The sequence below is a fragment of the Pseudomonas delhiensis genome (genome assembly GCF_900187975.1).
Classification (GTDB): domain Bacteria; phylum Pseudomonadota; class Gammaproteobacteria; order Pseudomonadales; family Pseudomonadaceae; genus Pseudomonas; species Pseudomonas delhiensis.
On sequence record NZ_FZPC01000028.1, the window covers coordinates 1 to 56,871 of the forward strand.

A 56,871-nucleotide genomic window follows, 5' to 3' on the forward strand; every position below is an offset into this window, starting at 1 on the left:
GATCAGGCGCACATGAGCGGATTTTCATCAGGGCTCGGGAGCGGATGTATCGCTCCATGAAGCCGGATATACGGCAGCAGTCGTACCCAAGTTCGAAAAAGCACGTCGGTCGCTGGCAAAACGGGAGGAGTCCATATACGTATAACGCTCCGCGTTATACGCCGGTTGGCCGTGGCCGCCAGCCTGCTCGCGGCCATGCGGGAAACCAATATTCCTGGCGCCGGTGATGAATGGGATGTTGCGGCGATGGGTATCGCTTCGCTCAATGCCATCCTACGGCGCCAAGGATCAGGCGCCGCGCCCGCGCGCCAGCAGCCCGCCCAGCGCGCCGGTCAGGCAGCCGATCACCAGCCCGCCGACATGGGCGCCGTTGGCGATGGAGCCGAAGCCCAGCAGGTCGATGACGCCGGACAGGCACACCAGCAGCCAGATCAGCATCATCGCCACCACGCCCCTGGGCAGGCGGTAGGCCGGGGTCGGCGCCAGCAGCTGGAAGATCCAGCAGTGCCCGAGCAGGCCGTAGAGCACCCCGGACAGGCCGCCGAACAGGCTCGGCCCGGAAGCCAGGTACTGCACGACGTTGGACACCAGGCCGAAGCCCAGGCTCAGGCCCAGCAGCAGGATGCCGCCCTGGCGGTACTCGATGCGCCGGCCCAGTTCCCAATACCACATGGCGTTCATCGCCAGGTGCAGCCAGCCGAAGTGGATCAGCATGGGCGTGAACAGGCGCCACCACTGCCCCGCCGCCAGGCCGTCGGCCAGCGGCTGGAACAGCACCCGGTCGGTGCCGACCAGCTGGAAGTCCTGGAAGGTGAACCAGCGCAGGGTGTCCGGGTTGCCGCCGAGCAGCGTCAGGGCGGCGACCACGAAGGTCACCAGCAGCACCGCGGCGGTCACCCGGCTGGCCCGGACCTGGGCCAGGAAGCCCGGCCCGCGGCGCCGTGGCTGGGCCGTGGCGGCCAGCTCGGAGTCGCCCTGGGGGTAGCGCCGGTAGAGGTCGCGCACCTGCTCGGCGAGGCTTTCGTCCGGCACCCAGAGCACCTGTTCGCCGGCCTCCTCGCTGACCCGGAAGGGCACGTTCAGGCGTTGCAGCAGGCCGACGAAACCGGCGAGGTCCGCCGCCAGGGGCAGGCGCATGGCCACTACCGCACTCACTCATCCTCTCCCGGACGCTTCACGTCCACCCAGACGAACTTGTCGCGCTGCAGGCGCGTCTCCTGGTCCAGCCGGTAGGCCACCAGCTTGCCGTACATGACCGCGCTGTAGTCCAGGCAGGCCAGGTTCGGGCGGATCGGCGCCGGCGTGCCGCTGCGCCAGTAGTGGCCGACGAACAGCAGCGGCTGGTCGGCGCCGTAGCTCAGCAGGCTGGACTTCTGCTCGGCGCTCAGGCGCTCGGCGGCCACCTCGTCGGGCAGCGCGTCGGGCTGGAAGACGATATCGCCGTAGGTCTCCGGCTCGCGGTCCTCCTCCCAGAACTTGGTGCGGAAGAAGGCCCGGGTGAAGCCGTCGCTGCCGGTCAGCGTCATGCCGTGGGGCAGGCGCATGTCGGTGCCGCGCAGCAGCCGGTTGCACACCTGGTAGGCGAAGCTGCCGTGCGCGGCGGAAGCCTGGACGAAGGCCTCGTCGATGCGCCCGTCGGGGAACTGCCGGCGCAGCGAGTCGATCAGCCCGTTGTCCCAGCAGGCATGGACCATGCGGAAGCGCCCGGCATCGAGGAACAGCGGCAGTTGCTGGAACCAGCCGAGGAAGTCGCGCCAGTCGCCGGGGTGGCCCTCGAACTGGTCGAGGGTCTCCTGGATCAGCCGCGCGTGCCGCGGGGTGTGCTCGCGCACGTACTGGCGGCCGCTGCCCGGCGCCGCCGGGGTGGACCAGCCGAGCAGGTTGAATTCGTGGTTGCCCATGATGCACAGGGCCTCGCCGGCGGCGACCATGTCGTGCACCCGGTGCAGGGCCTCGCGGATGCGCGGGCCGCGGTCGACGATGTCGCCGAGGAACAGCGCCTGGCGCCGCGGGTGGCGCCACACGCCGCCGTGCAACTGGTAGCCCAGCCGCTCCAGCAGGCGGTCGAGGGTGTGCGCGCAGCCGTGGACGTCGCCGATCAGGTCGTAGCCACGGCCCGGGTCGAGTTCGCTCACTCGGCGCTCCCCAGGCGGCTGCCCCAGCCGAGCTTGGTCCGGCAGACCTCGTAGTAGTTGTGGTCGATCGGGTGGATCAGGCGCAGCTTCTGCGGCTTCTTGCTCACCGTGACCATGTCGCCCGGCGCGCAGGTGAAGTGGTTCTGCCCGTCGCAGGAGACCTGCGGGTAGATCTGCATGTTCGGCGACACCACGATCTTCAGCTCGCTGTTGCCGTCGACCACGATGGGCCGGCTGGACAGGGTGTGCGGGTACATGGGCACGATGACGATGGCGTCCAGCTTCGGGTGCATGATCGGCCCGCCGGCGGACAGCGAGTAGGCGGTGGAGCCGGTGGGCGTGGCGACGATCAGGCCGTCGGCCTTCTGGCTGCAGACGAACTGGCCGTCGATGTGCAGTTCGAACTCGATCATCCGCGTCGACTTGCCCGGGTGCAGCACCACGTCGTTGAGCGCGTCGCCCTGGCCGATGGACTCGCCGTGGCGGCGCACCTGGGCGTCCAGCAGGAAGCGGCTCTCGACGATGTACTGGCCGCCGAGCACCTCGGCCACCTTGGTCTCCAGCTCGTCCGGGCGGATGTCGGTGAGGAAGCCCAGGCTGCCGCGGTTGATGCCCAGCACCGGCACCTTGTGCCGGGCCAGCGCGCGCGCCGCGCCGAGCATGCTGCCGTCACCGCCGACGACGATCACCAGGTCGCAGATCTCGCCCATGATCTTCCGCGAGCAGGTCTGCAGGCCGTGGCCGGGCAGCACTTCGGCGATGGTGTCCTCGAGGATCACGTGCAGGTGCCGCTCGGTCAGGAAGCGCTTCAGCCGACGGATGGTTTCCAGCACCTGGGTGCTGCCGAGGCGGCCGATGATGCCGATATTGCGAAAGGATTCCATGAGACTCCAGGCGGCGGTGCGAGCGGGAATGACGGAATTATGGGGGAAACCCCCGAACAGCGGCAAACCCGCGCGGCAGCGCGGGCGTTCGGCTAGGCTGCACAAATGAAGCCGACCGCCCATCTGCTCGAAGAGCTGCTAGCCGAACTACGCCAACCCGCGGTGCGCGACCTCGCCTGGACGCTGCTCGGCGAACCCCTGCTGGATGCCGGCGCCCTGCCCCTGCGCCATCCGCTGGCGGCGAGCCGCTGGCTGGCCGAGCCACGGCTTCTGGGCGACTGGCTGCGCGCACAGGAAAGCGACAGCGAGGCGCTGCAGGCCTGGCTGCAGCGTTCGCCACAGCAACGCCTGGGGCGCTACTACGAGCGCCTCTGGCAGTTCGCCCTGCAGCAGGCCCCCGACCTGCGCCTGCTCGGCGCCAACCTGGCGGTGCGCGACAATGGCCACACCCTGGGCGAGCTGGACCTGCTGCTGGAGGACGACGACGGCTTGCACCACCTGGAGCTGGCCATCAAGCTCTACCTGGGCCCCAGCCGCCAGGGGCCGGACGACTGGCTGGGCCCCGGCGCCGAGGACCGCCTGGCGAACAAGCTGCGCCACCTGCGCGAGCACCAGCTGCCGCTCTCCTCCAGCCCGCACGGCCGCGCCCTGGTCGCCGGTTTCAGCCAGGCCCCGGTGCAAGCCGCGCTCTGGCTGGGCGGCTACCTGTTCTACCCCTGGCCCGGCGAGTGCCCGGCGCCGGAAGGCGCCAACCCCGGGCACCTCGGCGGTTCCTGGCTGCACCGCCGCCACTGGCCCCTGTACCGCGCCCAGGGCGCGGGCCGCTGGCAGCCGCTGCCACGCGGCGAATGGCTGGCCCCGGCGTGCAAGACCGACGACGAAAGCTGGACGCCGGAACGCTTCGACGCCTGGCTGGCGCAGCTGCCGGCAGACGCCTTCCCGCAGTTGCTGGTGCGCCTGGAGCAGGACCGGGGCGAATGGCACGAGGCCGAGCGGCTGTTCCTGGTCGGTGACCAGTGGCCAAGGGTGCATAACGGGTATTCCCATTGAGAGGAGCATGGCTCGCTCCTACGAAGAGCACCGCGGCGCGGTCGGCAAGACAGTCTCGCCTGCGTCCGTGCCCTCCAGAAACCGTAGGGCGCATGACCGTTCGCGGTTATCCGCCGTCGGCCCGAGCGCCATGGCCATATGGGTGCCAGATGAGCCGTCCGATCGGCGGATAACGCTTCGCGTTATTCGCCCTACGCGTTCGCCGTGGGGTACGGCATATACCTGTAGGAGCGGGCCCTGCCCGCGATTTCGCGCGCAGGGCGCGCTCCTGCAGGGGAATGGCGTGGGTGGGGCGGCGAGCGGATCTCATCCGCGATCCGCGCTGATCTATCCGGCTGGCGCGAACGAATGCCCTACGGCAATCGCCGCAAGCGCGCTTCCATCGCCCGCCGCCCCTGCAGGCCACCGCTGTGCACGGCGATCAACCGGCTGCCAGGAGGCACACGGCCGGCGCGGACTTCGTCATGAAGGGCCAGCAGCAACTTGCCGGTGTACAGCGGCTCCAGCGGCACGCCGGTCGCCGCCTCGAAGTCGGCCATGAACCGCGCCAGCCCGGCGTCCACCTTGCCGAAACCGCCGCGGCTGGCGTCCAGCAGGCGATAGCCGGCGTCTTCGCGCCCCGCCTCGGCCAGCAGGCGCGGCAGCATGGCTTCCACGCCATGGCCGGGCGGCACCGCCAGGGCGCCGGTCACCGGGTGCGCGCCCCGCTCGCCCAGCACCAGCCCGGCCAGGGTGGTGCCGGTGCCGCAGGCGGCCCAGAGCTGGTCGTAGCCGTTCCAGCCGATGCCCGGCAGTTGCCCGGGCAACTGCGCCACCAGCGGCGCGCAGCCCAGCGCACCGGGCAGGCCGCCACCGCCCTCGTCCACCGCCAGCAGGCGTGGGTAGCGTTCCCGCCAAGTATCCCAGAAGCCTTCGGCATGGCGCTCGCGGTAGCCGGCGTAGCCGAGCCAGTGCAGTTGCATGCCCCAGGCGCGCAGGTCGCGCACCGTGGGCGTGTCCTGCTCGTTGCCGCGCAGCAGGCCGACGCTGGCGAAGCCGAAGCGCTGGCCGGCGGCGGCCAGGGCGTGCAGGTGGTTGGAATGGGCGCCGCCGAGGCTGATCAGGCCGTCCAGGCCCTGTTCGGCGGCCTGGCGCAGGTAGGGCGCCAGCTTGAACCACTTGTTGCCGGACACCCGCTCGTCGACCTGGTCCAGGCGCAACAGGGCCAGCTCGACGCCGGCCCGCTCCAGCCAGTGGAGGCGCACCTGTTGCAGCGGGGGTAGCGGGCGCCAGTCGGGGAGTCGCAGGGCGGCCACCTAGCCCGCGGTCACGCCGCGCAGACCGCCGCTGGTCTTGTGCCGGGCGCAGCAGTTGCTGTCGCCGTCGACGAAGCGGCCGGGGGTATCCACCCGGTCGACCGGCAGCGCGCAACGTTCGCCGTTGGACAGGTGGCCGTCGCAGGTCGGCTGCTGGTAGTGGGCCAGCCACTGGCGGTACTGGGCTTCGGAGACGAAGCATTTGGCGGCGGCGTAGGCCATGGGGTTTTCCTGGTAGCGCGGGATGTCCTGCAGGGGAATGGTCAGGTGCCCGGCGCCGGGATGATAGACGACGAAGATCACCCCGAGCGAGGCCAGCTTCTCCAGCACGGCGTCGTCCTGGGGCCTGGCCGCCTGGGCGGCCAGCTCGCGGCGCAGGGCCTCGTTGTCCTGCTGCAGCTGGCGGTCCAGCTCGCTGCGGTAGCTCAGCTCGGCGTCGCGCACCGCCAGCTGTTCCTTGTACTGGGCGATCACCGCCGCGACCTTGGCATCGGCCTCGCCTTCGAATTGCGCGCGCAGCTCCTCCAGTTCCACGCGCCCCTGCTGCTCGATGCTGCGCAGTTGCGCGGTCAGCTCCTCGCGGCCGCGCTGGAAGCCGTCCACCCGCTCGTCCAGCTCGCGGCGCAGGCCGGCGTTGATCTCTTCCTCGCGCTTGAGCCCCTCGCGCAGCGCCGCCAGCTCGGCCCGCAGCACCTTGACCTGTTCCTCGGCGCCCAGGCGCAGGCGCTGCAGTTCCTGCTCGTGCTGCTGGCTCAGGCTGGACAGGCGCGAGGCCTGCTGGCCGAGCAGCTCGGCGGTCTTCTGCCGGTGTTCCTCCAGCATTGCCTGGGCCAGCTTCTCGGCCTGCTCCCGCGGGTCTTCCGTCGGCGCCGCGTACCACTGGTGCTCGGCGGCGACCTTCAGGCGCTGCGGCTCGACGGCGACGGGCTCCTCCTCGACCAGCAGGCCGAGGTGGTTGCGGCGGATGGCGTCGCGCAGCATCACCAGGTGGTTGTTGCCCGTCACCAGGCTCGGGTCCCACAGGTGCATCTGGTGCCAGGACACCGGGCACTGGCTGCGGCAGGCCAGGCGGATGGGCCCGGCGCCCATGTCCGGGCCGCGCCCGGCGCGGTCGGCGAGCTGGCGCAGCGGCAGGTTCCAGCCGCGGTCGGCCTCGCCGTTGTCGTCGAAATCCAGGTAGAAGAACACCGCCGCCTTGACCTGCAGGCGTCCGTTGATCAGCACGTAGGCCAGGCGCATCTGCCGGTCGGCGTATTCGTGCATCTGCACGACGTTGTCGAGCAGGGCCTCGAATTCGGGATAGAGCATCTGCTTGCAGATGCCTCGCTCATCGAAGAAGGCCACGGCCTCGACCATCTGAGGCTTCTTCTGCAGGCTCATGACGGGACCTCTGGACTGTCGCGAACAGGGTTGGGCCCGCAGAGGGGCCGGCGGCCGGGCCTCGAGCGCACCGGTGCCGGGGCAAGTCTAGGGGAAATGGTGACGCAGGCAATGTGACTGGGTTGGCAGTCGCTCGGCCGTTCGTAAGAAAGCGACGTACGACAGACGGAAAACTGTGACGGGTTCCGCCCTTTGCCGCCCGGACAGCGCGTCCGGGCGGCAGGGACGGTGGATCAGAGTTCGGCGGCCAGGCGCGAACCCTGGTTGATGGCGCGCTTGGCGTCCAGCTCGGCGGCCACGTCGGCGCCGCCGATCAGGTGCACCTTCTGCCCGGCGGCGACCAGGCCGTCGTGCAGCTCGCGCAGCGGCTCCTGGCCGGCGCAGACGACCACGGTATCCACCGGCAGCACCTGCGGCTCGCCTTCTTCGCCGATGCGGATGTGCAGGCCGGCGTCGTCGACCTTGAGGTACTCGACGCTGTTGAGCATCTGCACCCGCTTGTTCTTCAGCCCGGTGCGATGGATCCAGCCGGTGGTCTTGCCCAGGCCGTCGCCGACCTTGGACTTCTTGCGCTGCAGCAGGAACACCTGGCGCGCCGCGGCATGCGGGTGCGGCTGGATGCCGGCGACGCCGCCGCGGGCCTCCAGGGCCTCGTCGATGCCCCACTCCTTCCAGAAGGCGTGGCGGTCCAGGCTGGTGGATTCGCCGTCGTGGGTGATGTACTCGGAAACGTCGAAGCCGATGCCGCCGGCGCCGATCACCGCCACCTTCCGCCCCACCGGCTTGCGTTCGAGGATGGCGTCCAGGTAGCTGATCACCTTCGGGCTGTCGATGCCGGGGATGGCCGGGGTGCGCGGGACGATGCCGGTGGCCAGGAGGATCTCGTCGAAGCCGCCACGGGCCAGGTCGTCGACCGACACGCGGGTGTTCAGGCGCACGTCGACGCCGGTGGTCTCCAGCTTGCGCTTGAAGTAGCGCAGGGTCTCGTAGAACTCTTCCTTGCCCGGCACGCGCTTGGCCACGTTGAACTGCCCGCCGATCTCGCCGGCGGCGTCGAACAGGGTCACCTGGTGGCCACGCTCGGCGGCCACGGTGGCGGCGGCCAGGCCGGCCGGGCCGGCGCCCACCACGGCGATCTTCTTCACGTGGGTGGTGGGGATGTAGTTCAGCTCGGTCTCGTGGCAGGCGCGCGGGTTGACCAGGCAGCTGGTCAGCTTGCCGCCGAAGGTGTGGTCCAGGCACGCCTGGTTGCAGCCGATGCAGGTGTTGATCTCGTCCGCGCGGCCTTCGGCGGCCTTGTTGACGAAATCCGGGTCGGCGAGGAACGGCCGGGCCATGGAGACCATGTCGGCGTCGCCCTCGGCCAGCACCTGCTCGGCCACTTCCGGGGTGTTGATGCGGTTGGTGGTGCACAGCGGGATGCCCACCTCGCCGCGCAGCTTGGCGGTGACCTTGGTGAAGGCCGCGCGCGGCACCTTGGTGGCGATGGTCGGGATGCGCGCCTCGTGCCAGCCGATGCCGGTATTGATGATGGTCGCGCCGGCCTTTTCGATGGCCTTGGCCAGCAGGACGATCTCGTCCCAGGTGCTGCCGCCCTCCACCAGGTCGAGCATCGACAGGCGGTAGATGATGATGAAGTTCGGCCCCACCGCCTCGCGCACGCGGCGGACGATCTCCACCGGCAGGCGCATGCGGTTCTCGTAGCTGCCGCCCCAGCGGTCGGTGCGCTGGTTGGTGTGGGCGACCAGGAACTGGTTGATGAAGTAGCCTTCCGAACCCATGATCTCGACGCCGTCGTAGCCGGCTTCCTGGGCCAGCGACGAGCAGGTGACGAAGTCCTGGATCTGCTTCTGGATGCCCTCCTCGTCCAGCTCGCGCGGCTTGAACGGGTTGATCGGCGCCTGGATGGCGCTGGGCGCCACGGATTTCGGGCTGTAGGCGTAGCGCCCGGCGTGGAGGATCTGCATGCAGATCTTGCCGCCGGCCTCGTGCACCGCCTGGGTGACGACCTTGTGCTTCTCGGCCTCCTCATGGGTGGTCAGCTTGGCCGCGCCGGCGTACACGCCGCCTTCCTCGTTCGGGCCGATGCCGCCGGTGACCATCAGGCCGACGCCGCCGCGGGCGCGCTCGGCGAAGTAGGCGGCCATGCGCTCGAAGCCGTTCGGCTTCTCTTCCAGGCCGGTGTGCATCGAGCCCATCAGGGTGCGGTTGCGCAGGGTGGTGAAGCCCAGGTCCAGGGGCGCGAGCAGGTGCGGGTAGCGGGCGGCGGTCATGATTCCTCCACATCGGGCATGGTTGCCGGGGCCTCGGACGGGCCACGGTCGGTATGGGGCAGACTCTAAGCAGCGCCCGGGGCGCGCTCAATGACCGGAAATGACAACTTACTGATCGAAGATGACAGCACGGCTTGGCAAGCCGGCGCCGCTCCCCTACCCTGGCAGCCAGTCCCGGAGCCCTGCATGCGCAAGCTGACATTCCTCATCCTGGTCACCCTCTTCGCCGCCTACGCCGGCTGGGCCGAGCGCCGCCCGGTGGGCCACTACCTGTCCGACCTGCGCAGCCAGGTGGTGCTCAACCAGGGCGCGCCCTCCGAACGCGGCAACCTGCTCGGCGTGCAGCCGGAGCTCTACGCCGCCGACTACCAGAACGTCGAGCGCCTGCGCCTGAAGCTTGCGGCCTACCTGGAGAAGGCCCGCAGCGAGGGCCTGCTCGGCCCGCGCACGGTGGTGGTGTTCCCCGAGCACATCGGCACCTGGCTGGTGGCCGCCGGCGAGAAGCCCGAGGTCTACCAGGCGCAGCACCTGGCCGAGGCCATGAAGTGGATGGCCGTCAGCAACCCGGTGAAGCTGGCCCGCGGCTGGCTCATCGCCAAGGGCCGCGACCGCTTCACCGACGCCCTGTTCCGCATGAAGGCGGTGGACATGGCCCACGACTACCAGACGCTGTTCGGCGGCCTGGCCCGGCAGTTCGGCGTGACCCTGGTGGCCGGCTCCATCGTCCTGCCCAACCCCAGGGTGGAGGACGGCGTGCTGGTCACCGGCAACGGCAGCCTGTACAACGCCAGCCTGGTGTTCGGCAGCGACGGCAAGCCCCTGGGCCAGCCGCAGCGCAAGGTCTTCCCCGTCGACGACGAGAAGCCCTTCATCCGCGCCGGCCACAGCGACAACCTGCAGGTGCTGCAGACCCCCGCCGGGCGCCTGGGCGTGCTGATCTGCGCCGACGCCTGGTACCCGATCAACTACGCGGTGCTGGCCTCGGAAAAGGTCGAGCTGCTGGCGGTGCCCGCCTTCCTCACCGGCAACGGCCAGTGGCAGCGGCCCTGGCGCGGCTACGACGGCGGCCGCACGCCTTCCGACGTGCAGCTCAAGCCCGGCACCCTGAGCGAAGGCGAGGCCTGGCAGCAGTTGGCCCTCGGCGGACGCCTGGCCGCCAGCGGCGCCCAGGCCGGCATCGCGGTGTTCCTGCGCGGGAAGCTGTGGGACCTGGGCAGCTCCGGCCCCGGCCTGGTGGTCGACCGCGGCGGCCAGCAGCTCGCCGAGGACGGCCCGGGCGCACGCCTGATCAACCTCTGGCTGTGACCATGAAGCAACCGGGCATGCGGCTGGGCGACCTCTCCATAGGTTTCGTCCACGGCCTGGCCGACGCCCTGGAAGAGCGCGGCGTGCCGGCGCAGCCCCTGCTGCTGCAGTATGGCCTGGACGCGGCGCGCCTGGCCGAGCCCGGCGGGCGCCTGTCGATCCCGCGCTACATGCGCCTGGGCCATGCCGCCATCCAGCTCAGCGGCGACCCCGCGCTGGGCCTGCGCATGGGCCAGTTCAGCCGCCTCCAGCAGCTGGGCCTGGCCGGCGTCAGCGCCGCCCTGGCTCCCGACCTGCGTGCCGCCAGCCGCGCGCTGATCCGCTTCGAACCGCTCTACGCGCAGAACTACCGCGGCCGCTCGAGCCTCGCCGAGGACGCCGGCGGCGCCTGGCTGAGCTTCTACTCCATCAGCCCCTACAACGCCTACAACCGCTTCGTGGTGGATTCGGTGCTGGCCGGCTGGCTCAGCTACCTCGGCCGCATCGCCGGGCAGGCGGTGCGCCCGCTGCGGGTGGAGATCGAGTACCCGGCGCCGGACTATGCGGCGCGCTACGAGGAATTCTTCAGCTGCCCGGTGGAGTTCGGCGCCGGCGCCAACCGCTTCCGCCTCGACCAGGCCACGCTCTCCCTCGGCAACCGCGAACATTGCCCGAGCACCTGGCGCCAGTTGCTGGAACTCTGCGAGAAGGAACTGGAGCAGTTGACGCGCACCCGCAGCCTGCGCGAACGCGTGGTGCAACTGCTGGGGCCGCTGCTCAACGGCCGCGAGCCGGACCTGGAGGAGGTCGCCGCGCGCCTCAAGCTGCCGACCTGGACGCTGCGTCGCAAGCTGGCCGAGGAAGGCACGCAGTTCCGCAGCATCCTCAACGAGACACGCCGCGACCTGGCGATGATCTACATCCGCGACACGGACCTGGCCTTCGGCGAGATCGCCTACCTGCTCGGCTTCGCCTCGGCCGAGGCCTTCCAGCGCGCCTTCAAGCGCTGGAACGGCCAGCCGCCGGGGGAATACCGCCGCGCGCAGCGGCAGGCCGGCTGATCACATCTCGGTGGCGTCGTCCGCCGGCTCCGGCGGATCGCACTCGGCGCGGTGCGCTTCAAGCAGTTCTTCCTGGTAGTCGTCCATTGGCGGCCCCTCTCCCGTTCGACAAGGCAATGGGTCCAGCCTGGACGGCCCGGATGACCGCCGCATGACCGCGGGTTTTCCCGGCGCAACGAAAAGCCCCCAGGCATGGCTGCCTGAGGGCTTTGAATATGGCGCAGCGGACGGGACTCGAACCCGCGACCCCCGGCGTGACAGGCCGGTATTCTAACCGACTGAACTACCGCTGCGCGTCGGCTGGACTTGCGTCCAAGGGTGTTACGGCCTTCCATCCTGCCTGTCGCTACGGAGCCTTCGCTCTACGTGGCGGCGAGTTCGGGGTGGTGAACTCCAGGAGGGGGAAGATGGCGCAGCGGACGGGACTCGAACCCGCGACCCCCGGCGTGACAGGCCGGTATTCTAACCGACTGAACTACCGCTGCGCGTAACTTGCGAGATGGTGGGTGGTGACGGGATCGAACCGCCGACCCTCTGCTTGTAAGGCAGATGCTCTCCCAGCTGAGCTAACCACCCTTCGTCTCGAAGTGGGGCGCATTCTACCGGGGACGAATCCTAAGTCAATGCCCTGATTGAATTTTTTTTGGAATTTCGCGTTCGCAGAAACGCGAATGCACGGATCCCTGCGTAGGGCGCATGACGCCCACGGCGTTATCCGCCGTTTTTGTGTCGGGTTTCGGTAGCGGACAATCGCGGACGGAGTCCGCTCCTACGCCGCCCCGCCTCCCGTTCTCCTGTAGGAGCGCGCCCTGCGCGCGAATCGCGGGCAGGGCCCGCTCCTACAGCTCCAAGGAAGCAAGGTTGTATTAGGACTCGCGCCGAGGTGCTCTTCGTAGGAGCGGACTCCGTCCGCGATCCGGCCACCGGGCCCAAACGAAAAAGGGCGGCCCCCGGGCCGCCCTCCTCCGTCACCATCCCGACCTCAGTCGAGATAGATCATCTTGCGCGTCATGCCGCCGTCGACGACGAACTCCTGGCCGCTGACGAAGCCGGCGTTGTCGCCCAGCAGCCAGGCCACCAGCGCAGCGACGTCTTCCACCGTGCCGACGCGGCCGACCGGGTGCTGGTCGTGATCCAGCTCGGTGAGCGGCACCGCTTCGCGCTCGTGGCGGTCGCGGGCGTCGATCCAGCCGGGGCTGACCGCGTTGACGCGGATTTCCGGGCCCAGGCTCATGGCCAGCGCGTGGGTCAGCGCCAGGAGGCCGCCCTTGCTCGCCGCGTAGGCTTCGGAGCTGCGTTCGGACTGGTGCGCGCGGGTCGAGGCGATGTTGACGATGCTGCCCTGGTGCGCCCGCAGGTAGGGCGCGCAGTGCTTGGCCAGCAGCATCGGGCCGCTGAGGTTCACCGCCAGGGTGCGGTTCCACTCGTTGAGCGTCAGGCTCTCCAGGGGCGTGATGCCCGGGCGAGCGATGGCCGCGTTGCACACCACGGCGTCGAGGCGGCCGAACTGCCCGAGCACCTCGGCCACGGTCTGCGCCACCTGGCTCTCCTGGGACACGTCCAGGGCAATGAACCAGGCCTTGTCGCCCAGCGCCTCGGCGACCTTGGCGCCGCGCTCGCGGTCCTGGTCGACCAGCACCACCTGCCAGCCCTCGGCGATCAGCCAGGCGCCGATCCCCAGGCCGATGCCCCGCGCCGCGCCGGTGACCAGCGCGACCTTGCCGTTGCCGATGATCGATGCCAGGTCGCTCACAGTGCCGCCAGGCCTCGTGCCAGGTCCGTCTTGATGTCGTCGACGTCTTCCAGGCCCACCGCGACGCGGATCAGGTTGTCGCGGATGCCGGCGTTCGCGCGCTCCTGCGGCGACAGGCGGCCGTGGGAGGTGGTCGCCGGGTGGGCGATGGTGGTCTTGGTGTCACCCAGGTTGGTGGTGATGGAGATCATCCGGGTAGCGTCGATGAAGCGCCAGGCCGCGGCCTTGTCGCCCTTCACCTCGAAGCTGACCACCGCGCCGAAGCCCTTCTGCTGGCGCTTGGCCAGCTCATACTGCGGGTGGCTGGCAAGGCCGGCGTAGTAGACGCGCTCGATGCCCGGCTGCTGCTCCAGCCACTCGGCCACGTCCTGGGCCGCGGCGCAATGCGCCTGCATGCGCACGCGCAGGGTTTCCAGGCCCTTGGTGAAGATCCAGGCGTTGAATGGGCTGAGGGTCGGGCCCGCGGTGCGCAGGAAACCGACCACGCCTTCCATCAGCTTGCGGCTGCCGGCGACCACGCCGCCCATGCTGCGGCCCTGGCCGTCGATGTACTTGGTCGCCGAGTGGATCACCACGTCGGCGCCGAGCTTCAGCGGCTGCTGCAGCGCCGGGGTGCAGAAGCAGTTGTCCACCGCCAGCAGCGCGCCGTGGGCGTGGGCGATCTCGGCCAGGGCGGCGATGTCCACCAGCTCGGCCAGGGGGTTGGACGGCGACTCGACGAACAGCAGCCGGGTGTTCGGCTTGATCGCCGCTTCCCAGGCCTTGAGGTCGCTCAGCGGCGGGTAGTCCACCTGCACGCCGAAGCGCTTGAAGTACTTCTCGAACAGGCTGATGGTCGAGCCGAACACGCTGCGCGAGACCAGCACGTGGTCGCCGGCGCTGCAGTGGGTCATCACCAGCGAGAGGATGGCCGACATGCCGGTGGAGGTGGCCACCGCCTGCTCGGCGCCTTCCAGGGCGGCGATGCGCTCCTCGAAGGTGCGCACGGTCGGGTTGGTGTAGCGCGAGTAGACGTTGCCCGGCACCTCGCCGGCGAAGCGCGCGGCGGCGTCGGCGGCGCTGCGGAACACGTAGCTGGAGGTGGGGAACAGCGCTTCGCCGTGCTCCGCCTCCGGGGTGCGTTGCTGCCCGGCGCGTACCGCCAGGGTGTCGAAGGCCGCGCCTTCCAGGTCACTGTCCAGGCGACCGGCTTCCCATTCCTGTGCCATCCCCTGCTCTCCTTCAGTCGTTGTACAGGTCGATGATGGCGCTGACCGCGTTGGCCTTGGCCTTGGTCGCGTCGTTGCGCGCCTGCTCGATCCGGTTCAGATAGGCTTCGTTGACGTCGCCGGTCACGTACTGGCCGTCGAAGACCGCGCAGTCGAAGTGCTCGATCTTGATCTTGCCGCCGCCGACCGCGTCGATCAGGTCCGACAGGTCCTGGTAGACCAGCCAGTCGGCGCCGAGCAGCTCGCACACCTCTTCGGTGCTGCGGTCGTGGGCGATCAGTTCGTGGGCGCTCGGCATGTCGATGCCGTAGACGTTGGGGTAGCGCACGGCTGGAGCTGCGGAGCAGAAGTAGACCTTCTTCGCCCCGGCCTCGCGGGCCATCTGGATGATCTGCTTGCTGGTGGTGCCGCGGACGATGGAGTCGTCCACCAGCATCACGTTCTTGCCGCGGAACTCCAGCTCGATGGCGTTGAGCTTCTGGCGTACCGACTTCTTGCGCGCGGCCTGGCCGGGCATGATGAAGGTGCGGCCGATGTAGCGGTTCTTGACGAAGCCTTCGCGGAACTTCACGCCCAGGCGGTTGGCCAGCTCCAGGGCGGAGGTGCGGCTGGTGTCCGGGATCGGGATGACCACGTCGATGTCGTGCTCCGGGCGCTCGCGGAGGATCTTCTCGGCCAGCTTCTCGCCCATGCGCAGGCGCGCCTTGTACACCGAGATGCCGTCCATCAGCGAGTCCGGGCGGGCCAGGTAGACGTGCTCGAAGATGCACGGCGAGTATTTCGGGTTGGCCGCGCACTGGCGGGTGAACAGCTTGCCTTCCTCGGTGATGTACACCGCCTCGCCCGGGGCCAGGTCGCGGATCAGGGTGAAGCCGAGGACGTCCAGGGCCACGCTTTCCGAGGCGATCATGTATTCCACGCCGTTCTCGGTGTGGCGCTGGCCGAAGACGATCGGGCGGATCGCGTTGGGGTCGCGGAAGCCGACGATGCCGTAGCCGGTGATCATCGCCACCACGGCATAGCCGCCGACGCAGCGGGCGTGCACGCCGGCCACCGCGGCGAAGACGTCTTCCTCGGTGGGCTGCAGCTTGTTGCGCACCGCCAGCTCATGGGCGAAGACGTTGAGCAGCACTTCCGAGTCGGAGTTGGTGTTGACGTGGCGCAGGTCGGACTCGTAGATCTCCTTGGCCAGTTGCTCGACGTTGGTCAGGTTGCCGTTGTGCGCCAGGGTGATGCCGTAGGGCGAGTTGACGTAGAACGGCTGGGCCTCGGCCGAGCTGGAGCTGCCGGCGGTCGGGTAGCGCACGTGGCCGATGCCGACCTTGCCCACCAGGCGCTGCATGTGGCGCTGCTGGAAGACGTCACGGACCAGGCCGTTGTCCTTGCGCAGGTAGAGCCTGTCGTCCTGACAGGTGACGATGCCGGCAGCGTCCTGGCCGCGATGCTGGAGAACGGTGAGCGCGTCATACAACGCCTGATTGACGTTCGACTTGCCCACGATACCGACGATGCCACACATGCGACGCAACCCCTAGTTGGTTTACAGGCTAAAAAATCCGTTCCCGCCGCCCCCCATCGGGGCCGGCGTCGGGCGGCGCCTCGGCGCTACCCTGGCCCGGCCATCACTGGCCGGGCAGCATACTCCCCATCCCGACCGGCGGTGCCAGCTGGCCACTGGCGAACCAGTGCCCGGCCAGGTTGAGGACGATGTTCTTCGACCAGTCGGCGACCAGCAGGAAGTGCGGCAGCAGCACCGACTGCTGCCACCACGGGTCCTGTTGCACCGGCGCCAGGCTCAGCAGGCCGACCAGCAGCACCACCAGCAGCACGCCGCGGGCGCCGCCGAAGGCCATGCCGAGCACGCGGTCGGTGCCGGACATGCCGGTCACCCGCACCAGTTCGCTGATGAGGAAGTTGACCAGCGCCCCCAGCAGCAGGGTCACCACGAAAAGCAGCGCGCAGGCGGCGATGACGCGGCCGGACGGCAGCTGGATGTATGGTGCGAGATGCTCGGCCAGCGCGCCGCCGAACATCCAGGCGACCGCGCCCGCGACGATCCAGGTGAGCAGGGACAGGGCTTCCTTGACGAAGCCGCGGCTCAGACTGATCAGGCTGGAAATGACGATGATGCCGATCATCGTCCAATCGACCCAGGTAAATGCCACGTTGCGGCCCAGAAACGAAAAAGGCCCCGCATTTTAGCAGAGCCCCGGGGTTTAGCGGAGCCCCCGATGCATCGGGAGCCGCTCGCCGGTTTCAGCCGCGTTCGGGCTGGAAGCGCACCACGAAGCCGTTGAGCTTCTGCTGCTTGCTCAGCTGCGCCTTCAGGCGGTCGGCCTCGGCGCGCTCGATCACCGGCCCGACGAAGACCCGGTTCATGCCGTCGAAGCTGCGCACGTAGGCGTTGTAGCCCTGGCTGCGGAGGGACTTCTGCAGTTCCTCGGCACGGGCGCGGTTGGACAGGCTGGCCAGTTGCACCGACCAGCTCACCGCCAGCTTGTCGGCATCCAGGCGCTGGGCCGGGGCGGCGGGCGCACTGGCTGGGGCCGGCGGCGTGGCCGGTTGCTGGGCAGGGCGCGGCGCCGGGGCGGCGGGCTGCTGGGCCGGCGTTTGCGGCAGGCTGGCGATGGGCGTGGATGGCGCGGTGGTCGGCGCGGGACTAGGCACCGGCGCCTGAACCTGGGGCTGAGCGTCGGGCGCCTGCGGCGCTTCGGCCACCGAGGCCTGGGGTTCGGGCACCGGCGTCGGCTGCACTTCCACCGGCGGCATGGCCGGCGTCTTCGGCATCGCCGGGGCGTCGACCGTCACCTGGCGCACCTCGTCCTGGCGGCTGAACAGCATCGGCAGGAAGATCACCGCCAGCGCCAGCAACACCAGCGCACCGACGATCCGCTGCTTGAGCCCCTTATCCAGCAAAGCCATTGCCACTCCCCCGTTTCTTGACCGCTTGTCAGTCCTGGTTGCCGTCCAGCCAGCTCAGGGCATCCGCCACGCTGTAGAAGGAGCCGAACACCAGGATCTCGTCGTCCGCCGTCGCCTGGGCGCACTGTGCTTCGAGCGCCGTGGCGATGTCGTCATGCACGCTGGCCTGCGCGCCACGCGCAAGCAAGGCTGCCGCCAGCTCGCCGGCCGGGCGCGAGCGCGGCGTAGGCAAGGGGGCGACGGCCCAATCCTGCACCAAGCCGAGCAAGGGTTCCAGCACCCCGTCCAGATCCTTGTCCGAAAGCAGGCCGAAAACCGCCAGGCGACGGCCCTTCGGCGGCCGCGCGGCAAGGCGGCGGGCCAGGTAGTCGGCGGCATGGGGGTTGTGCCCGACGTCCAGCAGCAGGTGCCGCGGCTGCCCCTGGCGGCGCGCCACGCGGCGGTCCAGGCGGCCGCTCACGCGGGTCCGCTGCAGGGCCGCGAGCAGGCGCTCGGGCTGCCAGGGCAGGTCCAGCAGCGCATAGACCTGCAGCGCCAGGGCGGCGTTCTCCATGGGCAGGTCGAGCAGGTTCAGGTGGTGCAGGCGCAGCGGGGTGCCGTCGGCGCCGCGGCCGTACCAGTGCCAGTCGTGCTCGCCGATGGCCAGGTCGAAGTCGCGGCCGCGCAGCAGCAGCGGCGCGCCCAGGGCGCGGGCCTGGTCCAGCAGCGGCTGCGGCGGCTCCAGGTCGCCGCACACGGCCGGCTTGCCGGCGCGGAAGATGCCGGCCTTCTCGAAGGCCACGCTGTCGCGGGTGTCGCCCAGCCATTCGGCATGGTCGAGGCCGATGCTGGTGACCACGGCGACGTCGGCGTCCACCAGGTTCACCGCGTCCAGGCGGCCGCCGAGGCCGACTTCCAGCACCACGGCGTCCAGGCCGGCACGCTCGAACAGCCAGAAGGCCGCCAGGGTGCCCATCTCGAAGTAGGTCAGGGAGGTTTCGCCACGCGCCGCCTCGACTGCGGCGAAGGCCTCGCAGAGCGCCTCGTCGGAGGCCTCGCGGCCCTCGATGAGGACGCGCTCGTTGTAGCGCAGCAGGTGCGGCGAGGCGTACACGCCGACCTTCAGGCCCTGCTCGCCGAGCAGCTCGGCGAGGAAGGCGCAGGTGGAGCCCTTGCCGTTGGTGCCGGTGACGGTCACCACGCGTGGCGCCGGGCGCCCCAGACCGAGGCGGACGGCCACCTCGCGGGAGCGCTCCAGGCCCATGTCGATGGCCGAGGGATGCAGCTGTTCGAGGTAGCCGAGCCAGTCGGCCAGGGAACGCTGGCTCATCCTGCGAGGGCGGGGCTGGGGGCGTGGGTGAACTTGGCCAGCAGGCTGGCCAGGCGGTCGCGCATCTGCGCGCGGTGCACGATCATGTCGATGGCGCCGTGCTCGAGGAGGAACTCGCTGCGCTGGAAGCCTTCGGGCAGCTTCTCGCGCACGGTCTGCTCGATCACCCGCGGGCCGGCGAAGCCGACCAGGGCCTTGGGCTCGCCGACGATCACGTCGCCGAGCATGGCCAGGCTTGCGGAAACGCCGCCGTAGACCGGGTCGGTCAGCACGGAGACGAACGGGATGCCTTCCTCGCGCAGGCGCGCCAGGGCGGCGGAGGTCTTGGCCATCTGCATCAGCGAGATCAGCGCCTCCTGCATGCGCGCGCCGCCCGAGGCGGAGAAGCAGATCATCGGGCAGCGGTGCTCCAGGGCGTAGTTGGCGGCGCGCACGAAGCGCTCACCGACGATGGAGCCCATGGAGCCGCCCATGAACGAGAACTCGAAGGCCGCGGCCACCACCGGCATGCCGTGCAGCTTGCCGCTCATGGCGATCAGCGCGTCCTTCTCGCCGGTGTCCTTCTGCGCGGCGGCCAGGCGGTCCTTGTACTTCTTGGTGTCGCGGAACTTCAGGCGGTCCACCGGCTCGAGCTCGGCGCCCAGTTCCTCGCGGCCTTCCTCGTCGAGGAAGATGTCCAGGCGGGTGCGCGCGCCGATGCGCATGTGGTGGTCGCACTTGGGGCAGACGTCCAGGGTCTTTTCCAGCTCCGGCCGATACAGCACGGCGTCGCAGGACGGGCACTTGTGCCACAGGCCTTCCGGTACCGAGCTCTTCTTCGCCTCGGAACGCATGATGGAAGGGATCAGCTTGTCTACCAGCCAGTTGCTCATGCTCTGTTCTCCAATGCGGGGCCAGTGCGCTCAGCGGCCCGAAGCCTTGCGCCTGCCCGTGAGCAGAAAAAATCACCATCGGCGCCGCGGCTCGGCCACGGCCCCTCGAAATCGCGGCGCGCCCTGGGCGGCGCCTTCGCCAGGCCGACACGGGGTCGGCGCTCGCATGACAAAAACGTCAACAGCTCCTAATGACGGCGGCAGACCGCCCGCCGTCACATGCACCTCACCGCGAATCCGCCTCGCGGCACTGGCGGATGAAGGCGCGGATCTTCCCGGCGTCCTTGATCCCCTTGCCCGCCTCCACCCCGCCGCTGACGTCCACGGCGTAGGGGCGCACCTGGCGGACCGCCGCGGCGACGTTGCCGGCGTTCAGGCCGCCGGCCAGCACCAGCGGGCGCGGCAGGGCCTCGGGAATCAGGGACCAGTCGAAGGCCGCGCCGGTTCCGCCGGGAACGCCCTCGACGTAGGTGTCCAGCAGGATGCCGGCGGCCCCCGGGTAGCGCGCGGCCTGCGCGGCGATGTCGTCGCCGGCCTTGACGCGCAGCGCCTTCAGGTAGGGCTTGTGGTAACCCTCGCAGTCTGCGGCGCTCTCGTCGCCGTGGAACTGCAGCATGTCCAGCGGCACCGCATCGAGGATCTCGCCCAGTTCGCAGCGGCTGGCGTTGACGAACAGGCCCACGCTGGTGACGAAGGGCGGCAGCGCCGCGACTATGGCGCGCGCCTGCTGCACGCTGACCGCGCGCGGGCTCCTGGCGTAGAACACCATGCCGATGGCGTCGGCACCCGCCTCGGCCGCGGCCAGGGCGTCCTCGACACGGGTAATGCCACAGATTTTGATGCGAACGGCGGACAAGATGCGGCGACCTTCCTTCAAAGCAATCCGTCGATGGTAGCAAATGCCCCGGACAGCGTCAGCCGAGCGTATCGGGCAAAGATGAAAGGAAATGTGGCCCCAGGTAGCGCTGCGGCAGCTCGAAGGCCTCGGGGTATTCCACCCGCACCAGGTAGAGCCCGAAGGGGTGCGCGGTCACCCCGCCGGCGCGGCGGTCGCGCGCCGCCAGCACCTCGTCGACCCATGCCGGCTCGCGCTCGCCCGCCCCCACCGTCATCAGCACCCCGGCGAAGTTGCGCACCATGTGGTGGAGGAAGGCGTTGGCACGCACGTCCAGCACGATGAAGCGGCCGTGCTCCAGCACCTGCAGGTGGTGCACCGTCTTGATCGGCGACTTGGCCTGGCACTGCACGGCGCGGAACGAGGTGAAGTCATGGGTGCCGACCAGCTTTTGCGCCGCCGCGCGCATGCGCGCGACGTCCAGCGGGCGGTGGTTCCAGGTGACCTCCTCGGCCATGTGCGCCGGGCGGATCGGATCGTTGTAGATGACGTAGCGGTAGCGCCGCGCCACGGCCGAGAAGCGCGCATGGAAGTCCGCCGGCATGACCTTGGCCCAGGTCACGCTGATGTCCGCCGGCAGGTTGGCGTTGCCGCCCATCACCCAGGCCTTCAGCGGCCGCTCGACGCGGGTGTCGAAGTGCACCACCTGGCCGCTGCCGTGCACCGAGGCATCGGTGCGGCCGGCGCACATCACCCCGATCGGCTCTGCCGCGACCTTGGACAGGGCCCGCTCCAGCGCTCCCTGCACCGACGGCACGCCGTCCTCCTGGCGCTGCCAGCCGCGGTAGCGCGCGCCCTTGTATTCGACGCCCAGGGCGATCCTGGTGACGCCAGCGGTGGCGACCTCGCCCACCGCGCTCTCGAACTCGTTCAACTGCTCAGGCCATCCCGAAAAGGCAATCCAGCGCGCTATTCTGCCTGGATTGCCGCGCCCGGGCGATGCGCCTCGACCGGCGCGCCACCGGGCGCAGCATTTGCGCCCCGCCGAAACGACGATGGCAGCCCGGAGGCTGCCATCGTTTCACCCGCGCCGCGCTCAGGACAGGCGTTCGAGCAGCTCGCGGGCTTCCTTCTGCTGCTGGTCGCTGCCTTCGCTGATGACCTCGTCGAGGATGTCGCGGGCACCCTCGGCGTCGCCCATGTCGATGTAGGCACGGGCCAGGTCGAGCTTGGTGGCGGCCTCGTCGGCGCCGGAGAGGAAGTCGAACTCGTCGTCCAGCGCGTCCTCATCCAGCGAGGACGCGTCCAGCGAAGCGGCCTCCAGCGACGGCTCGGCCTCGATCTCGTCTTCCAGCGGCGCCGCCGGGCCGGCCGGCTGCTCGAGGTCGCTGGCGAGCTTGTCCAGCTCCGCGCTGACCTGATCCAGCTGGGCCGCGAAGCTATCGTCGGCCGGCAGCGCCTGCAGGGCCTCTTCGGGCAGCGATAGGTCGAAGTCGTCCGCCAGGCCCTCGGCCGGCTTGGCCTCAGGCTCGGGCTCGGCCCCCAGGTCGAAGCTGAAGTCGTCGTCGGCGCCCGCGGCGAGCCCGGCGCCCTCCTCGCCCAGGTCGAAGAGGAAGTCCTCGTCCTTGGCCGCGGGGGCCGCCGGCTCGTCCGGCAGGTCCAGGGTGAAGTCGTCCAGCGCGTCGCTGGCCGTGGGCGCCGCGGGGGCGGCCTTCGCCAGGTCGTCGCCCAGGTCGAGGTCGAAGGCGAAGTCGTCGTCCGACTGGGCCGGCTGGGCCGCCGCGGCGGGCGTATTCAGGCCCAGGTCGGCTTCCAGGTCGAAGTCTTCGAGGGTCAGTTCGTCGGCCTTGGCTTGCGGCTCGCTGGCGGTGTGCGGCGGGTCGTCGTCCAGCTGCAGGTCGTCCAGGCCCAGGTCGAAGGCGTCGTCCAGGTCACCGGCGGCCGCCGCGACAGGCTCGGCGGGCGCGGCGTTGTCCTGGGTCAGGTCGAGGTCGTCGAGGCTGAAGTGTTCCAGTTCGTCGCTGCTGGCGGCGGCTGCCGCCAGGCCACCGGCCACGGCAGCCGCCGCGACCATGCCCGGGTAGCGCGATTTCAGCTGCTCCACCTGCGGCTCGGCGCCACCCAGTTCGCGCAGTTCGTTTTCCTGGCGGGCGAAACCTTCGCGGTCGCCGATCTCGGCCAGGACTTCCATCAGCTTCAGGCGCAGGTCGGCGCGCTGCGGTTCGTCGTAGATGGCGCCCTGCAGCAGTTCGGCAGCCTGGTTGAAACGGCCGTAGGCGATGTAGATGTCGGCCTCGCCCAGCGGGTCGCCGGTCTGCGCGGCGACCTTCTCGCCGGCGGCCGGCGCGCTGGCCGGGGTCACGTCCTCGTCCGCCAGGCTCAGGCTGTCGAATTCGCCGGCAGCCAGTTCCAGCGGCTCGTCCGTCCCGCTCGGGCCAGCCACCGCGGGCTCGAGCTTGGCGGCCTCGGCCTGGGCCGCGCGGCGGCGCAGCAGGAGCAGCACCAGCAGCAGGACCAGCACCAGGCTGCCGCCGATGGCGGCCAGCAGGGTCGGGTTGGCCAGCAGTTCCTCGATCAGCCCCGGCTGGTTCTCGGCGGCCGGGGCCGGTGTGGCAGGCTTGGGCGCCGCCGGCTTGGGTTCGGCCGGCTTGGCGGCCGCCGGCGGTGCCGGTTGAGCGGGGGCGGCGGCCTCGGGCTGCGGAGCCGGCGCTGGCGCAGCCGGTGCGGCAGGGGCTTCGGCGCCAGGCGCCGGCGCCTGGCCGGCGGGCGCGGAAGCCGGCGCGGCCGGCTGCGGCGGAGTCGCCAGCTCGCCCTGGAGCTTGGCCAGTTGCGCGTCCTTCAGCTCGATCAGCTTCTGCAGCTTGTCCAGCTGGCTCTGCAGGTCGGTCATGCGGCTCTGCAGTTCGTCGTTCTCGCGGCGGGTGCTGTCCAGGCTTTCCTGGGTCACGGCCAGCTTGTCGGAAAGCGCCTTGCCGTTCTTCGCCCCCTTGTCGGCCCCCTTGTTCTTGCCGGCTTCGCCGGAGACCAGGCGCAGGTTGTCCTTGCTCTCGGCCTGCTCGGGCGCGGCACCGGCATTGGCGCGGCGGGTGGCGTCCAACTGGCGGGAGGAACCGGCCAGGCTGCGGCCCTCGCGCCAGGCGCTGCGCTGTTCGCGCACCTGCACGTCGGCCTCGCCCGCGGAGCGGCTGCGGATCTGCTCGGCATCGGGCAGGCGCAATACCTGGCCGCTCTTCAGGCGGTTGATGTTGCCGTCGATGAAGGCGTCGGGGTTGAGGTCCTGGATGGCCAGCATGGTCTGGTTGACGGTCACGCTGCCATCGGGACGCGCGCGGGAGGCGATTTCCCACAGGGTGTCGCGGGAACCGGTGCGGTACTCGTTACCGTCCAGGCGGGCCTGGCGCGGCGCGCTGGCCGCGGGGGCCGGCTCCACGGCGCGGGGTGCGGCCGGGGCGGCGGCCACGGGCTGGCGCGCGATGGGTGCGGGCGCCGCAACCGGGGCACGCGGCGCGGCGGCGGCGGCCACCTGCGGCGAGTACAGCGGCGGGTCGAGCAGCACGGTGTATTCGCGCAGCACCCGGCCACTGGGCCAGAGCACTTCCACGAGGAAGTTCAGGTAGGGCTCCTGCACCGGCTTGTCGGAGGTCACATGGATGACGCTCTTGCCGTTGGGCTGGACCACCGCGGTGAACTTGAGCCCGGTGAGGAAGAAATTGCGATCGACGCCGGACTTGCTGAAGTCCTCCGGCGAAGCCAGCTTGGGAATGATCTCGCCGGCCGTCAGGTCGCGGACGTCCGTCACGTCGATATCGGCATTCAGCGGCTGGTTCAGCGCCGAGTGCAGGTGGATGTCTCCCAACCCCAGCGCATGCGCCATGCCGGTGGTCAACGCCGAAGCAGCCGCAATTGCCTGCACCAGTTTACGAAGCCGGACCATAATCTAATCCCTTGTTTTAACAGCTTTCTTCTGGATTCGAGCGTTTCGGAACAACACCTGGCGCCCGCTATTCCCGGCGTCGAAAACGCCGGGATATCCCCCCGCCAGGGCCGTCCAAGCCAGTATTGCCAAGCTAGAATGCTTCTTCAAATATTCGATAAGTATCTTTTACAGATAGTGTTTTATCAATAATGCAGCCAGGTTCGCAGCATTCAGTCCCAGGCCTTTTCGCACATTATCAGACGCAATCCACAAATTGAGGTTGCAAGGGCCGGCGGCACCCTGACGCACCCGCCCGACCTGGATGGCATCCTGGCCCAGGGCATCGCCGATCACCGTCGGGTAATCGTCCTCGACCAGTTCGATGCCCTCGGCCGCCTCCAGAGCGGCTCGCACTTCCGACAAATCTATCGGCACGGCGCTGCGCAAGTTGAGGTTCAGGGCGTCGCCGAAGAACACCGGGGCCAGCAGGCAATCCGCCTGCACCCTGCCCTGCAGCTCCGGCAGCAGTTCGTTCAGCTCGGCGTTCAGGCGCCGCTCGATGGCGCTGTAGCCCGAGGCGTCGGCCGCACCGACCAGGCCCAGCAGGTTGAAGGCGTACTGGCGGTCGACGAGGCGCGGCTCCACCGGGCGCGCGTTGAGCAGCTCGGCGGTCTGCCGGGCCAGCTCCTGCACGCCTTCGCGGCCCAGTTGCGAGGCGGACAGGCAGGCGGTCAGCGACAGTTCCTGCAGTTCGACGCAATCGCGCAGGGCGGCGACCACTTCGGCCACCTCGGCGGCCGGGGCGCAGGGCACGCGCAGCAGCGCCGGGAAGCCGAGTTCGCCCAGGCGTGCCGGGTTCAGCGCCGGCAGCACCAGGGCGCCGTCCACGCTGCCGCTCAGGTCGATCACCGTGCAGCCCTGGGCCAGGGCGCGCGCGGCGTGCTCGCCGGCCACCTCGGCCGAGGTGGCGAACAGCGCCAGCTTGACCTGGGCGAAGGAGAAACCGTCCAGCTCGCGCACCCGCAGGTTGCGGCCGCGGAAGGGCACGCTCTTGCCGGCGGACTCGCCGCTGGCCAGCAGGTGCAGCTCGGCCACGGGGCAGTCCAGCTCTTCCAGCAACTCGACCAGCGCTTCGCCAACCAGGCCGGTGGCCCCTACTACAGCAACATCGACGGACATCGAAAATCCCATGGGCTAGAAGGAAACAAGACGCAGCACTTTACTGCCCCCTTCGCTGCCCAGGCAATCGCGCCCGCGGCCGTCGATCGCCGTTCGCCCTCACCCTATCGGGCAGTCTCCTGCGCGGCAGCCGGCGCCGCCTGCGGCGTTGGGGTGCCCGCCACGGCGACCGGCGGCTCGGCCGCGGCCTGTTGCCGCGACTGCGCCGCCAGGCGCGCCACCAGGGTGGCGATCTGCGCGTCCTTCAGCTCGATGAGCTTGTTCAGCTTGTCCAGTTGGCTCTGCAGGTCGCCGATCCGGCTGGTCAGCTCCTCGCCCTGGCGGCGCGCGCTGTCCAGGTCCTCCTGCAGCAGCGCCAGGCGCTCCGCGGCGGCCTTCGCCTGGGGTTGTTTCGAGGCCTGCCCGGAAAGCAGGCGCAGGTTGTCGCGAACCTCCGCCACGGCCGGGGCGGCACCGGGCGCGGCCTTGCGGGTGGCGTCCAGGGGCCGGGGGCGTTCGCGCCAGCGGGCCTCCTGGGCCTGGAAGTGGGAGACGGCCTCGGCATGCCCCTGGGCCCGGACCTGCTTCGCGTCGGGCAGGCGCAGCACGGCGCCGACCCGCGGCCGGTTGGCGTTGCCGTCGAGGAAGGCCTGCGGGTTGAGCGCCTGGATCGCCCGCATGGTCTGCATCACCGAGGCATCCCCGGCCGGCCGGTAGCGGGAGGCGATGGCCCAGAGGGTATCGCCGGCGGCGATGCGGTGGCCGCCCGAAGGCTCCGGCGCGGCGCCGACGGGCACCTGCCGCACCGGCGGCGCGCTGGCCGTCGACGGTACGGCGGATACGGCCGGCGCGCTGGGCGCCCGGGCGACGGCCTGGTAGTTCGGCGGGTCCAGCAGCAGGGTGTATTCGCGCATGGCCCGCCCCTGCGGCCAGACCACCTGCAGCACGAAGTTGACGTAGGGCTCGCGCACCGGGGCGCTGGACTGCACGCGGATCACCCCGCGGCCGTTGCGCCCGACCTCCGGGGTGAAGCGCAAGCCGGAAAGGAAGACGTAGTTGGGCTGCATGCCCAGCCGCTCGGCCTCCTGCTGCGGCACCAGGCTGACCTTGAGGTCCTCGCTGCCCAGGTCGCCCATGCCGCGCAGCTCGATCCGCGCATCCAGCGTCTGGCCCAGCGCGGCCTGCGAAGCGATATCCCCCAGTTCCAGCGCGCTGGCGCGCGCCGGCAGGAAAGCGGCCGCGACGGCGGCGGCCAGAAACAAATGCGCGAAGCGGAACATCCCCATCCCCTGCTGTCGATGACTCCCTCCGGCGGCCCCTGCCCGCCGGCCGACCCGAACGGGCCGGGCAGCGAGGATAATCACAGGGCGCCGGGCGCCAGCCCGCGCTCCGTCACAGAAAACGACGCCGGCGCCGGCGACTTCGCCGTTCTGTCGAGTGATCGACTTTTTCCGCCTGTACAAAGCAAGACGCCGGCACAGGGCCGGCGTCTTCGGGGCGGGGGGCGATCAGCGCTCCAGCAGGATGCGCAGCATGCGCCGCAGCGGCTCGGCCGCGCCCCACAGCAGCTGGTCGCCGACGGTGAAGGCGCCAAGGTACTGCGAGCCCATGTTGAGCTTGCGCAGGCGGCCCACCGGGACGCTCAGGGTGCCGGTGACGGCGGCCGGGGTCAGCTCGCGCATGCTGATGTCGCGCTGGTTGGGGATCAGCTTGACCCAGGGATTGTGCTGGCTGATCAGGCCTTCGATGTCGGTCAGCGGCACGTCCTTGTTCAGCTTGATGGTCAGCGCCTGGCTGTGGCAGCGCATGGCGCCGATGCGCACGCAGATGCCGTCCACCGGGATCGGGTTCTTGAAGCGGCCGAGGATCTTGTTGGTCTCCGCCTGGCCCTTCCACTCCTCGCGGCTCTGGCCGTTGGGCAGTTCCTTGTCGATCCAGGGGATCAGGCTGCCGGCCAGGGGCACGCCGAAGTGCTCGGTGGGCAGGGCCTCGCCGCGGATGGCCTCGGCGACCTTGCGGTCGATGTCGAGGATGGCGCTGGCCGGGTTGGCCAGGTCGTCGGCCACGGCGGCGTTGATCGCGCCCATCTGCCTGATCAGCTCGCGCATGTTCTGCGCGCCGGCGCCGGAGGCGGCCTGGTAGGTCATGGCGCTCATCCACTCGACCAGGCCGGCTTCGAACAGGCCGCCCAGGGCCATCAGCATCAGGCTGACGGTGCAGTTGCCGCCGATGTAGTTCTTCGCGCCGGCGTCCAGCGACTGGTCGATGACGCGGCGGTTCACCGGGTCGAGGACGATCACCGCGTCGTCCTGCATGCGCAGGCTGGAGGCGGCGTCGATCCAGTAGCCCTGCCAGCCGGCTTCGCGCAGCTTGGGGAAGACTTCGTTGGTGTAGTCGCCGCCCTGGCAGGTCAGGATGACGTCGAGGGTCTTGAGTTCCTCGATGCTGTAGGCGTCCTTGAGGGTGGCGATGTCCTTGCCGATGGACGGACCTTCGCCACCGACGTTGGAGGTGGTGAAGAACACCGGCTCGATCAGGTCGAAGTCCCGCTCTTCCAGCATCCGCTGCATGAGCACCGACCCCACCATGCCACGCCAACCGATCAGACCTACACGCTTCATCGCTACTACACCTTCGAATAAGTGGTGGACCGCCGCCCCTGCCCGTTCTTTGCGGGAGCCCAGGGGCGGGCGAACCGGAGAGATTACAGATTCCGCAGCGCGGCGACTACCGCATCGCCCATTTCGCGGGTGCCGACCTTCCTGCAGCCTTCGGACCAGATGTCGCCGGTGCGCAGGCCCTGGTCGAGGACCTGGCTCACCGCCTGCTCGATGGCGCTCGCCGCGGCGCCCTGGTTGAAGCTGTAGCGCAGCATCATGGACACCGAGAGGATGGTCGCCAGCGGGTTGGCGATGCCTTGGCCGGCGATGTCCGGCGCCGAGCCGTGGCACGGCTCGTACATGCCCTTGTTGTTGGCGTCCAGGGACGCAGAAGGCAGCATGCCGATGGAACCGGTGAGCATGGAAGCCTCATCCGACAGGATGTCGCCGAACATGTTGTCGGTGACCATCACGTCGAACTGCTTGGGCGCGCGCACCAGTTGCATGGCGGCGTTGTCGACGTACATGTGGGAAAGCTCGACGTCCGGGTAGTCCTTGGCCACGTCTTCGACGATCTCGCGCCACAGCTGGCTGGAGGCCAGGACGTTGGCCTTGTCCACCGAGCACAGCTTCTTGCCGCGCACGCGGGCCATGTCGAAGCCGACGCGGGCGATGCGGCGGATCTCGCTTTCGCTGTACGGCAGGGTGTCGTAGGACTGGCGCTCGCCGCTGTCCAGCTCGCGGGTGCCGCGCGGGGCGCCGAAGTAGATGCCGCCGGTCAGCTCGCGAACGATGAGGATGTCCAGGCCGGCGACGATTTCAGGCTTCAGGCTGGAGGCGTCGGCCAGTTGCGGGTAGAGGATGGCCGGGCGCAGGTTGGCGAACAGGCCCAGTTGCGAGCGGATCTTCAGCAGGCCGCGCTCGGGGCGGATGTCGCGCTCGATCCTGTCCCACTTCGGCCCGCCCACGGCGCCCAGCAGCACGGCGTCGGCCGCGCGGGCGCGCTCCAGGGTCTCGTCGGCCAGCGGCACGCCGTGCTTGTCGATGGCGGCGCCGCCGATGACGTCCTCGGTCAGCTCGAAGCCCAGCTGGAACTTGTCGTTCGCCAGTTCGAGAACCTTGACCGCCTCGGCCATGATTTCCGGGCCGATACCGTCGCCGGGGAGAACCAGAATCTGTTTGCTCATCAATTTTTTCCTTCGAAAAGAGGCTGCAGGCTGCAGGCTGCAGGCTACAGGCTTTTCCTGCCGCCTGTAGCCTGCCGCCTGCAGCCGTTACTTGTTCGCCCAGAGCACCAGCACGTCGGTGCTGAAGGAGCCCTCGGCGTCGATCTCGAAATACTCGCGCACCTCAACGCCCACGGAAAGCTGCAGGGCGCGGATGGCCTGGCGCATCACCTCGGGGGTGCGCATGCGCTCGACCCAGGAGCTGAACTCCAGGCGCAGGCGCTGGCGGGTGCAGGCGCTGACCGCCAGCCCCGCCTCGCCGACCAGGCGGGCCCACTCGGACGGCGAATAGTCGCGCACGTGGCTGGTGTCGCGCAGCACTTCCACCGCTTGCAGGTGGGTGTCCAGCAACGGCAGCCCGGGGGCCACCACATCGATGAAGCAGGCCATGCCGCCCGGCTTCAGCACCCGGCACACCTCGCGCAGGGCCTGGCCGACGTCGCGCCAGTGGTGGGCGGAGTAGCGGCTGAAGACGAAATCGAACTCGCCGTCCTCGAACGGCAGCTGCTCGGCCACGCCCTGGCGCGTACGGATGTTGCCCAGGCCGCGCTCGGCGGCGGCCGAGGCCACCACTGCGAGCATCTGCTCGGAGAGGTCGTAGGCCACCACTTCGCCGGCCAGCGGCGCGACATGGAAGCTCACGTGCCCCGCCCCGCACCCCAGGTCCAGCACGCGGGCGCCGCGGGTCGCCGACAGTCGTTCGCGCAGCTGGGCGAACTCCTCGCCCTGGGCATGCACGGCGCTGTTCAGATAAGCGTTGGCCTGGGCGCCGAACTGGCGCTCGACCACGGCTTCATGGCGACTCTGGGTCATGGCTTTCTCCTCGTGGGGCGACGCCGCTCAGGCGTCGCGGAACAACCAGGGCTGGCGCTGCTTGTGGCCGACCTCGAAGTCGCGGATGGCGTCCGCGGCCTGGAGGGTCAGGCCGATGTCGTCCAGGCCGTTGAGCAGGCAGTGCTTGCGGAAGGCGTCCACGTCGAAGTGGTACTGCTTGCCGTCCGGGCGGGTCACGGTCTGCGCGGCGAGGTCGACGGTCAGTTGGTAGCCCTCGGTGGCCTCGCACTGCTGGAAGAGTTCGTCGACTTCCTCGTCCTTCAGGATGATCGGCAGCAGGCCGTTCTTGAAGCTGTTGTTGAAGAAGATGTCGGCGAAGCTCGGCGCGATCACGGTGCGGAAGCCGTACTCGTCCAGGGCCCAGGGCGCGTGCTCGCGGGAGGAGCCGCAGCCGAAGTTCTCGCGGGCCAGGAGCACGCTGGCGCCCTGGTAGCGCGGGAAGTTCAGCACGAAGTCCGGGTTGATCGGGCGCCTGGAGTTGTCCTGGTTCGGCTGGCCGACGTCCAGGTAGCGCCACTCGTCGAACAGGTTGGGGCCGAAGCCGGTGCGCTTGATCGACTTGAGGAATTGCTTGGGAATGATCTGGTCGGTGTCGACGTTGGCGCGGTCGAGCGGCGCGACGAGGCCGGTGTGCTGGGTGAATGCTTTCATGTTCGGTCTCCTCAGGCCTGCATCAGTTCGCGGACGTCGATGAAGCGGCCGGTCACCGCGGCGGCGGCGGCCATGGCCGGGCTCACCAGGTGGGTACGGCCACCGGCGCCCTGGCGGCCTTCGAAGTTGCGGTTGGAGGTGGACGCGCAGTGCTCGCCGCTCTCCAGGCGGTCCGGGTTCATCGCCAGGCACATGGAGCAGCCCGGTTCACGCCACTCGAAGCCGGCCTCGATGAAGATCTTGTCCAGGCCTTCCTGCTCGGCCTGGGCCTTGACCAGGCCCGAGCCCGGCACCACCAGCGCCTGCTTGACCGTGGCGGCGACCTTGCGGCCCTTGGCCACGGCGGCGGCGGCGCGCAGGTCCTCGATGCGCGAGTTGGTGCAGGAGCCGATGAACACCCGGTCGAGCTGGATGTCGGTGATCGCCTGGTTGGCGTTCAGGCCCATGTACTTGAGGGCGCGGACGATGGAGTCGCGCTTGACCGGGTCGGCTTCGACGGCCGGGTCCGGCACGTTCTGGTCGACGGCCAGGACCATTTCCGGCGAGGTGCCCCAGCTGACCTGCGGCTTGATGTCCTCGGCGCGCAGCTCGACGATGGTGTCGAAGTGGGCGTCGGCGTCGGAGACCAGATCCTTCCAGGCCTCCACGGCCTTGGCCCAGTCCTCGCCCTGCGGGGCGAACGGCCGGCCCCTGACGTACTCGATGGTCTTCTCGTCCACCGCCACCATGCCCACGCGGGCGCCGGCCTCGATGGACATGTTGCAGATGGTCATGCGGCCTTCCATGGACAGGTCGCGAATGGCGCTGCCGGCGAACTCCAGGGCATGGCCGTTGCCGCCGGCGGTGCCGATCTTGCCGATCACCGCGAGGACGATGTCCTTGGCGGTCACGCCGAAGGGCAGCTTGCCCTCCACGCGCACCTGCATGTTCTTCATCTTCTTGGCCACCAGGCACTGGGTGGCGAGCACGTGCTCGACCTCGGAGGTGCCGATGCCGTGGGCCAGCGCGCCGAAGGCGCCGTGGGTGGAGGTGTGCGAGTCGCCGCAGACCACGGTCATGCCCGGCAGGGTCGCGCCCTGCTCCGGGCCGACCACGTGGACGATGCCCTGGCGCACGTCGTTCATCTTGAATTCGAGGATGCCGAAGTCGTCGCAGTTCTCGTCCAGGGTCATGACCTGGATGCGCGAGACTTCGTCGGCGATGGCTGCGAGGCCGCCCTTGCGCTCGGCCTGGGTGGTCGGCACGTTGTGGTCCGGGGTGGCGATGTTGGCGTCGATGCGCCACGGCTTGCGGCCGGCCAGGCGCAGGCCTTCGAAGGCCTGCGGCGAGGTCACTTCGTGGAGGATGTGGCGGTCGATGTAGATCAGCGACGAACCATCATCGCGGCGCTTCACCTCGTGCAGTTCCCAGAGTTTGTCGTAGAGCGTCTTGCCGGCCATCAGAGATTCCTCATCAGCGTATTTCTATGCCCCTTGGGCTTGTGGGGATGATGCTATGGTCTGTCGACGAATAACTCAAATTCATATTTTTTATCCGAAGGATTCCCAAATGGAATCCATCCAGCTATAAGCTTCAAGCCACAAGCTGCAAGCGAACGCCGCAGCTTTTCTTGAAGCTTGCGGCTTGCCGCTTGGAGCTCCAAAAAATGGACCTGACCAGCCTCAACACCTTCCTCGCCATCGCCGAGTCCGGCAGCTTTTCCGAGGCCGGCGAGCGCCTGCACCTGACGCAGCCGGCGGTGAGCAAGCGCATCGCCGCCCTGGAAAGCCAGCTCGGCGTGCGCCTGTTCGACCGCGTCGGCCGCGAGGTGAGCCTGACCGAGGCCGGCCGCGCCCTGCTGCCGCGGGCCTACCAGATACTCAACGTGCTGGACGACACCCGCCGCGCGCTGACCAACCTCAGCGGCGAGGTCAGTGGCCGCCTGGTGCTCGCCACCAGCCACCACATCGGCCTGCACCGCCTGCCGCCGCTGCTGCGCGCCTTCACCCGGGCACACCCGCAGGTGGCGCTGGACATCCAGTTCCTCGATTCGGAGGTGGCCTACGAGGAGATCCTCCACGGCCGCGCCGAGCTGGCGGTGATCACCCTGGCCCCGGAAACCGCCGAGCCGGTGCGCGCGGTGCCGGTGTGGGACGACCCGCTGGACTTCGTCGCCGCCCCCGAGCACCCGCTGGCCATGCAGGGCCCGGTGTTCCTGGCCGACGTGGCGCGGCACCCGGCGGTGTTCCCCGGCGGCAACACCTTCACCCACCACATCGTGCGGCGCATGTTCGAGGCCGAGGGGCTGACGCCGAACATCGGCATGAGCACCAACTACATGGAGACCATCAAGATGATGGTTTCCATCGGCCTGGCCTGGAGCGTGCTGCCGCGCACCATGCTCGACGAGACCGTGGTGCGCCTGCCCCTGCAGGACATCCAGCTCAGCCGCCAGCTGGGCTACATCCTGCACACCGAGCGCACCCTGTCCAACGCCGCGCGCGCCTTCATGGCGCTGCTCGACGCCCAGGCGGTGGCGCCCATGGCCTGCGTGGTCTGAAACGGCGGAAAAGAAAAAGGCGCCTTTCGGCGCCTTTTTCATGGCTGGGTCATCAACCCTCCAGCGCCGGGCGCTGGCCGTTGATGGTGATCCGCTTGGGCTTGGCCTCTTCCGGAACGATGCGTACCAGTTCGATGCTCAGCAGCCCGTTGGTCAGCGATGCGCCCCGCACCTCGATGTGGTCGGCGAGGCGGAACGACAGCTTGAAGGCCCGCTGGGCGATGCCCTGGTGCAGGTAGGTGACGTCACTGGAAGCTTTCTCGCGCTTGCCACCACTCACGGTCAGCACATCGCGCTCCACCTGCAGCTCCAGGTCTTCCTCCTGCAGGCCGGCGGCGGCGACGACGATACGATACTGGTCGTCACCATGCTTCTCGACGTTGTAGGGCGGGTAGGAACTGCCGTTCTCGCTGCGCAAGGCCGATTCGAAGAGGTCGTTGAAACGATCGAAGCCGATCGACTGGCGGAACAGCGGGGCAAGAGAAAGTACGTTGCTCATGGCGAATCTCCCGAATAATCAGCAAGGTTTTCTGGAGGAGCCTGTCTGCAGGACTCCGGCACGGGACCCGGTTTCGGCCTCCCGTACCCATACAGATAGTGCTGCTTCCGCGCCTTTCAAGCCCCTTTCCGAAGGAGTCGACAAATGGACAAGGTCATGCTGGTCACCGGCGCCAGCCGCGGCATCGGCGCCGCCACCGCGCTGCTGGCCACCGAGCGCGGCTACGCCGTCGCCATCAATTACCACCGGCGGCGCGATGCCGCCGACGAGCTGGTACGGCGCATACGCGCCGCCGGCGGGCGGGCCGAAGCCTTCGCCGCCGATGTCGCGTGCGAGGACGAGGTGCTGAAGCTGTTCCGGGACCTGGACCAGGCCTTCGGCCGCCTCGACGTGCTGGTGAACAACGCCGGCATGCTGGAGCGCCAGATGCGCCTGGAGGACATGGACGCGGCGCGCCTGCAGCGGGTGTTCGCGGTGAACGTCACCGGCAGCTTCCTCTGCGCCCGCGAGGCGGTGCGGCGCATGGCCAGGTCCCATGGCGGCGCGGGCGGCAGCATCGTCAATGTGTCGTCCATGGCCTCGCGCCTGGGCTCGCCCAACGAGTACATCGACTACGCCGCGGCCAAGGGCGCCATCGACAGCATGACCATCGGCCTGGCCAAGGAAGTGGCGGCCGAGGGCATTCGCGTCAACGCCGTGCGCCCGGGACTGATCGACACGGAAATCCACGCCAGCGGCGGCGAGCCGGGGCGCGTGGAACGGCTGAAGAGCGCCATTCCGCTGGGCCGCGGCGGCCAGGCGGAGGAAGTGGCGCGGGCGATCCTGTTCCTGGCCGGGGACGAGTCCAGCTACAGCACCGGGACCTTCGTCGATGTCAGTGGTGGACGATAGCGCGGGGAAACGCCATGCCTCACGGCGAACTGTAGGAGCGGATCTCATCCGCGATAGCCGGGGCTTCCGGCGCGATTCGCGGATGAGATCCCCCATACACCGTGCCCTTGTAGGAGCGCGCCCTGCGCGCGAATCGCGGGCAGGGCCCGCTCCTACAGGTTGGCGCCGAATTTCCTTTCCCGCCCATGCCGGACGGCCCCTAGCACCTACCGGAAACGCCTCGGCTACGCGGCCTCTTCCACCTCGACCTGCAGCAGCCGGTCGATCAGCTCGCAATCGCTCTCGCGGCGGATCTGCGCGAACAGTTCCACCGCCTCGGGATAGCTGCGGGTGAGCATGCCCAGCCACTGCTTCAGGCGCCCCGGCGCGTAGCGCGGCGCCAGCTTGCGCCGGGCCTGGCGCCAGAAGTCGTCGAGCAGCGCGCGCACTTCGTGCCAGGGCATCGGCTGCACGTCCCCGCCCTCGCGCCAGGCGGCTATCTGCCGGGCCAGGTCGGGGCGCGAGACCAGGCCGCGGCCGAGCATGATGTCGTCGACGCCGCTGATGGCGCGGCAGCGCAGGTAGTCGTCGAGGGTCCAGACCTCGCCGTTGGCGAACACCGGCACCTTCACCGCGTCCGCCACCTTCGCCACCCATTCCCAGTGCGCCGGCGGCTTGTAGCCGTCGGTCTTGGTCCGCGCGTGGACCACCACGTGGGCGGAACCGCCGTCGGCCAGGGCGCGGGCGCAGTCCAGCGCGCCGTCGGGGGTCTCGTAGCCCAGGCGCATCTTCGAGGTCACCGGGATGTGCGCCGGCACCGCGCGGCGCACGGCCTCGACGATGGCGAACATCAACTCCGGCTCCTTGAGCAGGACGGCGCCGCCGCGGGACTTGTTCACCGTCTTCGCCGGGCAGCCGAAGTTCAGGTCGACCACCGGCGCGCCCAGCTCGCAGGCGTAGGCGGCGTTTTCCGCCAGGCACTGCGGGTCGGAGCCGAGGAACTGCACGCGCATCGGCGTGCCGGCGCGGGTGCGGCTGCCGTGCAGCAGCTCCGGCGCCAGCTTCTCGTAGGTGGCGAGCGGGTGCAGGCGGTCGGTGACGCGGATGAACTCGGTGACGCACCAGTCGATGCCGCCGACGCGGGTCAGCACGTCGCGGAGAATTTCGTCGACCAGCCCCTCCATCGGGGCCAGGGCAATTTGCACGGCAGGGAACCTTTAGTGTCGAAGGCGGCGAATTCTAGGGGCAGTCAGCGCCCGCGCAAAGCGCCGTCAGGCCGGCGTGGCGCCGAGCAGCGCGCGGCCATAGCCTTCGATGAACTCGGCCGGCATGCGCTTGGGCCTGCCGCTGGAGAGTTCGATGCAGACGAAGGTGGTGCGGGCGCGCAACAGAGTCACGCCGTCGGCCGGGCGCACCAGCTGGAAGCGGCGGTCCATGCGCAGCTTCTGGTCGGACTCGACGATCCAGGTGCCCATCTGCAGCTCCTCGCCCTCGTAGGCGGCGGCGAGGTAGTCGATTTCGTGGCGCACCACCGCCATGGCGCGGTCGAGGCGGCGGTACTCGGCCAGGTCCAGGCCCAGGCGCTGCGAGTGGCGCCAGGCGCAGCGCTCCAGCCAGCTGACGTAGACGGCGTTGTTGGCGTGGCCGAGGCCGTCGATGTCCTCGGCGCCCACGCTGATGTCGATGACGAAGGGTTCGGGCAGGTCCCAGGCCATGCGCTTGCTCCATTCCGGGGCCGGGTCCGGGGACCCGGCCGCATGATCGAAGCCGGCAGTTTACAGGGCTCGGCGGCGTCCTGCCCCTCCCCTGTCGTCAGGAGGCCAGCGCCAGGGGCAGCAGGTGCTGCTCTTCCTGGCCCTCCAGCAGTGCCAGCACGGCGTCGCTCAGGCGCGGGTCGGCCAGCACGCGCTGGTGGCCGCCGCCTTCCAGGCGCAGCAGGCGGCTGCCTGGCCAGACCGCATGGATGTCCTGGGCGTCTTCCACCGGCACCTGCGGATCGTCCTCGGCGTGCACCACCAGGCCGGGCATGCCCAGCGTGTAGCGGCTCACGTCCAGCTGCGCCGCCGGCATGCCGGTGTAGGCCTCGACCTGGCGGATGAAGCGGTGCCTCGCCTCGGCCGGCAGTCCCATGAAGGTGGCGAAGCGGCGCAGCACGGAAATGACCCGGCTCGGCGCGGCTATGCTGACCAGCGCCTCGGTGCGCAGCCCCATCTGGGTGGCCAGCAACGCACTGGCGCCGCCCATGGAATGGCCGATCACCGCGCGCAGCGGCGGCAATTCGCTGGCGGCCTCCAGCAAGGCGCGGGCGAACAGCAGCGGATGGGCTTCGCGCCCCGGCGAACGGCCATGGGCCGGGCCATCCAGCGCCACCACGGCGTAGCCGGCGCCGACCAGCTCGCGGATCAGGTGGGCGAACTGCGTCGGCCGCCCTTCCCAACCGTGCATCAGCAGCACCGCCGGGCCTTCGCCCCAGCGCAGCGCGGAGAGGCCGAAGCGCAGGGTGATGCGCTCGGAACTGGCCAGCAGCGGCAGCTCCCAGTCGCGCGGCGGCAGCGCCCGAGGCGTCATGAAGATGTCACGCATGCGCCGCGCCGCCCATTCCGGCGCCACACGCCCCAGGGTGGCGTTGACGCCACGGATCCAGGTCAAGCTGCTCATTGCCAGGCCCTCCTTAGAGGTCTCAATCCACCGCTTTCTTGGCGGCACGCAGGACACGGTCGGACAGGTCGCTCGGGCCCAGGGCCCGCGCCAATGCCAGTCCGCCCACCATCAGGGCGATGTCGGCGAGCACGGTGTCGGCGTCCTCGGGACGCTCGGCCAGCTCGGCGACCATGAGTTCGAGGTGTTCGGCCAGGGCCTGCTGGAAGCTCTCCGGCAGCTGCGCCATGTCACTCAGGCAACTGGGGATGGGGCAGCCCGGCTCCTCGCTGTCGCGATGCCTGCGCGACAGGTAGAAGGCCGCGACCAGTTGCCGGCGCTCGCTGAACGGCATGTCCGGGTCGAAGTGCCTGAGCTTGGCCCGGCGCGTCGACAGCAGGTGGCGAAAGGCCTCCAGCATCAGTGCGTCCTTGCTCTGGAAGTGCGCGTAGAAGCCGCCGACGGTCAGCCCGGCGGCGCCCATCACCTCGGCCACGCTCGGCTCCAGCGGCCCACGGCGGACCAGGGCGTCGGCGGCCGCGCAAAGAATGCGCTCACGGGTCTGGGCCTTCTTCTCACCCATGCCTTTTTCATTGCTGCCGGTCTTCGGGCTCATGACGCGCTCCAAAATATTATGAGTGAAATATTATTCTCATAATAAAAATCGGCAAGCGACGATGGCGACCGTTGGTCGGGCGAGAAAATTTTCGAAAGGGGAAAAAACAAAAGGCCACTCGAAAATTGAGTGGCCCTATAGGCCCCGCAGAGCGGGAAAATTGGCGTCCCCTAGGGGACTCGAACCCCTGTTACCGCCGTGAAAGGGCGGTGTCCTAGGCCACTAGACGAAGGGGACGTAACCTTCGAGGAAATCCGCACTTGGCGAACCCTGGCGATTTGGTGGAGCTAGACGGGATCGAACCGTCGACCTCTTGCATGCCATGCAAGCGCTCTCCCAGCTGAGCTATAGCCCCAGATGACTCTGGCGGACGACGCGAACGCATCGTCGCTGGAATAAGTGGCGTCCCCTAGGGGACTCGAACCCCTGTTACCGCCGTGAAAGGGCGGTGTCCTAGGCCACTAGACGAAGGGGACGCAAACCTTCGATTTTCGGCTCCGCCGCGAAGCGGCGAAACCTACTGGTAATTTGGTGGAGCTAGACGGGATCGAACCGTCGACCTCTTGCATGCCATGCAAGCGCTCTCCCAGCTGAGCTATAGCCCCAAAGTACCGCTACATCTATCGTTCCGCTTCGCTCTGTGGTTCAGTTCGTCGCTGGAACGGGGCGCATCTTAGGGGCGGGAGGCAACCCTGTCAACAAGAATTTTCGACTTTTTTAAATTTTTTCTCCCAAAGAACAATCACTTAGCAAAGGAGCCCGGTTCCCCTCCCCTGCACTGCGCCTTCGGCCCCTTAAGCCGCGGCCCGGCCCCAGGGATTATGGACACGAAAAAGGCCGGGCGCCCGGAGGCGGCCGGCCTTTTGTCAGGCGGCTTCCGTTAGCCGGCGATGGCGTCGCGGATCTTCTCCCATTCCTTGGCTTCCTTCTTCGACGCCCCGCCCAGCAGCTCCAGGGCCTGGCGCAGGCGATAGCGCGACAGGTCGGCGCCGAGGATCTCCATGGCGTCGAGCACCGACACCGAGCTGGCGTGGCCGGTGATGGCCGGGAACATCAGCGGCATGACGTCGCGCAGCTTCAGGCCCAGGTGCTCTGCCACCGCCTGGATGCAGGCGGTGATCCTGTCCTTCTCCCACTGGCGCAGCGCTTCGAGCTTCCACAGCACCAGTTGCAGGACCTGGCGCACCTGGGTGGCGTCGAGCTTCTTGTGCTCGAACAGCTTGGCGTCCAGCGGCACGCCGCCGCTGAAGAAGAAGCCGGCCAGCGGGGCGATCTGGCTGAAGTTCTCCACCCGGCCCTGGACGTGGGGGGCGATCTTCATCAGGTACTCGGGGTTGAGCGCCCACTTCTGCACTTCGCGGGCGAACTCCTCGACGGATTGCTCGCGGATCCACTGGCCGTTCAGCCAGGACAGCTTCTCCATGTCGAAGATCGGCCCGCCGAGGGACACGCGGGACAGGTCGAAGTTGTCGATCATCTCCTGCAGGCTGAACTTCTCGCGCTCGTCGGGCATCGACCAGCCCATGCGGCCCAGGTAGTTCAGCAGCGCCTGGGGCAGGAAGCCCATGCGCTCGTAGAAGGTGATGGAGGTGGGGTTCTTGCGCTTGGACAGCTTGCTCTTGTCCGGGTTGCGCAGCAGCGGCATGTAGCAGAGCACCGGCTGCTCCCAGCCGAAGTACTCGTACAGCTTGATCAGCTTGGGCGCCGAGGGCAGCCACTCTTCGCCGCGCAGCACGTGGGTGATGCCCATCAGGTGGTCGTCGACCACGTTGGCCAGGAAGTAGGTGGGCAGGCCGTCGGCCTTCATCAGCACCTGCATGTCCATGCGGTCCCAGGGGATCTCGACGTCGCCGCGGAGCATGTCCGGGACCACGCAGACGCCTTCGGTCGGCACCTTCATGCGCACCACGTGGGACTCGCCGGCGGCGATGCGGCGCTGCGACTCTTCCTTCGGCAGGTGCATGCAGTGGCCGTCGTAGCGCGGGGTTTCCTTGCGCGCCTGCTGCTCGGCGCGGATGGCGTCCAGGCGCTCGGCGGAGCAGAAGCAGGGGAAGGCGTGGCCCTTCTCCACCAGCTCATCGCTGTACCGCTTGTAGATGGCGCCCCGCTCGCTCTGCCGGTACGGGCCATGGGGGCCGCCGACGTCCGGGCCTTCGTCCCACTCGATGCCCAGCCAGCGCAGGGCGTCGAAGATCTGCTGTTCCGACTCGCGGGTGGAGCGTACCTGGTCGGTGTCCTCGATGCGCAGGATGAACTTGCCGCCGTGCTGGCGGGCGAAGCACAGGTTGAACAGCGCGATGTAGGCGGTGCCGACGTGCGGGTCGCCGGTGGGGGACGGCGCGATGCGGGTGCGGACAGTGGTCATGAAAGCTCTCGTGAAAACCGGAATGAAGGATGCGGACCGCGGCCCGCATTCATGGGGGCGATGTTATCAGGCGCGCCGCCCCCGGCTCCAGCCGATGGGCCTCGTCGATGGGCAGGCGGTGGATCAGGTAGTCGAGGAAGGTCTTCACTTTCATGGCCTGGAAGCGCCGCGAGGGGTAGACCGCATAGAGCTCGCCGATGGGCAGTTGCACTTCCGGCAGCAGGCGCTCCAGGCGGCCGCTTTCCAGCGCCGCGTCGACGATCAGCTCCGGCAGCGAGGCGATGCCCGCCCCGGCCAGCACCGCCTCGCGGGCGAAGGAGATGTTGTTGCAGGACAGCACCCGCTGGCAGGGCACGCTCTCGTTCAGCAGCGGCCAGTAGCGCTGCGAGTCCTGGGCCAGCAGCACCGCGCGATGCCGTGCCAGGTCCTCGACGTGCAGCGGCCGCCCGTGCTGCTGCAGGTAGCCGGGGCTGGCGCACAGGCAGCGGCTGGTCACCAGCAGGCGGCGGGCGATCAGCGTCGAGTCCTCCGGCTGGCCGACGGTGATGGCGATGTCCACGCCCTCCTCCAGCGGATCGACGGTGCGCGAGCTGAGCTCCACTTCCGCGGTGATCTGCGGGTAGAGGCGCATGAAGTCGCCGAGCACTTCGCCCAGGTACATCTGGCCGAACTCGATGGGCGCGGTGATGCGCAGCAGGCCGGAGGGCTCCTGCTGCAGCTGCATCACCGCCTGCTCGGCCTCGGCGAAGTCGAGCATGATCTGCCGGCAACGGTCGTAGTAGGCCTGCCCCACCTCGGTCAGGCGCAGCTTGCGCGTGGTGCGGTTGAGCAGGCGCACGCCCAGGCGCTCTTCCAGCAGCGCGATGCGCCGGCTCACCGTGGACTTCTGCATGCCCAGGCTGTGGGCGGCCTGGGTGAAACTGTGGAACTCCACGACCCGGGTGAAGATCAGCGCATCATCCAGCCCCATTATTGTTCCCTATAAACAACAAAGTTTCCGAATTGTAGCGACTGCGCCCCGGCCGGGAACACTGTTACATTGGCGGAAAAATCCTGCCAAACAAACGCTCGTTTATCATGCCTGCACAATTGAAACGCCGCCTGAGCATCTTCTTCGCCCTCTTCTGCCTGGTCGCCCTGGCCTTCCTGGCGCGCTGGTACTTCATCGGCCGCTTCCAGGAAACCACCGACAATGCCTACGTCCAGGGCGAGATCACCCGCATCGCCAGCCAGTTGGGCGCGCGCATCGACCAGGTGCTGGTCAGCGACAACCAGCACGTGGAAAAGGGCCAGTTGCTGGTCAAGCTGGAGGACGCCGACTTCCGCCTGGCCCTGGACCGCGCCAGGGCCGCCCTGGCCACCCACGAGGCGGAGCTAGCCCAGGCGCGCAGCAAGCTGAAGGGCCAGGGCAGCCTGATCGCCGCCAGCGAGGCCGACCTGAACGCCACCCAGGCCACCTTCGGCCGCACCCAGATCGACCTCAACCGCGCCCAGACCCTGCGCAAGCCCGGCTACGTTTCCGAGGAGCGCGTCACCACCCTGACCGCCGACTCCCACGTTGCCCGGTCCCAGGTGGCCAAGGCCCAGGCCGACCTGCAGGCCCAGCGCATCCAGGTCGACGCCCTGAACGCCGACATCAAGCGCCTGCAGGCGCAGATCGACGCCTCCCGGGCGGAGATCGCCCAGGCCGAGATCAACCTGGCGCGCACCGAGATCCGCGCCCCGGTGGCCGGCCTGGTCGGCCAGCGCGGCGCGCGGGTGGGGCAGTACGTGCAGGTCGGCAGCCAGTTGCTGGCGCTGGTGCCCGACGACGGCATCTGGGTGCAGGCCAACTTCAAGGAGACCCAGGTCGGCCACATGCGCCCGGGGCAGAAGGCCCGGCTGGTCCTCGACAGCTTCCCCGACACCCCCATCGAAGGCTGCGTGGACAGCCTCTTCGCCGCCTCCGGCGCCCAGTTCAGCCTGCTGCCGCCGGACAACGCCACCGGCAACTTCACCAAGGTGGTGCAACGCATCCCGGTGAAGATCACCTTCGCCGCCGACAACCCGCTCAAGGGCCTGATCCGCCCGGGCATGTCGGTCGAGGCCGAGGTGCAGCTCGGTGAGCGCTGACGCCCTCGTCCGCCCGGCCGGGGAACCCACCCGGCGCGACTGGATCGCCGTGCTCTCGGCGATGCTCGGCGCCTTCATGGCGGTGCTGGACATCCAGATCACCAACTCCTCGCTGAAGGACATCCAGGGCGCGCTGGCCGCGACCCTGGAGGAAGGCTCGTGGATTTCCACCTCCTACCTGGTGGCCGAGATCATCATGATCCCGCTCACCGCCTGGCTGGTGCAGCTGCTGTCGGCGCGGCGCCTGGCGGTGCTGATCTCCATCGGCTTCCTGATCTCCTCGCTGCTGTGCTCCTTCGCCTGGAACCTGGAGAGCATGATCGTGTTCCGCGCCATGCAGGGCTTCACCGGCGGCGCGCTCATCCCCCTGGCGTTCACCCTCAGCCTGATCAAGCTGCCGGAGCACCACCGGCCCAAGGGCATGGCGCTGTTCGCCATCACCGCCACCTTCGCGCCGTCCATCGGCCCCACCCTGGGCGGCTGGCTGACCGAGAACTTCGGCTGGGAGTACATCTTCTACATCAACATCCCGCCGGGGCTGCTGATGATCGCCGGGCTGCTCTACGGCCTGGAGAAGAAGCCGCCGCACTGGGAACTGCTCAAGAGCACCGACTACGCCGGCATCCTCACCATGGCCATCGGCCTGGGCTGCCTGCAGGTGTTCCTCGAGGAAGGCCACCGCAAGGACTGGCTGGAGTCGAACCTGATCGTCGCCCTGGGCAGCATCGCCCTGGTCAGCCTGATCCTCTTCGTCATCCTGCAGACCTCGCGGCCCAACCCGCTGATCAACCTGGGCATCCTGCGCAACCGCAACTTCGGCCTGGCGAGCATCTCCAGCATCGGCCTGGGCATGGGGCTGTACGGCTCGATCTACGTGCTGCCGCTGTACCTGGCGCAGATCCAGGGCTACAACGCCATGCAGATCGGCGAGGTGATCATGTGGATGGGCGTGCCGCAGCTGTTCCTCATCCCGCTGATCCCCAAGCTGATGAAGATCATCGAGCCGCGCCTGCTGTGCGCCCTGGGCTTCGGCCTGTTCGGCCTGGCCAGCTTCAGCTCCGGGGTGCTCAACCCGGACTTCGCCGGCCCGCAGTTCAACCAGATCCAGCTGCTGCGCGCCCTCGGCCAGCCGATGGTGATGGTGACCATCTCGCTGATCGCCACCGCCTACCTGCAGCCGCAGGACGCCGGCTCCGCCTCCAGCCTGTTCAACATCCTGCGCAACCTCGGCGGCGCCATCGGCATCGCCCTGCTGGCGACGCTGCTGGATAGCCGCGCCAAGGTCTACTACGACTACCTGCGCGAAGCGGTGGTGCCGGTCAACGGCGCGGTGGAGGAACGCCTGGCGCAACTGGCGGCGCAGCTGGGCAGCCAGCAGGCGGCGCTGGGCGAAGTGAGCGTGATCGTCCACCAGCAGGCGGCGATCATGGCCTACAACGACGCCTTCCACGCCATCGGCATCGTCCTCGCCGTCAGCATGCTGGCCGCCCTGCTGACGCGGCCCCTGCCCACCGGCTTCGGCGCCCAGGCCGGCGCCGGCGCGCACTGAGCGGTGGAGGTCAGCCGACCTCCACCAGGCGTTCGCGCAGCTTGTGGATCTCGTCGCGCAGCGCGGCGGCGGCTTCGAACTCCAGGTCGCGGGCCAGTTGGTACATCTTCTCCTCGAGCTGGCGGATGCGCTTGCTGATCTCGTTCGGCGAGCGCAGTTCGCCCTCGTAGCGCCCGCTCTCCTCCGCCACCTTGGCCACGCCGCGGCGCTTGCCCTTGGCGCCCGGCACGCTGGCGCCCTCGAGGATGTCCTTGATGTCCTTCTTCACGCCCTTGGGCACGATGCCGTGCTGCTCGTTGAAGGCGATCTGCTTGTTGCGCCGCCGCTCGGTCTCGTCCATGGCTCGCTGCATCGAGCCGGTGACGTTGTCGGCATAGAGGATCGCCTTGCCGTTGAGGTTGCGCGCGGCGCGGCCGATGGTCTGGATCAGCGAGCGCTCCGAGCGCAGGAAGCCCTCCTTGTCGGCGTCGAGGATGGCCACCAGGGACACCTCGGGCATGTCCAGGCCCTCGCGCAGCAGGTTGATGCCCACCAGCACGTCGAAGGCGCCGGTGCGCAGGTCGCGGATGATCTCCATGCGCTCGACGGTGTCGATGTCCGAGTGCAGGTAGCGCACGCGCACGTCGTGGTCGCCCAGGTAGTCGGTGAGGTCCTCGGCCATGCGCTTGGTCAGGGTGGTGACCAGCACGCGCTCCTCGCTGGCCACGCGCAGGCGGATTTCCGAGAGCAGGTCGTCCACCTGGGTGGAGGCCGGGCGCACCTCGATCTGCGGGTCGACCAGGCCGGTGGGCCGCACCACCTGCTCGATCACCCGCCCGGCGTGCTGCTCTTCATAGGGGCCGGGGGTGGCGGAGACGAAGATGGTCTGCGGGCTGATCGCCTCCCACTCCTCGAAGCGCAGCGGCCGGTTGTCCAGCGCCGAGGGCAGGCGGAAGCCGTATTCCACCAGGGTTTCCTTGCGCGAACGGTCGCCCTTGTACATGGCGCCGACCTGGGGAACGCTGACGTGGGATTCGTCGATCACCAGCAGCGAGTTGGCCGGCAGGTAGTCGTAGAGGGTTGGCGGCGGCTCGCCGGGGCCACGCCCGGAGAGGTAGCGCGAGTAGTTCTCGATGCCGTTGCAGTAGCCCAGCTCGAGGATCATCTCCAGGTCGAAGCGGGTGCGCTGCTCCAGGCGCTGGGCTTCCACCAGCTTGTTGTTGTTGCGCAGGTAGTCCAGGCGCACCTTGAGCTCTTCCTTGATCTGCTCCACCGCTTCCATCAGGGTCTCCCGCGGCGTCACGTAGTGGCTCTTGGGGTAGAAGGTGAAGCGCGGCAGCTTGCGGATCACCTCGCCGGTCAGCGGGTCGAAGGCGGAGATGTTCTCCACTTCGTCGTCGAACAGCTCGACGCGGATGGCCTCAAGCTCCGATTCCGCCGGGAAGATGTCGATGACGTCGCCGCGCACGCGGAAGCTGGCGCGGGCGAAGTCCATGTCGTTGCGGCTGTACTGCAGGCTGGTCAGGCGGCGCAGCAGCTCGCGCTGGTCCATGCGGTCGCCGCGGTCCAGGTGCAGGACCATCTTCAGGTAGGACGCCGGGTCGCCCAGGCCGTAGATCGACGACACGGTGCAGACGATGATCGCGTCCTCGCGCTCCAGCAGCGCCTTGGTCGCGGAAAGGCGCATCTGCTCGATGTGGTCGTTGATCGACGAATCCTTCTCGATATAGGTATCCGAGGACGGGACGTAGGCTTCGGGCTGGTAGTAGTCGTAGTAGGAGACGAAGTATTCCACCGCGTTGTGCGGGAAGAAGGTCTTGAACTCGCCGTAGAGCTGCGCGGCCAGGGTCTTGTTCGGCGCCAGGACCATGGTCGGGCGCTGCACCTGGGCGATGACGTTGGCGATGCTGAAGGTCTTGCCGGAGCCGGTCACCCCCAGCAGGGTCTGGTGCGACAGTCCGGCCTCCAGCCCCTCCACCATTTGTCGGATCGCTTCGGGCTGGTCGCCCGCCGGCTTGAAGCGCGAATCCAGTTGGAAAATCGACATGGGAACCTCGCTGTGGGGTGTGACGCGGGCAGAATTGCGGCGTCAAACCAGGCGAAAGCATGCGCGATCAACTCGCAGCGTGCCATAGAGGCCTATATAATACCGGCCCGTCGACGCATCCCCCAGCGCCGTGCGCGGGGGTTGCATTTGCATTCTCACTCCCGCCTTAGAGCTGCTGCCAAATGAGTCTGTTCTCCGCTGTCGAAATGGCCCCCCGCGACCCCATCCTGGGCCTGAACGAAGCCTTCAACGCCGACACCCGCCCCGGCAAGATCAACCTGGGCGTCGGCGTGTACTACAACGAGGAGGGTCGCCTCCCGTTGCTGCGCGCGGTACAGGCCGCGGAGAAAGCCCGCATCGAAGCACACGCTCCGCGCGGCTACCTGCCGATCGAAGGCATCGCCGCCTATGACCAGGGCGTGCAGAAGCTGCTGTTCGGCGCCGACTCCGAGCTGCTGGCCGAAGGCCGCGTGGTTACCACCCAGGCCGTGGGCGGCACCGGCGCGCTGAAGACCGGCGCCGACTTCCTCAAGCGCCTGCTGCCCAACGCCACCGTGGCCATCAGCGACCCGAGCTGGGAAAACCACCGCGCGCTGTTCGAGGCCGCCGGCTTCCCGGTGCAGAACTACCGCTACTACGACGCCGCCAGCCACGGCGTAAACCGCGCCGGCCTGCTGGAAGACCTCAACGCCCTGCCTTCGCAGTCCATCGTGGTCCTGCACGCCTGCTGCCACAACCCGACCGGCGTCGACCTGAGCCTGGACGACTGGAAACAGGTCCTGGAAGTGCTCAAGGCCAAAGGCCACGTGCCCTTCCTCGACATCGCCTACCAGGGCTTCGGCGACGGCATCGACGAAGACGCCGCCGCCGTGCGCCTGTTCGCCCGGTCCGGCCTGAGCTTCTTCGTTTCCAGCTCCTTCTCCAAGTCGTTCTCGCTGTACGGCGAACGCGTCGGCGCGCTGTCGGTGGTCACCAACAGCCGCGAGGAGTCCGCCCGCGTCCTGTCCCAGGTCAAGCGCGTGATCCGCACCAACTACTCCAACCCGCCGACCCACGGCGCCAGCGTCGTTTCCGCCGTGCTCAACAGCCCGGAACTGCGCGCCCTGTGGGAAGAGGAACTGGGCGAAATGCGCAGCCGCATCCGCAACATGCGCGTGGCCATGGTCGAGCAACTGGCCGCCCTGGGCGCCAAGCGCGACTTCGGCTTCGTCGCCCAGCAGCGCGGCATGTTCTCCTACTCCGGCCTGACCGCCGAGCAGGTGGAGCGCCTGAAGAACGAGTTCGGCATCTACGCCGTCGGCACCGGCCGCATCTGCGTCGCTGCGCTGAACAACGGCAACCTGGAAACCGTCACCCGCGCCATCGTCCAGGTGCTCTGAAAAAAATCGGGGAAGTCATCGGCAGAATGTTGACTTCCCCTTTTTAATCAGTAAGATACGCCCCGTTGTTCCGCGATAGCTCAGTCGGTAGAGCAAATGACTGTTAATCATTGGGTCCCTGGTTCGAGTCCAGGTCGCGGAGCCAGATTCAAAAGCCCTCGGCACATGCCGGGGGCTTTTTCCTTGGGGCTTCCTGGACTCTCGCCAGGGACTGCGTCCCAGGTGATACCCCCTGCGGGGCCGCGCTGAAGCGCGTTCGGCTCACGCCGTCGAGTCCAGGTCGCGGAGCCAGATTCAAAAAAGCCCTCGGCATGCATACGCCGGGGGCTTTTTCTTTTCAGCCGACCATGAACAGGGCTGGCTTTCTCTCGTTACTCCACGCTCAGCCTGTCCCGGTTCCGGTCCAGCAGCGCCTTGCCGATGCCTTTCACCTCCAGCAACTGGTCCACGCTGGCGAAGGGACCATTGGATTCGCGATAGGCCACTATGGCCTCCGCCTTGCTCTTGCCGATGCCGCTCAGCGCCTGCTGCAGCGAGGCGGCGTCGGCCGTGTTGAGGTTCACCTTCGCCCCGTCCGCCTGGTGCATGACGACGGTTGCCGGCGTCAGCTTCTCGCTGTCGGCGGCGGCTTGGGCGGTGGCATTGGCGCAAAGGCCGGTGAGCAGGATCAGCAGTACTGCGGGGAGTCTAAGCATGGTATCGCTCCTTGAAGATGAAGGATCAGGCGGGCCCCTGCCGGGTCCGCCCGCACACCTTCACTCCGAAAAGCGACCTGAAAAAAGGCCTCGACACGGCCAAGGCACTTAAATAGATGCCCCCTACAGCCTGGAAGGAAGCGCCTTTGGGGCCAGGGGAACAAGTCGCACTGCCGCCGTTCAGGGCTCCATACGACGCTGCTGGTGGACCAGGTCGACGATGTCGCCATCCGGGCAGTAGCCGTTGACCGAATCGCGCAGCAGCATGCGCACCTGGGCGTAGTCGCCGCGCTCCACCGCCTTCAGCAGCGAGCCCAGCACCGCCTTGAACGCATCCCAGGGCAGCATTTCCTCGTTCGCCTTCATGATCATCGGGTGCTCGGTAGTGCCCACGTCGTCACCGATCAGCAGTTCCTCGTAGAGCTTCTCGCCCGGGCGCAGGCCACTGAACTCGATGGCGATGTCGCCATGGGGCGTGCTCTCCGAACGCACGCTGAGCCCCGACAGGTGGATCATGCGCTGGGCCAGCTCGAGGATCTTCACCGGCTGGCCCATGTCCAGCACGAAGACATCGCCGCCGCGCCCCATGGAGCCCGCCTGGATCACCAGTTGCGCGGCCTCGGGTATGGTCATGAAGTAGCGGGTGATCGCCGGATGGGTGACGGTCACCGGGCCGCCGCGCTTGATCTGTTCGCGGAACAGCGGAATGACCGAGCCGGACGAACCCAGGACGTTGCCGAAGCGCACCATGGTGAAACGGGTCTTGTTCACATGGTGCACGCCGGCCTTGTCGCCGAAGAGCACCGGCGCCTGCTCCTGGCTGAGCGCCTGCAGGATCATCTCGGCCAGGCGCTTGGTGCCGCCCATGACATTGGTCGGACGCACCGCCTTGTCGGTGGAGATCAGCACGAAGTTCTGCACCCCGGCCTGGATCGAGGCCTGGGCCGCCTGCAACGTGCCCAGCACGTTGTTGAGCACGCCCTCGGAAATGTTGTGCTCGACGATCGGCACGTGCTTGTAGGCGGCCGCATGGTAGACGGTGTTGATCTTCCAGCTGCCCAGCACTTCCAGCAGGCGCTCGGCGCTACGCACCGAGCCCAGGATGGGCACCAGCTGCACCGGCAGGGACTCGCGGCGGATGCGCCGCTCCAGTTCCTGGTGGATACGGTAGAGGTTGAACTCGCAGTGCTCGAACAGCACCATCACCGTCGGGCCGCAGGTCAGGATCTGCCGGCACAATTCCGAGCCGATGGAACCGCCCGCCCCGGTGACCATCACAGCCTGGCCGCGGATGCAGTGTTCCAGCAGCTCCTTGCGCGGCGCCACCGGGTCGCGCCCCAGCAGGTCGGCGATATCCACTTCCTGGATGTCGTCCACCCTCACCCGGCCGTTGGCCAGGTCGATGATGCCGGGCACGCTGCGCACGTGCAGCGGATAGGGTTCCAGCAACCCGAGGATCTCGCGGCGGCGCGCCCGCGAGGCCGAGGGAATCGCCAGGAGGATCTCCTGGGCGCCGGTCTCCTCGATCATCTGCTGGATATGCTTGGGCTTGAATACCCGCAGGCCGGCGATCACCCGGTTGGCGATCTCGTCGTCGTCGTCGATGAAGGCCACCGGGCGCATCGCCCGCCCCAGGCGCAGGGCGGCCACAAGCTGGTTCCCCGCTGTACCCGCGCCGTAGACCGCGACCTTGGTCAGGCCATCGTCCTGCTTGAAGAAGGGCATGGCCTGGACCGCGCTGTACCAGTCGCCCATGAAGTACTGGCGCATGGCCAGGCGCAGGCCGCCGACCATCAGCAGGCTCAGCCACCAGTAGTTGAGCACCAGGGAACGCGGCACCGCCTCGACGACCGAGCGGTTCCAGTAGACCACCAGCGAAAGCACCAGGGCCGAGATGGTCACCGCCTTCCAGATGGCGATCAGCGCATCGTTGCCCAGGTAGCGCATGACCGCCCGGTACATGCCGAAGCGGATGAACAGCGGTATCGCGATCAGGGGCGCGGCGATGAACAGCCAGGCATGCACGCGGAAGGGGTAGGTCAGGTCGTCCGCACCCAGGCGCACCACGAAAGAAAGCCACAGGGCCAGCCACACCAGGAACACGTCCGTGACCACCTGCAGCATTCGCTTGTAACGTCGGGGCAACCTCAGCAGGCGCTCTCGCAGCATATCCATTCGTCCTTCCCAGTCCGGGAGCGCAGTCTCCCGTTACATTGACCACCATTTCCCATGGAGTTCACTTCGGTTGGCCGTCTTCAGGCCCACCGGCACCCAGCACTGCCACGACCAGCACCAATGGAGCATAGGCAAGAATCAGTCCGGCCACGCCGTCGATCCAGCCCAACGCCACGAAAACGGCGATCGGCGACAGCCATATCAGATTGATCGCAGCCACCGACAGACTGATGGCGCGATGCTGGCCCAGACGCCGCGAAGCCCGCTGGTAGGCATGGCTGCGGTGCGCTTCATGCACCCGCTCGCCACGCAGCAAGCGACGCGCCAGGGTCCAGGTGGCGTCGACCACGAAGGCGCCCAACAGGATCAGCCAAGACCAGAACAGCTGCGGAGCCTGCCAGGCCGCCTGCAGGGACAACCCTCCCAGGACGATGCCGAGGAAGCCGCTGCCGGCGTCGCCCATGAAGATTCGCGCCGGCGGGTAGTTCCAGGCCAGGAACCCCGCGGTGGCCGCGGCGAGCAGCAGCGGTAGCCAGGCGGCCGAGCCCACCCCGGCCAGCCAGCAGCAGAGCGCCGCACCGACGCAGACGGTGATCGCCTCCAGGCTGGCGATGCCGTCGATGCCGTCCATGAAGTTGTAGAGGTTCAGCAGCCACACCAGGTAGAGCAGCGCCAGCAGCGAACCGAACAGGCCCAGGTCCCAATGGCTGCCGGCGAACGGCAGGGCCGGCACGCCACCCAGCATGTAGAGCAGGAACCCCGCCCCCAGGAAGTGGCCGAGCAGGCGCCAGCGGGCCGGGACGTGGCGATGGTCGTCGACGAAGCCCACCAGGGCGATCCAGCCGCCCGACAGCAGCAGGGCAAGCATGCCGCGCGTATCGGTCAGGCCCATCCCCCAGGACAGCAGCAGCACCAGAAGGAAGCTCAGGACTATCGCCACCCCACCGCCCCTGGGCGTCGGGACACTGTGGGAGCTGCGCTCGTTGGGCACGTCCATCACGCTGCGCGCGAGGGCGTAGTGGCGAACCCCGGCGGTACCGGCCCAGGCCAGCAGCAGGGCGAGAAACGACAGCAGGACGATCATCGCCGGGACTCCCGGTACCAGCGAGCCGTCGCCGCCAGCGCCTGGTCGACGCCCACCGGCGGGCGCCAGCCCAGCAACTCGCGGGTCTTGCCGATATCCACCTGCAACGAACCCAGCACGCGCTGCGCCTGGGCTCCCCGTCCGAACAACGCGGCCAGCCCCTGCAGCAAGGCGACCGGCACCGGCAGCAGCCGCGAACGTACGCCCAGCGCCGCGGCCAGGCGGCGGCACAGCTCGGCGCTGGAAAGGTCCTGGTCGTCGCTGACCAGGAAGACCTGGTTGGCGGCACGCTCGTGCCCCAGGCAGACCCGCAGCAGGTCGACCAGGTTGTCCCTGGCCACCAGGCTCCGCCGGTTGCGCACCCGCGCGAACGGCAAGGGCAATTGCCGCTGCACCGCACGCATCAGGCTGGCGAAGTTGGCCCCCACACCCGGGCCATAGATCAGCGGCGGGCGGATGACCACCCATTCCATTGCACAGTCTTCGGCCAGGCGCGACAGCGCCCGCTCCGCTTCCAGCTTCGACTGGCCGTAGGGGTCGGCCGGCGCCGGCGCGTCCTCGGCACGGAACGGCCGGCCGGGCGGCGTCGATTCGCCATTGACCTTGACCGAGCTGATGAAGATGAAGCGCCGCACCCCTGCCGCGGCGGCCTGGCGTGCCAGGTTGAGGGTGCCCTCGACGTTGACCGCGCGGAACTCGGCCAGGGGATCGTCCGCGGTTTCGCACATGACATGCACCCGGGCCGCGGCATGGACCACGACGTCCACGCCGGCCAGTGCACCGCTCCAGTCCTGGGTGGCGCTCAGGCCATCGATGGAGTGGACCTCCACGCCGGGGAACTCGCCGGGCAGGCGGGAACGCACCGCCACCGCCAGGCGCAACTCCGGTATCGCGGCAAAGGCTTCGAGAACGCCACGCCCGACAAAACCGGTGGCACCGGTCAGAAGTACTTTCAACACCACTCCTAGAGATTCAAGGCGCCGGGGCACCGTCCATGATTTCGGGCACTGGCATCACTGCTGGGGAGCAGCGATCGGCCTGAGCGTATTCCACCCGTGGCAGCCCGGGCATTGCCAGTGCAACTCGCGCCCGGCGAAACCGCAATTGCCGCAGCGATAGTGCGGCATCGATCGATACAGGCCGAGGATGATCGGCTGCATGTGGGTGAACAGCTCCTGGTCCGCCCTTCCGCCGCCCAGCGTACCGAGCATGTCCAGCAACCCTCGCCAGGAAGGCTGCTGCTGGACCTTGGCCAGCAACCGGCCGCGCCAGCCCTGCCCGTCCGCGTCGAGCTGGGCCAGGATCGCCAGCAGCGCCGGCGACGCATCCGGCGCCTCGGCCAGACGGCGCAGGCAGGCGAGGATCGCCGGCTCGGCGCAACACTCGCGGCGCCGCAGCATGGGCAACAGCTCGCCGAGAAAACCGGCATCGGCCGCGCAGAGCTCGGTGATGGAAGCGTCGGCAGCCTGGAAGTTGCGCTGCCACAGCTCGCAATCCAGGCGCATCAGCAAGGCGCGCACGCACTGGGGATCGACCCGCCGGGCCTCCTTGAGCAGCTCGCGGGCGCTGTCGCGGTCACCCCCACGGATGCGCTCCTGGGCCTGCTCGCAATAATAGTTGGCCAGCACCGTCTTCAACTGGGGCCGCCGCCCCACCAGGCGCGCTGCAAGCTCCACTGCACGCGCCCAGTCCTTCTCGCGTTCGGCGATGCGACGCAGTTCGTCCAGCGCCTCCAGCGAGGCGGCCTGGCCGTCGCGCCGCATCAGCTCGTCCAGCAACTGCTCGGCGCTGCCAAGCAACCCGCCGGCGATGTAGTCACGGGCGAGTTCGAGGCTGATCTGCGCGGACAGCTCGGTGTTGGCGGACGCCTTGCCCAGCAATTCCTGGTGGATCTGGATCGCCTTCTCGATATCCCCACGGCGGCGGAACAGGTTGCCGACATGAACGTGGCTTTCGAGCGTCTCCTCGTTCAGCGAAAGCCCCTGGGAAAGGCGCTCCAGCGCGTCGTCGGAATGCCGGTCGAGCAGGTTGTGCATGTTGCGCACCCGTTCGCGCAACGCCTCGTCAGCAGAAGCCGGCCGAGACCCAGGGCGCAACGAGCGGCGCCCCAGCCACCAACCGACGGCCAGGGCCAGGACGAACAGCAGCATCGCTACAACGCTGGACATCCCGGATCACTGGGTCTTCAGCGACTGGTCGCGCAGGGCCTGGTTTTCCTTGCGGAAGCGCGATACCTCGGAACGCAGCCCCGAGAGATGCAGGCGCGTGCGCGCCCGGAACGGAATGCTCAGCAGCAGGCCGATGACGCCACCCAGGACGAAGGACAGGGTGATGAAGACCACCAGCGGCCACTCAGGCGTCTGCCAGCCGAGGAAGGCCAGCTGGACCTTCTGCAGGTTCTCCAGGACGAAGACGACGATCACTGCGCATAGCAGGATGGCAGCCAGGAAGGCCAGAAAGCGTTTGAGCCGAAGCATGAAAAATCCTCGATCGTTCTCTAGCCGGCTACACGGGCTCGTTCACCCGATCGCGCAATTCCTTGCCCGGCTTGAAGTGCGGAACGAATTTACCATCCAGGCGCACCGATTCGCCGGTCTTCGGATTCCGGCCGACGCGCGGTGCACGGTAATGCAGAGAGAAACTGCCGAACCCACGGATCTCGATGCGATCGCCGGTCGCCAGAGCCTGGGACATCTGCTCAAGCATGGTCTTGATCGCCAGCTCCACGTCCTTTGCGGAAAGCTGCCCCTGATGGGTGACGATTCTCTCGATCAACTCCGACTTGGTCATGGTTTTCCCTTCTTTTTCAAGCGGCTAGATCAGCTCTAGGTTCTTTTAGCACGCAGCTCAAGCTTTGAACAGCCTAAAGGAGGGAAAACGAAAAAGGGCGACCGAAGTCGCCCTTTTTCTTGGAAGAATCAGGACTTAGCCCTGGTTCTCCATTTGCGCACGAATCAGATCACCAATGGTGGTCGGACCGGTGCTTTCTACTTCCTGCTTGCTACGCAGCTCTTTCATCGCATCCTTCTCGTCATCGACGTCCTTGGACTTGATGGAGAGGCTGATGACGCGGCTCTTGCGGTCGATGCTGATGATCTTGGCTTCGACTTCTTCGCCTTCCTTCAGCACGTTGCGGGCGTCTTCGACGCGGTCGCGGCTGATTTCGGAAGCCTTCAGAACGCCTTCGATCTCGTCGCCCAGGCTGATGACGGCGCCTTTGGCGTCAACTTCCTTGACGATGCCGCGAACGATGCTGCCCTTCTCGTGCTGGCCGGCGTAGCTGGAGAACGGATCGTCTTCCAGTTGCTTGATGCCCAGGGAGATGCGCTCGCGCTCCGGATCGACGGAGAGGATGACGGTTTCCAGCTCGTCGCCCTTCTTGAAGCGACGCACGGCTTCTTCACCGGCTTCGTTCCAGGAGATGTCGGACAGGTGAACCAGGCCGTCGATGCCGCCTTCCAGGCCGATGAAGATACCGAAGTCGGTGATCGACTTGATGGTGCCGGAGATCTTGTCGCCCTTGTTGAAGCGACCGGAGAAATCTTCCCACGGGTTGGACTTGCACTGCTTGATGCCCAGGGAGATACGACGACGCTCTTCGTCGATGTCCAGAACCTGAACTTCCACTTCGTCGCCAACCTGAACGACTTTCGACGGGTGGATGTTCTTGTTGGTCCAGTCCATTTCGGAGACGTGTACCAGGCCTTCCACGCCCTCTTCCAGCTCGGCGAAGCAGCCGTAGTCGGTGAGGTTGGTGACGCGGGCCATGACGCGGGTGCCTTCCGGGTAACGAGCCTTGATGGCAACCCACGGGTCTTCGCCCAGTTGCTTCAGGCCCAGGGATACGCGGTTGCGCTCGCGGTCGAACTTCAGAACCTTGACATCGATCTCGTCGCCGACGTTGACGATTTCCGACGGGTGCTTGATGCGCTTCCAGGCCATGTCGGTGATGTGCAGCAGGCCGTCTACGCCGCCCAGGTCCACGAATGCGCCGTAGTCGGTGAGGTTCTTGACGATACCCTTGACTTGCTGGCCTTCCTGCAGGGATTCCAGCAGGGCTTCGCGCTCGGCGCTGTTCTCGGCTTCCAGGACGCTACGACGGGAAACGACAACGTTGTTGCGCTTCTGGTCCAGCTTGATGACCTTGAACTCGAGCTCTTTGCCTTCCAGGTGAGTGGTGTCACGCACCGGACGGACATCGACCAGGGAACCCGGCAGGAACGCGCGGATGCCGCTGACGTCGACGGTGAAGCCGCCCTTGACCTTGCCGTTGATTACGCCCTTGACCACTTCATCAGCGTTGAAGGCAGCTTCCAGAACCAGCCAGGATTCGGCACGCTTGGCTTTCTCGCGGGACAGCTTGGTTTCACCGAAGCCATCTTCAACCGCGTCCAGCGCAACGTGGACTTCGTCACCCACCTTGATGGTCAGCTCGCCCTGTTCGTTGTAGAACTGCTCGACCGGGATGACGCCCTCGGACTTCAGGCCGGCATGCACGGTGACCCAGTCACCGTCGATGTCGACCACGATGCCGGTGATGATGGCACCCGGCTGCATGTCGAGGGATTTCAGACTTTCTTCAAAGAGTTCTGCGAAGCTTTCGCTCATGTTTATACCTGTAGTCAAAGGCCTGTAGGCCCGGCTCCGCGCCACCAGCGAACGCGGTCAAGTGATGAAAAAGAAGCCAGCAGGATCGAGACTGGTATCCTGCCGGCCCCTGGCCGCGCCCGGCCGAAGCCGGGCACTCCACATTCAGTTTTTACGGGTTGCTCCGCCAGATAGGGACGAAAGCCTCCCAATACAAGGTCTGGAATGGTAGCAATCACTGTCGATAGCGTCAAATAGGCTTGGTGCCTATTCTCCCCACCCATTCGGCGCAACGCCGCAGGGGCTCCGTCGCTCGCCAGGACCTGCTGGACAGGATCGACTCGAGGCGCTCAAGAGTTGCAGAGAGTTCTGCACGCAAGCCAGACTGCGTGGCCTCCGAGGAGGCAAGCGCTCCACGCAGGCCCTTCATCGACACCAGAAGAGCATCGCGCTCCCGCTCCACTGCCTGGAGCCGGACCAGATACGCTTGCTCCTGTGCCTCGAACCAGGCCGCCGCCTGCCGATGTGCAGTCTCACCCGCCTGGACGGTGGATTCCAGGCGAGATATCCAACCGACCAGTTCTGCCTCTCGGGCAACCAAACGCTTATGGTCACTGAGGTACCACTGGGCGGTCCTCCAGGACTCCTGGTCCATTTGTCCGAAATGTCGCAGCAATGGCCATACGTCGGCAAATTGGCGCTCCATGGCCTCGATCCGACGAGCGCAGACCTGTTCTGCATCCCTGGCCAGCCCGCATAGCAGGTCATGGAGTTCAACCAGGGCCGGAAAGGCATCTGCATGCTCTTGCAGAAGCGATGCGTCGAAGCACGTATGCCGCAGGGAACGGTCCAGGATGCCCACGGAGAAACACTGGAACGACGCCTCCGAGAATGGCAGGCCCAGACGATCTGCAATCCGCAGCAGGGATTCACGCGGCTGCGCCATGAACAGGTCGTAGTCGACTACGACCATGCGCCTGGTAACCGCGAATCGCAAGGCCCTATACATGTGCTCGTACCACAGCATCAGGCTCTTCGCCGTGGAAAAACCGTCGCGCGCCTGTAACGAGGCGGCCACGCTCAACGGATGGC

General features: G+C 68.1%; 48 protein-coding genes and 8 tRNA genes (1 of these 56 only partly in view). 9 read left to right on the forward strand and 47 right to left on the reverse strand.

Translation table 11 applies throughout. The features are described from left to right. Positions 1-288 precede the first annotated feature (288 nt). From CHC02_RS23100 to CHC02_RS23110, 3 genes are read right to left on the reverse strand one after another with little or no spacing between them, the layout of a single operon-like run. Positions 289-1,155 carry a rhomboid family intramembrane serine protease gene (locus tag CHC02_RS23100; RefSeq protein ID WP_089393752.1) on the reverse strand — a complete coding sequence of 289 codons (867 nt, stop codon included), beginning with the start codon at positions 1,153-1,155 and terminating at the stop codon, positions 289-291. After that, complete coding sequence (locus tag CHC02_RS23105) at positions 1,152-2,135, reverse strand: metallophosphoesterase (protein WP_089393753.1); 984 nt, start codon at positions 2,133-2,135, stop codon at positions 1,152-1,154. The genes CHC02_RS23100 and CHC02_RS23105 overlap by 4 nt, the downstream gene beginning before the upstream one ends. Further along, on the reverse strand, positions 2,132-3,019 hold the full coding sequence (locus tag CHC02_RS23110; protein ID WP_089393754.1) for an NAD(+) kinase: 888 nt from the start codon (positions 3,017-3,019) through the stop codon (positions 2,132-2,134). The genes CHC02_RS23105 and CHC02_RS23110 overlap by 4 nt, the downstream gene beginning before the upstream one ends. A gap of 105 nt (positions 3,020-3,124) precedes the next feature. Between CHC02_RS23110 and CHC02_RS23115 the strand changes: the two genes are divergently transcribed. After that, positions 3,125-4,069 carry a DUF1853 family protein gene (locus tag CHC02_RS23115; RefSeq protein WP_089393755.1) on the forward strand — a complete coding sequence of 315 codons (945 nt, stop codon included), beginning with the start codon at positions 3,125-3,127 and terminating at the stop codon, positions 4,067-4,069. A gap of 353 nt (positions 4,070-4,422) precedes the next feature. Here the strand turns inward: CHC02_RS23115 and CHC02_RS23120 are convergent, their stop codons facing one another. The 3 genes from CHC02_RS23120 to CHC02_RS23130 form a co-directional block, all read right to left on the reverse strand. Further along, complete coding sequence (locus CHC02_RS23120; RefSeq protein WP_089393828.1) at positions 4,423-5,322, reverse strand: 1-aminocyclopropane-1-carboxylate deaminase/D-cysteine desulfhydrase; 900 nt, start codon at positions 5,320-5,322, stop codon at positions 4,423-4,425. Positions 5,323-5,364: 42 nt separating this feature from the next. After that, the gene (locus CHC02_RS23125) at positions 5,365-6,744 is read right to left on the reverse strand and encodes a chromosome partitioning protein ParA (protein ID WP_089393756.1); all 1,380 of its coding nucleotides are present in this window, start codon (positions 6,742-6,744) and stop codon (positions 5,365-5,367) included. Between the two features lie 233 nt (positions 6,745-6,977). Continuing rightward, entirely contained in the window at positions 6,978-9,017 is a 2,040-nt protein-coding gene (locus CHC02_RS23130; protein WP_089393757.1) for an NADPH-dependent 2,4-dienoyl-CoA reductase, read from the reverse strand. Between the two features lie 186 nt (positions 9,018-9,203). Here CHC02_RS23130 and CHC02_RS23135 point away from each other — a divergent pair, with 186 nt between their 5' ends. Then, on the forward strand, positions 9,204-10,322 hold the full coding sequence (locus CHC02_RS23135) for a carbon-nitrogen hydrolase family protein (protein WP_089393758.1): 1,119 nt from the start codon (positions 9,204-9,206) through the stop codon (positions 10,320-10,322). Between the two features lie 2 nt (positions 10,323-10,324). Further along, positions 10,325-11,362 (forward strand): AraC family transcriptional regulator, encoded by a 1,038-nt coding sequence (locus tag CHC02_RS23140; protein WP_089393759.1) that lies wholly within the window; start codon positions 10,325-10,327, stop codon positions 11,360-11,362. A gap of 216 nt (positions 11,363-11,578) precedes the next feature. Here CHC02_RS23140 and CHC02_RS23145 read toward each other — a convergent pair. From CHC02_RS23145 to leuC, 20 genes are all read right to left on the reverse strand, one after another. Then, a tRNA-Asp gene (locus CHC02_RS23145) sits at positions 11,579-11,655 on the reverse strand. A 115-nt stretch (positions 11,656-11,770) separates the two neighbouring features. Continuing rightward, positions 11,771-11,847: transfer RNA gene (locus CHC02_RS23150), tRNA-Asp, on the reverse strand. Between the two features lie 15 nt (positions 11,848-11,862). Further along, positions 11,863-11,938, reverse strand: a tRNA-Val gene (locus CHC02_RS23155). Between the two features lie 406 nt (positions 11,939-12,344). Next, positions 12,345-13,106 (reverse strand): SDR family oxidoreductase, encoded by a 762-nt coding sequence (locus tag CHC02_RS23160; protein ID WP_089393829.1) that lies wholly within the window; start codon positions 13,104-13,106, stop codon positions 12,345-12,347. A gap of 5 nt (positions 13,107-13,111) precedes the next feature. Beyond that, positions 13,112-14,323, reverse strand: a complete 1,212-nt coding sequence (locus tag CHC02_RS23165; protein ID WP_089393760.1) for an O-succinylhomoserine sulfhydrylase — start codon at positions 14,321-14,323, stop codon at positions 13,112-13,114. A 13-nt stretch (positions 14,324-14,336) separates the two neighbouring features. Beyond that, entirely contained in the window at positions 14,337-15,842 is a 1,506-nt protein-coding gene (purF, locus tag CHC02_RS23170; RefSeq protein WP_043267465.1) for an amidophosphoribosyltransferase, read from the reverse strand. A 103-nt stretch (positions 15,843-15,945) separates the two neighbouring features. Next, the gene (locus tag CHC02_RS23175) at positions 15,946-16,488 is read right to left on the reverse strand and encodes a CvpA family protein (RefSeq protein ID WP_089393761.1); all 543 of its coding nucleotides are present in this window, start codon (positions 16,486-16,488) and stop codon (positions 15,946-15,948) included. Between the two features lie 91 nt (positions 16,489-16,579). Further along, positions 16,580-17,245: an SPOR domain-containing protein gene (locus tag CHC02_RS23180; RefSeq protein WP_089393762.1), complete on the reverse strand. Its 666-nt coding sequence runs from the start codon at positions 17,243-17,245 to the stop codon at positions 16,580-16,582. A gap of 28 nt (positions 17,246-17,273) precedes the next feature. Then, positions 17,274-18,554 (reverse strand): bifunctional tetrahydrofolate synthase/dihydrofolate synthase, encoded by a 1,281-nt coding sequence (gene folC, locus CHC02_RS23185; protein WP_089393763.1) that lies wholly within the window; start codon positions 18,552-18,554, stop codon positions 17,274-17,276. Next, positions 18,551-19,426, reverse strand: a complete 876-nt coding sequence (gene accD / locus CHC02_RS23190) for an acetyl-CoA carboxylase, carboxyltransferase subunit beta (protein ID WP_089393764.1) — start codon at positions 19,424-19,426, stop codon at positions 18,551-18,553. The genes folC and accD overlap by 4 nt, the downstream gene beginning before the upstream one ends. A gap of 226 nt (positions 19,427-19,652) precedes the next feature. Next, positions 19,653-20,282, reverse strand: a complete 630-nt coding sequence (locus CHC02_RS23195) for a phosphoribosylanthranilate isomerase (protein WP_089393765.1) — start codon at positions 20,280-20,282, stop codon at positions 19,653-19,655. A 58-nt stretch (positions 20,283-20,340) separates the two neighbouring features. Beyond that, positions 20,341-21,195: a tRNA pseudouridine(38-40) synthase TruA gene (gene truA / locus CHC02_RS23200; RefSeq protein ID WP_089393766.1), complete on the reverse strand. Its 855-nt coding sequence runs from the start codon at positions 21,193-21,195 to the stop codon at positions 20,341-20,343. Between the two features lie 162 nt (positions 21,196-21,357). Beyond that, on the reverse strand, positions 21,358-24,195 hold the full coding sequence (locus tag CHC02_RS23205) for a motility hub landmark protein FimV (RefSeq protein ID WP_089393767.1): 2,838 nt from the start codon (positions 24,193-24,195) through the stop codon (positions 21,358-21,360). A gap of 168 nt (positions 24,196-24,363) precedes the next feature. Next, on the reverse strand, positions 24,364-25,356 hold the full coding sequence (locus CHC02_RS23210) for an aspartate-semialdehyde dehydrogenase (RefSeq protein ID WP_089393768.1): 993 nt from the start codon (positions 25,354-25,356) through the stop codon (positions 24,364-24,366). Positions 25,357-25,460: 104 nt separating this feature from the next. Further along, complete coding sequence (locus CHC02_RS23215) at positions 25,461-26,615, reverse strand: type IV pilus assembly protein FimV (RefSeq protein WP_176450342.1); 1,155 nt, start codon at positions 26,613-26,615, stop codon at positions 25,461-25,463. A gap of 228 nt (positions 26,616-26,843) precedes the next feature. Next, on the reverse strand, positions 26,844-27,956 hold the full coding sequence (asd, locus tag CHC02_RS23220) for an aspartate-semialdehyde dehydrogenase (protein ID WP_089393769.1): 1,113 nt from the start codon (positions 27,954-27,956) through the stop codon (positions 26,844-26,846). 83 nt (positions 27,957-28,039) lie between these two features. Further along, positions 28,040-29,122 carry a 3-isopropylmalate dehydrogenase gene (leuB, locus tag CHC02_RS23225; protein ID WP_089393770.1) on the reverse strand — a complete coding sequence of 361 codons (1,083 nt, stop codon included), beginning with the start codon at positions 29,120-29,122 and terminating at the stop codon, positions 28,040-28,042. An 87-nt stretch (positions 29,123-29,209) separates the two neighbouring features. Beyond that, on the reverse strand, positions 29,210-29,974 hold the full coding sequence (locus tag CHC02_RS23230) for a class I SAM-dependent methyltransferase (protein ID WP_089393771.1): 765 nt from the start codon (positions 29,972-29,974) through the stop codon (positions 29,210-29,212). A gap of 27 nt (positions 29,975-30,001) precedes the next feature. After that, positions 30,002-30,646 (reverse strand): 3-isopropylmalate dehydratase small subunit, encoded by a 645-nt coding sequence (gene leuD / locus CHC02_RS23235; RefSeq protein WP_089393772.1) that lies wholly within the window; start codon positions 30,644-30,646, stop codon positions 30,002-30,004. Positions 30,647-30,657: 11 nt separating this feature from the next. After that, positions 30,658-32,085 (reverse strand): 3-isopropylmalate dehydratase large subunit, encoded by a 1,428-nt coding sequence (leuC, locus tag CHC02_RS23240; protein ID WP_089393773.1) that lies wholly within the window; start codon positions 32,083-32,085, stop codon positions 30,658-30,660. A gap of 206 nt (positions 32,086-32,291) precedes the next feature. On the opposite strand from leuC, the gene CHC02_RS23245 reads away from it, so the two are divergent. After that, positions 32,292-33,185 carry a LysR family transcriptional regulator gene (locus CHC02_RS23245; protein ID WP_043267485.1) on the forward strand — a complete coding sequence of 298 codons (894 nt, stop codon included), beginning with the start codon at positions 32,292-32,294 and terminating at the stop codon, positions 33,183-33,185. Between the two features lie 52 nt (positions 33,186-33,237). Here the strand turns inward: CHC02_RS23245 and CHC02_RS23250 are convergent, their stop codons facing one another. After that, positions 33,238-33,684: an Hsp20 family protein gene (locus tag CHC02_RS23250; protein ID WP_089393774.1), complete on the reverse strand. Its 447-nt coding sequence runs from the start codon at positions 33,682-33,684 to the stop codon at positions 33,238-33,240. Positions 33,685-33,828: 144 nt separating this feature from the next. Between CHC02_RS23250 and CHC02_RS23255 the strand changes: the two genes are divergently transcribed. Further along, positions 33,829-34,575 (forward strand): SDR family oxidoreductase, encoded by a 747-nt coding sequence (locus tag CHC02_RS23255; RefSeq protein WP_089393775.1) that lies wholly within the window; start codon positions 33,829-33,831, stop codon positions 34,573-34,575. 224 nt (positions 34,576-34,799) lie between these two features. Here CHC02_RS23255 and CHC02_RS23260 read toward each other — a convergent pair whose 3' ends face one another. The 10 genes from CHC02_RS23260 to CHC02_RS23305 form a co-directional block, all read right to left on the reverse strand. Then, a complete protein-coding gene (locus CHC02_RS23260) occupies positions 34,800-35,759 on the reverse strand; it encodes a tRNA dihydrouridine synthase (protein ID WP_089393776.1) in 960 nt (319 codons plus the stop codon). A 66-nt stretch (positions 35,760-35,825) separates the two neighbouring features. Continuing rightward, positions 35,826-36,269: an acyl-CoA thioesterase gene (locus CHC02_RS23265; RefSeq protein ID WP_089393777.1), complete on the reverse strand. Its 444-nt coding sequence runs from the start codon at positions 36,267-36,269 to the stop codon at positions 35,826-35,828. Positions 36,270-36,366: 97 nt separating this feature from the next. Further along, positions 36,367-37,212 carry an alpha/beta fold hydrolase gene (locus CHC02_RS23270; RefSeq protein ID WP_089393778.1) on the reverse strand — a complete coding sequence of 282 codons (846 nt, stop codon included), beginning with the start codon at positions 37,210-37,212 and terminating at the stop codon, positions 36,367-36,369. Positions 37,213-37,234: 22 nt separating this feature from the next. Next, positions 37,235-37,774 carry a TetR/AcrR family transcriptional regulator gene (locus CHC02_RS23275; protein WP_089393831.1) on the reverse strand — a complete coding sequence of 180 codons (540 nt, stop codon included), beginning with the start codon at positions 37,772-37,774 and terminating at the stop codon, positions 37,235-37,237. 194 nt (positions 37,775-37,968) lie between these two features. After that, positions 37,969-38,044, reverse strand: a tRNA-Glu gene (locus tag CHC02_RS23280). 42 nt (positions 38,045-38,086) lie between these two features. Next, a tRNA-Ala gene (locus CHC02_RS23285) sits at positions 38,087-38,162 on the reverse strand. A gap of 45 nt (positions 38,163-38,207) precedes the next feature. Further along, positions 38,208-38,283: transfer RNA gene (locus CHC02_RS23290), tRNA-Glu, on the reverse strand. A 53-nt stretch (positions 38,284-38,336) separates the two neighbouring features. Then, positions 38,337-38,412 (reverse strand) — tRNA-Ala (locus CHC02_RS23295). A 275-nt stretch (positions 38,413-38,687) separates the two neighbouring features. Next, entirely contained in the window at positions 38,688-40,172 is a 1,485-nt protein-coding gene (gene gltX / locus CHC02_RS23300; RefSeq protein WP_089393779.1) for a glutamate--tRNA ligase, read from the reverse strand. A gap of 49 nt (positions 40,173-40,221) precedes the next feature. Next, the gene (locus CHC02_RS23305) at positions 40,222-41,142 is read right to left on the reverse strand and encodes a LysR family transcriptional regulator (RefSeq protein WP_089393780.1); all 921 of its coding nucleotides are present in this window, start codon (positions 41,140-41,142) and stop codon (positions 40,222-40,224) included. Between the two features lie 107 nt (positions 41,143-41,249). Between CHC02_RS23305 and CHC02_RS23310 the strand changes: the two genes are divergently transcribed. Together CHC02_RS23310 and CHC02_RS23315 are read left to right on the forward strand one after the other, a co-directional pair. Continuing rightward, positions 41,250-42,284 carry an HlyD family secretion protein gene (locus CHC02_RS23310; RefSeq protein WP_089393781.1) on the forward strand — a complete coding sequence of 345 codons (1,035 nt, stop codon included), beginning with the start codon at positions 41,250-41,252 and terminating at the stop codon, positions 42,282-42,284. Next, positions 42,274-43,833, forward strand: a complete 1,560-nt coding sequence (locus CHC02_RS23315; protein WP_482211647.1) for an MDR family MFS transporter — start codon at positions 42,274-42,276, stop codon at positions 43,831-43,833. Before CHC02_RS23310 ends, CHC02_RS23315 begins: the two co-directional genes overlap by 11 nt. Before the next feature lie 10 nt (positions 43,834-43,843). Here CHC02_RS23315 and uvrB read toward each other — a convergent pair whose 3' ends face one another. Beyond that, positions 43,844-45,859 carry an excinuclease ABC subunit UvrB gene (gene uvrB / locus CHC02_RS23320; protein ID WP_089393782.1) on the reverse strand — a complete coding sequence of 672 codons (2,016 nt, stop codon included), beginning with the start codon at positions 45,857-45,859 and terminating at the stop codon, positions 43,844-43,846. 182 nt (positions 45,860-46,041) lie between these two features. Here uvrB and CHC02_RS23325 point away from each other — a divergent pair, with 182 nt between their 5' ends. Continuing rightward, positions 46,042-47,238: an amino acid aminotransferase gene (locus CHC02_RS23325; protein ID WP_089393783.1), complete on the forward strand. Its 1,197-nt coding sequence runs from the start codon at positions 46,042-46,044 to the stop codon at positions 47,236-47,238. Positions 47,239-47,307: 69 nt separating this feature from the next. After that, positions 47,308-47,383, forward strand: a tRNA-Asn gene (locus tag CHC02_RS23330). A 226-nt stretch (positions 47,384-47,609) separates the two neighbouring features. Here CHC02_RS23330 and CHC02_RS23335 read toward each other — a convergent pair. The 9 genes from CHC02_RS23335 to CHC02_RS23375 all read right to left on the reverse strand — a co-directional run. Further along, a complete protein-coding gene (locus CHC02_RS23335; RefSeq protein ID WP_089393784.1) occupies positions 47,610-47,933 on the reverse strand; it encodes a ComEA family DNA-binding protein in 324 nt (107 codons plus the stop codon). Between the two features lie 180 nt (positions 47,934-48,113). After that, a complete protein-coding gene (locus CHC02_RS23340; protein WP_089393785.1) occupies positions 48,114-50,108 on the reverse strand; it encodes a polysaccharide biosynthesis protein in 1,995 nt (664 codons plus the stop codon). Between the two features lie 61 nt (positions 50,109-50,169). Beyond that, complete coding sequence (locus CHC02_RS23345) at positions 50,170-51,192, reverse strand: MraY family glycosyltransferase (RefSeq protein WP_089393786.1); 1,023 nt, start codon at positions 51,190-51,192, stop codon at positions 50,170-50,172. Further along, entirely contained in the window at positions 51,189-52,148 is a 960-nt protein-coding gene (locus CHC02_RS23350) for a UDP-glucose 4-epimerase family protein (protein WP_089393787.1), read from the reverse strand. Before CHC02_RS23350 ends, CHC02_RS23345 begins: the two co-directional genes overlap by 4 nt. A gap of 57 nt (positions 52,149-52,205) precedes the next feature. Next, on the reverse strand, positions 52,206-53,342 hold the full coding sequence (locus CHC02_RS23355) for a tetratricopeptide repeat protein (protein WP_244160866.1): 1,137 nt from the start codon (positions 53,340-53,342) through the stop codon (positions 52,206-52,208). A gap of 24 nt (positions 53,343-53,366) precedes the next feature. Then, a complete protein-coding gene (locus CHC02_RS23360) occupies positions 53,367-53,669 on the reverse strand; it encodes a LapA family protein (protein WP_089393788.1) in 303 nt (100 codons plus the stop codon). A gap of 28 nt (positions 53,670-53,697) precedes the next feature. Then, the gene (gene ihfB, locus CHC02_RS23365) at positions 53,698-53,982 is read right to left on the reverse strand and encodes an integration host factor subunit beta (RefSeq protein WP_009621012.1); all 285 of its coding nucleotides are present in this window, start codon (positions 53,980-53,982) and stop codon (positions 53,698-53,700) included. A gap of 135 nt (positions 53,983-54,117) precedes the next feature. After that, the gene (rpsA, locus tag CHC02_RS23370) at positions 54,118-55,800 is read right to left on the reverse strand and encodes a 30S ribosomal protein S1 (protein WP_089393789.1); all 1,683 of its coding nucleotides are present in this window, start codon (positions 55,798-55,800) and stop codon (positions 54,118-54,120) included. Between the two features lie 229 nt (positions 55,801-56,029). Further along, on the reverse strand, positions 56,030-56,871 hold the 3' portion of the coding sequence (locus CHC02_RS23375) for a sulfotransferase family protein (protein WP_141137697.1). 445 nt of this gene lie beyond the right edge of the window; only the last 842 of its 1,287 coding nucleotides appear in the window; its start codon lies off the right edge, out of view; the stop codon is at positions 56,030-56,032.

Bases quoted from the DNA above. Each gene is read 5' to 3' on its own strand.
- CHC02_RS23110 (WP_089393754.1), bottom strand. From the start codon at position 3,019: ATGGAATCCTTTCGCAATATCGGCATCATCGGCCGCCTCGGCAGCACC.
- CHC02_RS23115 (WP_089393755.1), top strand. From the start codon at position 3,125: ATGAAGCCGACCGCCCATCTGCTCGAAGAGCTGCTAGCCGAACTACGC.
- CHC02_RS23125 (WP_089393756.1), bottom strand. From the start codon at position 6,744: ATGAGCCTGCAGAAGAAGCCTCAGATGGTCGAGGCCGTGGCCTTCTTC.
- CHC02_RS23130 (WP_089393757.1), bottom strand. From the start codon at position 9,017: ATGACCGCCGCCCGCTACCCGCACCTGCTCGCGCCCCTGGACCTGGGC.
- CHC02_RS23135 (WP_089393758.1), top strand. From the start codon at position 9,204: ATGCGCAAGCTGACATTCCTCATCCTGGTCACCCTCTTCGCCGCCTAC.
- CHC02_RS23140 (WP_089393759.1), top strand. From the start codon at position 10,325: ATGAAGCAACCGGGCATGCGGCTGGGCGACCTCTCCATAGGTTTCGTC.
- CHC02_RS23165 (WP_089393760.1), bottom strand. From the start codon at position 14,323: ATGGCACAGGAATGGGAAGCCGGTCGCCTGGACAGTGACCTGGAAGGC.
- purF (WP_043267465.1), bottom strand. From the start codon at position 15,842: ATGTGTGGCATCGTCGGTATCGTGGGCAAGTCGAACGTCAATCAGGCG.
- CHC02_RS23180 (WP_089393762.1), bottom strand. From the start codon at position 17,245: ATGGCTTTGCTGGATAAGGGGCTCAAGCAGCGGATCGTCGGTGCGCTG.
- folC (WP_089393763.1), bottom strand. From the start codon at position 18,554: ATGAGCCAGCGTTCCCTGGCCGACTGGCTCGGCTACCTCGAACAGCTG.
- accD (WP_089393764.1), bottom strand. From the start codon at position 19,426: ATGAGCAACTGGCTGGTAGACAAGCTGATCCCTTCCATCATGCGTTCC.
- CHC02_RS23205 (WP_089393767.1), bottom strand. From the start codon at position 24,195: ATGGTCCGGCTTCGTAAACTGGTGCAGGCAATTGCGGCTGCTTCGGCG.
- CHC02_RS23210 (WP_089393768.1), bottom strand. From the start codon at position 25,356: ATGTCCGTCGATGTTGCTGTAGTAGGGGCCACCGGCCTGGTTGGCGAA.
- CHC02_RS23215 (WP_176450342.1), bottom strand. From the start codon at position 26,615: ATGTTCCGCTTCGCGCATTTGTTTCTGGCCGCCGCCGTCGCGGCCGCT.
- asd (WP_089393769.1), bottom strand. From the start codon at position 27,956: ATGAAGCGTGTAGGTCTGATCGGTTGGCGTGGCATGGTGGGGTCGGTG.
- leuB (WP_089393770.1), bottom strand. From the start codon at position 29,122: ATGAGCAAACAGATTCTGGTTCTCCCCGGCGACGGTATCGGCCCGGAA.
- CHC02_RS23230 (WP_089393771.1), bottom strand. From the start codon at position 29,974: ATGACCCAGAGTCGCCATGAAGCCGTGGTCGAGCGCCAGTTCGGCGCC.
- leuD (WP_089393772.1), bottom strand. From the start codon at position 30,646: ATGAAAGCATTCACCCAGCACACCGGCCTCGTCGCGCCGCTCGACCGC.
- leuC (WP_089393773.1), bottom strand. From the start codon at position 32,085: ATGGCCGGCAAGACGCTCTACGACAAACTCTGGGAACTGCACGAGGTG.
- CHC02_RS23245 (WP_043267485.1), top strand. From the start codon at position 32,292: ATGGACCTGACCAGCCTCAACACCTTCCTCGCCATCGCCGAGTCCGGC.
- CHC02_RS23250 (WP_089393774.1), bottom strand. From the start codon at position 33,684: ATGAGCAACGTACTTTCTCTTGCCCCGCTGTTCCGCCAGTCGATCGGC.
- CHC02_RS23255 (WP_089393775.1), top strand. From the start codon at position 33,829: ATGGACAAGGTCATGCTGGTCACCGGCGCCAGCCGCGGCATCGGCGCC.
- CHC02_RS23265 (WP_089393777.1), bottom strand. From the start codon at position 36,269: ATGGCCTGGGACCTGCCCGAACCCTTCGTCATCGACATCAGCGTGGGC.
- CHC02_RS23270 (WP_089393778.1), bottom strand. From the start codon at position 37,212: ATGAGCAGCTTGACCTGGATCCGTGGCGTCAACGCCACCCTGGGGCGT.
- CHC02_RS23275 (WP_089393831.1), bottom strand. From the start codon at position 37,774: ATGGGTGAGAAGAAGGCCCAGACCCGTGAGCGCATTCTTTGCGCGGCC.
- gltX (WP_089393779.1), bottom strand. From the start codon at position 40,172: ATGACCACTGTCCGCACCCGCATCGCGCCGTCCCCCACCGGCGACCCG.
- CHC02_RS23305 (WP_089393780.1), bottom strand. From the start codon at position 41,142: ATGGGGCTGGATGATGCGCTGATCTTCACCCGGGTCGTGGAGTTCCAC.
- CHC02_RS23310 (WP_089393781.1), top strand. From the start codon at position 41,250: ATGCCTGCACAATTGAAACGCCGCCTGAGCATCTTCTTCGCCCTCTTC.
- uvrB (WP_089393782.1), bottom strand. From the start codon at position 45,859: ATGTCGATTTTCCAACTGGATTCGCGCTTCAAGCCGGCGGGCGACCAG.
- CHC02_RS23325 (WP_089393783.1), top strand. From the start codon at position 46,042: ATGAGTCTGTTCTCCGCTGTCGAAATGGCCCCCCGCGACCCCATCCTG.
- CHC02_RS23335 (WP_089393784.1), bottom strand. From the start codon at position 47,933: ATGCTTAGACTCCCCGCAGTACTGCTGATCCTGCTCACCGGCCTTTGC.
- CHC02_RS23340 (WP_089393785.1), bottom strand. From the start codon at position 50,108: ATGGATATGCTGCGAGAGCGCCTGCTGAGGTTGCCCCGACGTTACAAG.
- CHC02_RS23345 (WP_089393786.1), bottom strand. From the start codon at position 51,192: ATGATCGTCCTGCTGTCGTTTCTCGCCCTGCTGCTGGCCTGGGCCGGT.
- CHC02_RS23355 (WP_244160866.1), bottom strand. From the start codon at position 53,342: ATGCTGCTGTTCGTCCTGGCCCTGGCCGTCGGTTGGTGGCTGGGGCGC.
- CHC02_RS23360 (WP_089393788.1), bottom strand. From the start codon at position 53,669: ATGCTTCGGCTCAAACGCTTTCTGGCCTTCCTGGCTGCCATCCTGCTA.
- ihfB (WP_009621012.1), bottom strand. From the start codon at position 53,982: ATGACCAAGTCGGAGTTGATCGAGAGAATCGTCACCCATCAGGGGCAG.
- rpsA (WP_089393789.1), bottom strand. From the start codon at position 55,800: ATGAGCGAAAGCTTCGCAGAACTCTTTGAAGAAAGTCTGAAATCCCTC.